This is a genomic window from Brachybacterium sp. AOP43-C2-M15 (genome assembly GCF_052446295.1).
Classification (GTDB): Bacteria; Actinomycetota; Actinomycetes; order Actinomycetales; family Dermabacteraceae; genus Brachybacterium.
The window spans coordinates 1-55514 of the sequence record NZ_JBQSWB010000005.1 but is presented as its reverse complement, the minus strand read 5'-3'; the positions used below and the strand labels follow the sequence as shown (position 1 = coordinate 55514).

At 72.4% G+C, this 55514-nt stretch carries 55 protein-coding genes (1 of these 55 running past the window's edge); 20 read left to right on the top strand and 35 right to left on the bottom strand.

Annotation, left to right across the window (positions count from 1 at the left end; genetic code table 11):
- Window positions 1-273, top strand: the final stretch of a protein-coding gene (locus tag ACT3SP_RS06790; RefSeq protein WP_444586507.1) for a YceI family protein. The gene continues 273 nt to the left of window position 1, outside the view; 273 of the gene's 546 nt are visible here — the last part of the coding sequence; the start codon falls outside the window, past its left edge; the stop codon is at window positions 271-273.
- A 51-nt stretch (window positions 274-324) separates the two neighbouring features.
- On the top strand, window positions 325-1164 hold the full coding sequence (locus ACT3SP_RS06785) for a putative RNA methyltransferase (protein WP_444586506.1): 840 nt from the start codon (window positions 325-327) through the stop codon (window positions 1162-1164).
- A 3-nt stretch (window positions 1165-1167) separates the two neighbouring features.
- Here the strand turns inward: ACT3SP_RS06785 and ACT3SP_RS06780 are convergent, their stop codons facing one another.
- Entirely contained in the window at window positions 1168-1812 is a 645-nt protein-coding gene (locus ACT3SP_RS06780) for a response regulator (protein WP_444586505.1), read from the bottom strand.
- Window positions 1809-3107 carry a sensor histidine kinase gene (locus ACT3SP_RS06775; RefSeq protein WP_444586504.1) on the bottom strand — a complete coding sequence of 433 codons (1299 nt, stop codon included), beginning with the start codon at window positions 3105-3107 and terminating at the stop codon, window positions 1809-1811. Before ACT3SP_RS06775 ends, ACT3SP_RS06780 begins: the two co-directional genes overlap by 4 nt.
- 138 nt (window positions 3108-3245) lie before the next feature.
- Between ACT3SP_RS06775 and ACT3SP_RS06770 the strand changes: the two genes are divergently transcribed.
- Window positions 3246-4136: a lysostaphin resistance A-like protein gene (locus ACT3SP_RS06770; protein ID WP_444586503.1), complete on the top strand. Its 891-nt coding sequence runs from the start codon at window positions 3246-3248 to the stop codon at window positions 4134-4136.
- A 170-nt stretch (window positions 4137-4306) separates the two neighbouring features.
- Window positions 4307-5128 carry an HAD hydrolase family protein gene (locus tag ACT3SP_RS06765; RefSeq protein WP_444586502.1) on the top strand — a complete coding sequence of 274 codons (822 nt, stop codon included), beginning with the start codon at window positions 4307-4309 and terminating at the stop codon, window positions 5126-5128.
- Between the two features lie 21 nt (window positions 5129-5149).
- Here the strand turns inward: ACT3SP_RS06765 and ACT3SP_RS06760 are convergent, their stop codons facing one another.
- The 5 genes from ACT3SP_RS06760 to sucC all read right to left on the bottom strand — a co-directional run bounded on the left by ACT3SP_RS06760 (window position 5150) and on the right by sucC (window position 10311).
- A complete protein-coding gene (locus tag ACT3SP_RS06760; protein WP_444586501.1) occupies window positions 5150-5968 on the bottom strand; it encodes a hypothetical protein in 819 nt (272 codons plus the stop codon).
- A 136-nt stretch (window positions 5969-6104) separates the two neighbouring features.
- A complete protein-coding gene (locus tag ACT3SP_RS06755) occupies window positions 6105-7010 on the bottom strand; it encodes a C40 family peptidase (RefSeq protein ID WP_444586500.1) in 906 nt (301 codons plus the stop codon).
- A 188-nt stretch (window positions 7011-7198) separates the two neighbouring features.
- On the bottom strand, window positions 7199-7918 hold the full coding sequence (locus ACT3SP_RS06750) for a metal-dependent transcriptional regulator (RefSeq protein WP_444586499.1): 720 nt from the start codon (window positions 7916-7918) through the stop codon (window positions 7199-7201).
- 320 nt (window positions 7919-8238) lie between these two features.
- The gene (gene sucD, locus ACT3SP_RS06745; RefSeq protein WP_444586498.1) at window positions 8239-9129 is read right to left on the bottom strand and encodes a succinate--CoA ligase subunit alpha; all 891 of its coding nucleotides are present in this window, start codon (window positions 9127-9129) and stop codon (window positions 8239-8241) included.
- 12 nt (window positions 9130-9141) lie between these two features.
- Entirely contained in the window at window positions 9142-10311 is a 1170-nt protein-coding gene (sucC, locus tag ACT3SP_RS06740) for an ADP-forming succinate--CoA ligase subunit beta (protein ID WP_444586497.1), read from the bottom strand.
- 207 nt (window positions 10312-10518) lie between these two features.
- Here sucC and ACT3SP_RS06735 point away from each other — a divergent pair, with 207 nt between their 5' ends.
- From ACT3SP_RS06735 to ACT3SP_RS06725, 3 genes are read left to right on the top strand one after another with little or no spacing between them, the layout of a single operon-like run.
- Entirely contained in the window at window positions 10519-10839 is a 321-nt protein-coding gene (locus tag ACT3SP_RS06735) for a hypothetical protein (protein WP_444586496.1), read from the top strand.
- A gap of 14 nt (window positions 10840-10853) precedes the next feature.
- Window positions 10854-11378 carry a hypothetical protein gene (locus ACT3SP_RS06730; protein ID WP_444586495.1) on the top strand — a complete coding sequence of 175 codons (525 nt, stop codon included), beginning with the start codon at window positions 10854-10856 and terminating at the stop codon, window positions 11376-11378.
- A gap of 35 nt (window positions 11379-11413) precedes the next feature.
- Window positions 11414-11830 (top strand): VOC family protein, encoded by a 417-nt coding sequence (locus ACT3SP_RS06725; RefSeq protein ID WP_444586494.1) that lies wholly within the window; start codon window positions 11414-11416, stop codon window positions 11828-11830.
- Between the two features lie 118 nt (window positions 11831-11948).
- Here the strand turns inward: ACT3SP_RS06725 and ACT3SP_RS06720 are convergent, their stop codons facing one another.
- Together ACT3SP_RS06720 and ACT3SP_RS06715 are read right to left on the bottom strand one after the other, a co-directional pair.
- Window positions 11949-14807, bottom strand: coding sequence for a UvrD-helicase domain-containing protein (locus tag ACT3SP_RS06720; protein WP_444586493.1), 2859 nt, complete (start codon window positions 14805-14807; stop codon window positions 11949-11951).
- 103 nt (window positions 14808-14910) lie between these two features.
- Window positions 14911-15246, bottom strand: a complete 336-nt coding sequence (locus tag ACT3SP_RS06715) for a hypothetical protein (RefSeq protein ID WP_444586492.1) — start codon at window positions 15244-15246, stop codon at window positions 14911-14913.
- A gap of 60 nt (window positions 15247-15306) precedes the next feature.
- Between ACT3SP_RS06715 and ACT3SP_RS06710 the strand changes: the two genes are divergently transcribed.
- Window positions 15307-16515: a lysylphosphatidylglycerol synthase domain-containing protein gene (locus ACT3SP_RS06710; protein ID WP_444586491.1), complete on the top strand. Its 1209-nt coding sequence runs from the start codon at window positions 15307-15309 to the stop codon at window positions 16513-16515.
- Between the two features lie 53 nt (window positions 16516-16568).
- Here ACT3SP_RS06710 and ACT3SP_RS06705 read toward each other — a convergent pair whose 3' ends face one another.
- The 3 genes from ACT3SP_RS06705 to ACT3SP_RS06695 are packed head-to-tail and all read right to left on the bottom strand — an operon-like array spanning window position 16569 to window position 18363.
- Window positions 16569-17045 (bottom strand): hypothetical protein, encoded by a 477-nt coding sequence (locus ACT3SP_RS06705; RefSeq protein WP_444586490.1) that lies wholly within the window; start codon window positions 17043-17045, stop codon window positions 16569-16571.
- Window positions 17042-18148, bottom strand: a complete 1107-nt coding sequence (locus ACT3SP_RS06700; RefSeq protein WP_444586489.1) for an alpha/beta hydrolase — start codon at window positions 18146-18148, stop codon at window positions 17042-17044. Before ACT3SP_RS06700 ends, ACT3SP_RS06705 begins: the two co-directional genes overlap by 4 nt.
- Window positions 18145-18363 (bottom strand): BldC family transcriptional regulator, encoded by a 219-nt coding sequence (locus ACT3SP_RS06695; protein WP_444586488.1) that lies wholly within the window; start codon window positions 18361-18363, stop codon window positions 18145-18147. Before ACT3SP_RS06695 ends, ACT3SP_RS06700 begins: the two co-directional genes overlap by 4 nt.
- 315 nt (window positions 18364-18678) lie before the next feature.
- Here ACT3SP_RS06695 and ACT3SP_RS06690 point away from each other — a divergent pair, with 315 nt between their 5' ends.
- Window positions 18679-18879, top strand: a complete 201-nt coding sequence (locus tag ACT3SP_RS06690) for a DUF3073 domain-containing protein (RefSeq protein WP_444586487.1) — start codon at window positions 18679-18681, stop codon at window positions 18877-18879.
- 110 nt (window positions 18880-18989) lie between these two features.
- On the opposite strand, the gene purM is transcribed toward ACT3SP_RS06690, so the two are convergent.
- From purM to ACT3SP_RS06655, 7 genes are all read right to left on the bottom strand, one after another.
- Entirely contained in the window at window positions 18990-20138 is a 1149-nt protein-coding gene (gene purM, locus ACT3SP_RS06685) for a phosphoribosylformylglycinamidine cyclo-ligase (protein WP_444586486.1), read from the bottom strand.
- A complete protein-coding gene (gene purF, locus ACT3SP_RS06680; RefSeq protein WP_444586485.1) occupies window positions 20135-21625 on the bottom strand; it encodes an amidophosphoribosyltransferase in 1491 nt (496 codons plus the stop codon). The genes purM and purF overlap by 4 nt, the downstream gene beginning before the upstream one ends.
- A 68-nt stretch (window positions 21626-21693) precedes the next feature.
- The gene (locus tag ACT3SP_RS06675) at window positions 21694-22089 is read right to left on the bottom strand and encodes a hypothetical protein (RefSeq protein WP_444586484.1); all 396 of its coding nucleotides are present in this window, start codon (window positions 22087-22089) and stop codon (window positions 21694-21696) included.
- Window positions 22086-22883, bottom strand: a complete 798-nt coding sequence (locus ACT3SP_RS06670; protein ID WP_444586483.1) for a copper homeostasis protein CutC — start codon at window positions 22881-22883, stop codon at window positions 22086-22088. The genes ACT3SP_RS06675 and ACT3SP_RS06670 overlap by 4 nt, the downstream gene beginning before the upstream one ends.
- Window positions 22880-23359 carry a sterol carrier family protein gene (locus tag ACT3SP_RS06665; protein WP_444586482.1) on the bottom strand — a complete coding sequence of 160 codons (480 nt, stop codon included), beginning with the start codon at window positions 23357-23359 and terminating at the stop codon, window positions 22880-22882. Before ACT3SP_RS06665 ends, ACT3SP_RS06670 begins: the two co-directional genes overlap by 4 nt.
- Before the next feature lie 4 nt (window positions 23360-23363).
- Window positions 23364-24662, bottom strand: coding sequence for an adenylosuccinate synthase (locus ACT3SP_RS06660; RefSeq protein ID WP_444586481.1), 1299 nt, complete (start codon window positions 24660-24662; stop codon window positions 23364-23366).
- Window positions 24663-24891: 229 nt separating this feature from the next.
- Window positions 24892-25317 carry a DUF3151 domain-containing protein gene (locus tag ACT3SP_RS06655; RefSeq protein ID WP_444586480.1) on the bottom strand — a complete coding sequence of 142 codons (426 nt, stop codon included), beginning with the start codon at window positions 25315-25317 and terminating at the stop codon, window positions 24892-24894.
- A gap of 54 nt (window positions 25318-25371) precedes the next feature.
- Here ACT3SP_RS06655 and ACT3SP_RS06650 point away from each other — a divergent pair, with 54 nt between their 5' ends.
- Window positions 25372-27429 carry a phosphotransferase gene (locus ACT3SP_RS06650; RefSeq protein ID WP_444586479.1) on the top strand — a complete coding sequence of 686 codons (2058 nt, stop codon included), beginning with the start codon at window positions 25372-25374 and terminating at the stop codon, window positions 27427-27429.
- A 42-nt stretch (window positions 27430-27471) separates the two neighbouring features.
- Complete coding sequence (gene dtd, locus ACT3SP_RS06645) at window positions 27472-27897, top strand: D-aminoacyl-tRNA deacylase (protein WP_444586478.1); 426 nt, start codon at window positions 27472-27474, stop codon at window positions 27895-27897.
- Between the two features lie 58 nt (window positions 27898-27955).
- On the opposite strand, the gene ACT3SP_RS06640 is transcribed toward dtd, so the two are convergent.
- Window positions 27956-28693, bottom strand: a complete 738-nt coding sequence (locus tag ACT3SP_RS06640; RefSeq protein ID WP_444586477.1) for an HAD hydrolase-like protein — start codon at window positions 28691-28693, stop codon at window positions 27956-27958.
- Window positions 28694-28852: 159 nt separating this feature from the next.
- On the opposite strand from ACT3SP_RS06640, the gene ACT3SP_RS06635 reads away from it, so the two are divergent.
- Both ACT3SP_RS06635 and ACT3SP_RS06630 read left to right on the top strand, forming a co-directional pair.
- Window positions 28853-29599, top strand: coding sequence for a phosphoglyceromutase (locus ACT3SP_RS06635; protein WP_444586476.1), 747 nt, complete (start codon window positions 28853-28855; stop codon window positions 29597-29599).
- A 135-nt stretch (window positions 29600-29734) separates the two neighbouring features.
- On the top strand, window positions 29735-30775 hold the full coding sequence (locus ACT3SP_RS06630) for an acyltransferase domain-containing protein (protein WP_444586475.1): 1041 nt from the start codon (window positions 29735-29737) through the stop codon (window positions 30773-30775).
- Between the two features lie 28 nt (window positions 30776-30803).
- Here the strand turns inward: ACT3SP_RS06630 and ACT3SP_RS06625 are convergent, their stop codons facing one another.
- Window positions 30804-31460 (bottom strand): TetR/AcrR family transcriptional regulator, encoded by a 657-nt coding sequence (locus tag ACT3SP_RS06625; protein WP_444586474.1) that lies wholly within the window; start codon window positions 31458-31460, stop codon window positions 30804-30806.
- 174 nt (window positions 31461-31634) lie between these two features.
- Here ACT3SP_RS06625 and ACT3SP_RS06620 point away from each other — a divergent pair, with 174 nt between their 5' ends.
- Window positions 31635-33488: an MDR family MFS transporter gene (locus ACT3SP_RS06620; RefSeq protein WP_444586473.1), complete on the top strand. Its 1854-nt coding sequence runs from the start codon at window positions 31635-31637 to the stop codon at window positions 33486-33488.
- 107 nt (window positions 33489-33595) lie between these two features.
- A complete protein-coding gene (locus ACT3SP_RS06615) occupies window positions 33596-34690 on the top strand; it encodes a GNAT family N-acetyltransferase (RefSeq protein ID WP_444586472.1) in 1095 nt (364 codons plus the stop codon).
- A 46-nt stretch (window positions 34691-34736) separates the two neighbouring features.
- On the opposite strand, the gene guaA is transcribed toward ACT3SP_RS06615, so the two are convergent.
- From guaA to ACT3SP_RS06600, 3 genes are all read right to left on the bottom strand, one after another.
- The gene (guaA, locus tag ACT3SP_RS06610) at window positions 34737-36344 is read right to left on the bottom strand and encodes a glutamine-hydrolyzing GMP synthase (RefSeq protein ID WP_444586471.1); all 1608 of its coding nucleotides are present in this window, start codon (window positions 36342-36344) and stop codon (window positions 34737-34739) included.
- 133 nt (window positions 36345-36477) lie between these two features.
- On the bottom strand, window positions 36478-36879 hold the full coding sequence (locus ACT3SP_RS06605; protein ID WP_444586470.1) for a DUF3817 domain-containing protein: 402 nt from the start codon (window positions 36877-36879) through the stop codon (window positions 36478-36480).
- A gap of 3 nt (window positions 36880-36882) precedes the next feature.
- Window positions 36883-37809 (bottom strand): SURF1 family protein, encoded by a 927-nt coding sequence (locus ACT3SP_RS06600; protein ID WP_444586469.1) that lies wholly within the window; start codon window positions 37807-37809, stop codon window positions 36883-36885.
- A gap of 176 nt (window positions 37810-37985) precedes the next feature.
- On the opposite strand from ACT3SP_RS06600, the gene pta reads away from it, so the two are divergent.
- The gene (gene pta, locus ACT3SP_RS06595; protein ID WP_444586468.1) at window positions 37986-40073 is read left to right on the top strand and encodes a phosphate acetyltransferase; all 2088 of its coding nucleotides are present in this window, start codon (window positions 37986-37988) and stop codon (window positions 40071-40073) included.
- Between the two features lie 36 nt (window positions 40074-40109).
- Window positions 40110-41333 (top strand): acetate kinase, encoded by a 1224-nt coding sequence (locus ACT3SP_RS06590; RefSeq protein ID WP_444586467.1) that lies wholly within the window; start codon window positions 40110-40112, stop codon window positions 41331-41333.
- A 22-nt stretch (window positions 41334-41355) separates the two neighbouring features.
- On the opposite strand, the gene ACT3SP_RS06585 is transcribed toward ACT3SP_RS06590, so the two are convergent.
- From ACT3SP_RS06585 to ACT3SP_RS06565, 5 genes are all read right to left on the bottom strand, one after another.
- Window positions 41356-42027, bottom strand: coding sequence for a biliverdin-producing heme oxygenase (locus ACT3SP_RS06585; RefSeq protein ID WP_444586466.1), 672 nt, complete (start codon window positions 42025-42027; stop codon window positions 41356-41358).
- Window positions 42028-42380: 353 nt separating this feature from the next.
- Window positions 42381-43559: a hypothetical protein gene (locus ACT3SP_RS06580; RefSeq protein ID WP_444586465.1), complete on the bottom strand. Its 1179-nt coding sequence runs from the start codon at window positions 43557-43559 to the stop codon at window positions 42381-42383.
- 112 nt (window positions 43560-43671) lie between these two features.
- Window positions 43672-44145 carry a hypothetical protein gene (locus ACT3SP_RS06575; protein WP_444586464.1) on the bottom strand — a complete coding sequence of 158 codons (474 nt, stop codon included), beginning with the start codon at window positions 44143-44145 and terminating at the stop codon, window positions 43672-43674.
- A complete protein-coding gene (locus tag ACT3SP_RS06570; protein WP_444586463.1) occupies window positions 44142-45116 on the bottom strand; it encodes a hypothetical protein in 975 nt (324 codons plus the stop codon). Before ACT3SP_RS06570 ends, ACT3SP_RS06575 begins: the two co-directional genes overlap by 4 nt.
- Before the next feature lie 35 nt (window positions 45117-45151).
- Entirely contained in the window at window positions 45152-46261 is a 1110-nt protein-coding gene (locus tag ACT3SP_RS06565; protein ID WP_444586462.1) for a GuaB3 family IMP dehydrogenase-related protein, read from the bottom strand.
- Window positions 46262-46370: 109 nt separating this feature from the next.
- Here ACT3SP_RS06565 and ACT3SP_RS06560 point away from each other — a divergent pair, with 109 nt between their 5' ends.
- Complete coding sequence (locus ACT3SP_RS06560; protein WP_444586461.1) at window positions 46371-46994, top strand: hypothetical protein; 624 nt, start codon at window positions 46371-46373, stop codon at window positions 46992-46994.
- Window positions 46995-47105: 111 nt separating this feature from the next.
- On the opposite strand, the gene ACT3SP_RS06555 is transcribed toward ACT3SP_RS06560, so the two are convergent.
- Window positions 47106-47822 carry an exonuclease domain-containing protein gene (locus ACT3SP_RS06555; RefSeq protein WP_444586460.1) on the bottom strand — a complete coding sequence of 239 codons (717 nt, stop codon included), beginning with the start codon at window positions 47820-47822 and terminating at the stop codon, window positions 47106-47108.
- Window positions 47823-47960: 138 nt separating this feature from the next.
- Here ACT3SP_RS06555 and ACT3SP_RS06550 point away from each other — a divergent pair, with 138 nt between their 5' ends.
- The gene (locus ACT3SP_RS06550) at window positions 47961-48395 is read left to right on the top strand and encodes a VOC family protein (protein WP_444586459.1); all 435 of its coding nucleotides are present in this window, start codon (window positions 47961-47963) and stop codon (window positions 48393-48395) included.
- Window positions 48396-48495: 100 nt separating this feature from the next.
- Here the strand turns inward: ACT3SP_RS06550 and ACT3SP_RS06545 are convergent, their stop codons facing one another.
- Together ACT3SP_RS06545 and guaB are read right to left on the bottom strand one after the other, a co-directional pair.
- Window positions 48496-49143 carry a GNAT family N-acetyltransferase gene (locus tag ACT3SP_RS06545; protein WP_444586458.1) on the bottom strand — a complete coding sequence of 216 codons (648 nt, stop codon included), beginning with the start codon at window positions 49141-49143 and terminating at the stop codon, window positions 48496-48498.
- A 34-nt stretch (window positions 49144-49177) separates the two neighbouring features.
- Entirely contained in the window at window positions 49178-50677 is a 1500-nt protein-coding gene (gene guaB, locus ACT3SP_RS06540) for an IMP dehydrogenase (RefSeq protein ID WP_444586457.1), read from the bottom strand.
- 289 nt (window positions 50678-50966) lie between these two features.
- Between guaB and ACT3SP_RS06535 the strand changes: the two genes are divergently transcribed.
- A complete protein-coding gene (locus ACT3SP_RS06535; RefSeq protein WP_444586456.1) occupies window positions 50967-52604 on the top strand; it encodes an inorganic phosphate transporter in 1638 nt (545 codons plus the stop codon).
- A gap of 19 nt (window positions 52605-52623) precedes the next feature.
- Here the strand turns inward: ACT3SP_RS06535 and ACT3SP_RS06530 are convergent, their stop codons facing one another.
- From ACT3SP_RS06530 to ACT3SP_RS06520, 3 genes are all read right to left on the bottom strand, one after another.
- Window positions 52624-53421, bottom strand: coding sequence for a hypothetical protein (locus tag ACT3SP_RS06530; protein ID WP_444586455.1), 798 nt, complete (start codon window positions 53419-53421; stop codon window positions 52624-52626).
- Between the two features lie 74 nt (window positions 53422-53495).
- Window positions 53496-54617: a pseudouridine synthase gene (locus ACT3SP_RS06525; RefSeq protein ID WP_444586454.1), complete on the bottom strand. Its 1122-nt coding sequence runs from the start codon at window positions 54615-54617 to the stop codon at window positions 53496-53498.
- Window positions 54614-55315, bottom strand: coding sequence for a hypothetical protein (locus ACT3SP_RS06520; RefSeq protein WP_444586453.1), 702 nt, complete (start codon window positions 55313-55315; stop codon window positions 54614-54616). Before ACT3SP_RS06520 ends, ACT3SP_RS06525 begins: the two co-directional genes overlap by 4 nt.
- Window positions 55316-55514 lie beyond the last annotated feature (199 nt).

Sequence of the window (55514 nt, the reverse complement as noted above, 5' to 3'; positions counted from 1 at the left end):
TCGACGAGCGTCGAGGAGGTCGACGACAACGGGTACATCGTCGTCGGCGAGCTGACGATCCGGGACACGACGCGCTCGATGAGCATCCCGCTGCGCTTCGTGGGAGTGGACACGGACCCGTTCGGGAACGTGCGCGCAGGCTTCGAGGGCACCCGCCGTCTGGACCGCCGCGACTGGGGCATCAGCTGGAACACGCCCCTGGACTCCGGCGGCCTGCTGGTGGGCGACCGGATCCAGCTCGAGTTCGAGATGTCGCTCATCAAGCAGGGCTGATCCACGGCGGGCTCCCGCGGAGCGCGGGAGACCGGCACGTACCCTGGTCCGGTGGCTCCTCCCGTCCCCGCCTCCCTGCAGCCCTGGCTCGAGGCACTCGTCTGTCCCCACTGCGGTGAGGCGCTGACCCTCACCGAGCGCACGCTGCGCTGCCCGCAGCGGCACAGCTTCGACCTGGCCCGGGCCGGCTACCTGCCGCTGCTCGCCGGCGCCCCGGCCACCAGCGGCGATGACGACGAGATGGCCCGTGCCCGGGACCGGTTCCTCGGAACCGGCGCCTATTCTCCGCTGCGCGAGGCGATCGCCGATCTCGCCCCGACGGGCGTCCGACGGGTCCTCGACATCGGCTGCGGCACCGGCTACTACCTGGCCGGGGCGCTGGACCGTCTGCCGGCGGCGCACGGCCTCGGGGTGGACACCTCGGTGCGCGCGCTGCGGTTCGCCGCCCGATGCCATGACCGGGCCGCGGCCGCGAGCTGGGACGTGTTCTCCCCGTTCCCGCTGCGGGACGGCAGCGTCGATCTGGTGCTGGACGTGTTCGCGCCCCGCAATCCTGCCGAGTTCGCCCGCGTGCTGGCACCGGGCGGGCACCTGATGGTGGTGCGTCCGGCCCCTGACCACCTGCTGCAGCTGCGCCGTGACGTCCCCGGCATGGTGCGGCCGGATCCGCGCAAGGAGGAGCGCTTGCACGAGGTCCTGGATCCGCTGTTCACCGCGGAGGAGAGCCGGGAGCTGCACTTCGACCTGGATCTCGCCCCGGGCTCCGCCCGGGACCTGATCGCGATGACGCCGAGCGCCCGGCACGTGGAGCCCGCGGTGCTCGCGAGGCTGGGCGGGAGCGGCCCCCGGATCACCGTCTCGGTGGTGGCGAGCCTGCACCGCCGCCGCTGACCCTCATCCGTGCAGCATCCGGTACAGGGTGAGCGCGAGGACGGTGCGGTCGCGGCTCCCGAGCTTGCGCAGCAGCGCGGAGACGTGGTTCTTCACGGTGCCCTCGGCGAGCACCAGGTGCTCGGCGATCTCCGCATTGCTGCATCCCTCGGCGACCTGTTCGGCGACCAGCCGCTCGGCACGGGTGAGCACGGCCAACGGGTCCTGCTCGCCGCTCGGGTCCTCCACGGCGCGCCGCATCGCGATCCGGGCCACCCGCGGGTCGATGACCATCCCGCCCGCGGCCACCGAGCGGATCGCCTCTGCGAGCGCCTCGGTGGAGGTGTCCTTGAGCAGGAATCCCGCGGCTCCGGCGGCGAGGGATCCCTGCACGACCGGCTCGTCGTCGAAGGTGGTCAGCAGCAGCACGGGGATCCCGGGGTGATCGTCGCGGCAGCGGGCCACCAGCTCGATCCCGTCCATGCGCGGCATGCGCACGTCGGCCAGCACCACGTCGGGCAGGTGCTTCGAGATCACGGCCAGCGCCTCGAGCCCGTCGGCCGCATGACCGACCACCTCGATGCCGGGGACGGTCGACAGCAGCATCGCGAGTCCGCGCCGCAGCAGCTGCTGGTCATCGACGAGGGCGATGCGGAGCGGGCTGCTCATGGTCGACCCGCGGCGTGCGACGGAGGGCGGGGCCCGTGCCCGGGTGCCGAGGGGTCGGGCTCCAGGGCCGCGGCGGCGGGCAGCCGGACCTCCAGCGCGAAGCGGTCGCCGCGGCGGCCGGCCCGGATGTGGCCGTCCAGCGCCCGGGCGCGCTCGGCGACGCCGCGCAGACCGAAGCCCCGCGCCGCCTCCCCTGCGGGGGTCGCCGCGCGAGAGGCGGTGTCGAGATCGCTGCACAGCTCCAGCACCACCTCGGCGCCCTCCCGGACCAGGGTGATCCGGACCCGCTCGGCACGGCCGTGGCGCAGAGCGTTCGTGAGCCCTTCCTGCACGGCGCGGTAGAGCAGGAGCGAGGCGTCCGCGGAGAGCTCGGCGGCGTGGTCGTCGGCCTCGACGTCGACCTCCAGCCCCGTGCCGCGGAACGATTCCGCGATCGCCTCGATGGCGGCGGCCCCGGTCGCCTCCGCGTCGCGCACGGGGCTCAGCGCCCGCACCCAGGTGCGCATCTCTGCGAGGGCCTCGCGGGCGGTGGCTTCCGCGGCGGCGATCTCCTCCCAGGCGGCGTCGGCATCCGTGCGGCGCGCCCTCTGCGCGAACTCGAGGCCCATCGAGACTAGGGTGAGTCGATGCCCCAGGCCGTCGTGGAGATCGCGCGCCGAGCGCGCCCGCTCGTCCGCGAGCAGCAGCTCCTTCTCCACCTCCGTGGTGCGACGCAGGCGCACCATCGCCGTCTCGAGACGCGCCAGGGCCCGGTCGCGCTCGGCGATCGTGCGGACGTCGTCGGCGTGCGCCTCCTCGTAGGCGCGCAGTGCGCTGCCCAGGGCGATGCCGAATGCCAGCAGCACCGCCACCGGCAGCGCGTTGGACAGCGCCACCAGGGCACCATGGCCGCTCATCAGGTGGAGCAGGGCGCCGACCGCGGTGATGACCGTCGCGGCCCCCCAGCCGGGAGCGCGCCCGATGTCGATCACCACCAGGGCCACTGCCAGCAGCAGCACCGGGCTCGTGAACCCGACCGTCCCGGAGACGGCGACGGGGATCACCACCAGCCCGACCGCTCCCGAGAGCGCGGCCCGGGCGCGACCGGAGCGTCGGCCGGCCCGTACGATCCACGCGGCGGCCACCACGGGCACCGCCGCCGCGAAGATCACGGCCACCGCGAGCTTCACCCCTGCCCACGGGCCAGGGGTCAGCGCCACGGCGATCGCGGCGAACAGCAGGCACAGCAGGGAGAGCACCTGCAGCGGGGGCAGGAGCCGACGGATCAGCGGTGCGGTCGCAGTGCGGTCGGTCACCGTGCCACCGTATAGGGACCCGGTCGCCGACGACCCGTGACCGCGGTCATGATCCTGATGCCAGGAGTCATCCGCGGACTGTCGCGCTCATGACTGCGGGGCGCGGCGGGGGCGGCCGCTGAGGCCTAGCGTCGAGGCATGGACACCGAGACCGCCCTCCCCCGCTCCGAGGACCCCGCTGGTCACCGGCCCCGCCTTCCGGCCTGGGCACGAACGCTGCTGACGGTGCTGCTGATGCCGCCCGCCGCCCTGGCTGCCGTGCTCCCGGGGCTGATCCCCGGTGCGGTCGATCTCGCCGCCCGGTCCCACCTGCTCGAGGCAGCGGTCCTCGGCGCGGGTGCGGCCACGTCCCTGGGCGCCTACCTCCTGTTCGCCGCGCTGCTGATCCGCCGGGTGGACCGACGATCGGTCCAGGAGCTCGGTCTCCGGCCGGACGGTGCAGCGGCCCTCGCGCTCCTGGCCGGGATCGGGATCTCGATGGTCGTCGCCCTCCTCACCGCTGCCGTCGCGGGCAGCCTCCCCCTGGGTCGCACCCTCGGGGAGCAGTCGACAGCGGGCAGCCTCCCCTCCTTCGCCACGACCGCCGTCGTGGTCCTGGTGCAGGCCTTCGTGCTGCAGGGCATCGGGGAGGAGGTGCTGTTCCGCGGCTATCTGCTGCAGTCGCTGCGCCGTCGTCCGGTGCTCGCCGTGGTGGTCACGGCCTGTGCCTTCGCCCTCCCCCATCTGCTCTCCAGCGGTGGTCAGCAGAACCTCCTCGAACGTGTCGTCTTCCTGGCGATCCCCTTCGGCTTCGCCCTCAGCGCCGGGATCCTCGGGATCGCCCTGCGCTCGGTGTGGGCACCGGTCGGCATCCACGGCGGCTTCCACCTGAGCCTGTGGATCGTGACCCTGCTGGGGTTCGACGCGAACGGACCCGGCGTCTGGCTGCTCCTCGGGGCGCTGCACGTGCTGGCCGCCCTCCTGATCGCGGTGCGACTCCCCCGGAGCCGCTGGACCGAGGTGCGCGAGCGAGGACCCTACGCCCGGTGAGGGCAGGCATCGCATCCGGCGAGGGCGGCCGTCGCCGCCGGTGAGCGCACGCGACGAGCTCGGTCAGGGTCGGCGTCTCGCCGGTGGGGAGCAGCACTCCCGTCGGTGCTCCGGCCGTCGATCTGCACGTAGGCTGGTGCCCTGGGATCCACCGCCGTGAAGGAGTCTCCGTGGCAGAGCGCCGCTGCGTGTTCATCGATTTCGACGGGACTCTCGCCCATCAGGGAGTCGTGCCCCCGGCGCAGGCGGAGGCCGTGCGACGGGCCCGCGCGAACGGACATGCGGTGCTGCTGTGCACCGGCCGCTGCGCCTCCATCGTGGTGGACGAGGTCGCCGCGCTGTTCGACGGGGTGGTCGCCTCCGCCGGCGGATGGATCCGTGTCGGCGACGAGCTGCTGCTGGACCGCCGCTTCCCGGAGGAGCTGGGCCGACGGACGGTGGAGCTGCTGCTGCACCATGACGTGCCCTTCGTTCTCGAGACCCCGGATGCCCTGCTGTGCACCCCTCGCTCCGCCCGGGAGCTGCGGCGCCGGAGCCGGCCCGCTCCGCCCGCCGAAGGGCTCGGGCGCGGCCTCGAGGACCTGCTCGACGCGATCGTGATGCCCGAGGACCCCGCCGCCTGCTCCTTCGCGAAAATCTCGGTGTGGGGCTCCCCGGTGCCGGTCGAGCGACTCGCCTCGGAGATCGGCCCCGAGGTGGGGGCGCTGCCGAACTCCATCGAGGCCGGGGCGGGCTCCGGGGAGCTCCACCTGGCCTCCGTCGACAAGGCGGACGGCGTGCGCCGGGTCGCCGAGCACCTGGGGATCGACCTGGCGGCGACGGTGGGGATCGGCGACGGGATGAACGATCTGGGGATGCTGCGCACCGTCGGCACCGCGATCGCGATCGACGGCGCCCCGCAGCCCGTGCTCGAGGCCGCGCGTGGCGTCACCGTCCCGGGTCCGCCGGCGGGTGGCATCGGCACCGCCTTCGAGCGGCTCGGGATGCTCTGAGAGACCCCGCGACGGCCGCGCTCAGCGGCGGCGCAGCCCGATCAGCACCAGTCCGAAGGACATCACCAGAGCGCCGGCCCCCAGCAGGATCACGCCCTGCGGCACCATCGCCGTCTCGAACCGCCCCTCGAAGACCTGCACGATCGGGCCGAGGAAGGCGGTCTGGTCCACGGCGTCGGGCACCACCGTACGGATCTGAGCACCGAGCCACCACACCGCGGAACCGGCCAGGATGCCGCCGAGCCCGGCGAGCGCGGTCATCGTGCGCCGATGCGCCGCGATCAGCAGCGCCGCGGCGAGGAGCACGAGCGCGGCAGGGCCCGCCCACTGCGCCCACGGCGTCACCGAGGAGAGGACGGGAAGCAGCGGCACGTCGGGGATCGTCGCGAGGGTGACCGTGGTCTCCTCGGGGCGAGGGATCGTCACCGGCAGGTGCTCCTCGACCGGGGTCAGGATCCGCTCGATCGCCGGGGAGAGGTCGACCTCGAGGTCCGAGGCTCCCGGGGCGAACAGGGCGCCGTGGAGCTCGGCCATCGTCGCCGCCCACATCGTCGCGTAGACGTCGGTGCCGGTGAGGTTCTCGGCCTGCTCCTCGGCCAGCGGGGTCAACCGGTCCTGGATCCATCCGGGGACCCGCTCCTCCCCCAGGACCTTGTCGACCGCGCTGTCGCTGAGGGTGCGCTGGAACGCGGGGTCCTCGGCCAGCGGCACGGTGACCGCGAGGAACCCCTCGCGCTCGACCACGTGATCGTGGAACCAGGTCGCCGGCAGCCAGAGGGCGCCGAGCACGGTGGCGGCGATCAGCAGGAGGAGGGCGAGGAGATCACGGGCGGTGGACACGCACCCACGCTACCGGCCGCACCCGCCGCGGTCTCCGTCGGCTCGCTCACTCCCGAGCGGGCGGGAGGGCGGATCGTTCCTGGAACGGGACCGGCCCCGCACCACGAGGTGGTGCGGGGCCGGTGGGCACGGGGACTCAGCCGATGCGGACGAAGGTCCAGTTGCCGGAGTAGATGTTGCGCTCGGAGGTGCCGACGCGGCTGTTGCCCGCATCGACGAACTGGTTGCCGCCGGCGTAGATGCCGATGTGGCCGGGCTTCCAGACCAGGTCGCCGGGCTGCGCCTCGGAGCGCGGGATGACGGTGCCGGCAGCGGCCTGCGCGTCCGCACCGCGGGGCAGCGAGACTCCGTGCTGCGAGTAGACCCACTGGACGAAGCCGGAGCAGTCCCAGCCCGACGGGGAGGTGCCGCCGAAGACGTAGGGGGTGCCGATGCCGGAGCGGGCGGTGGCGAGGACGGAGCCGCCCTGGGTCGCCGAGGGCGCCGGAGAGGACTCCTCCTGGCTCTCCTCCTGCGAGGAGTCCTCGTTGCTGGAGCGCTCCTCGGAGCGGGAGGAGCCGCTGTCCTCGCGGGTCTCGGTCTGCTCGTCGGCGGACTCCTCGGTGGTCTCCTGCGAAGAGGCCTCCTGCTCGTCGTTCTCCTGCTCGGCAGCCTCCTGCTCGGCGGCCTCCCGCTCGGCCGCCTCCTGCTCCTCGGCCTCGCGCTGGGCGGCCTCGGCGGCGGCGATCTCCTCTTCCGTGGGACCGACCTCGACGGAGATGGTGCCGGGAGCGGGGGCGAGCTCGGGGGCGTCGTCCTCCTCGGCGAGCTCGGCGGCGGGGATGCCGACGGCGGGAGCAGCAGCGGGGGCCAGCAGGGCGGGGGCCGCCTCGGCCTGCGGAGCCTGCGGGGCGTCGGCCTGGGGCTCCGCGGTGGCGGCGGCAGCTCCGCCGAACAGCATCGCAGCGGCCATGGCGGCGCCGGCACCGGCACGGCCGGCACGGGACACGGGGGTCACCGTGCGCATGGCGCGGCGGTGGGTGTGGTTCGCAGTCTTCGACACGTATGGCTCCCAGCCCCCGGGCACAGCCCTCGCGCAGTGGACGTCTCGCCTCCCGCACCGGTGCGCGACGGGGCTCTCCGGGGGGAATGCCCGGACTCTTGTCGCCTGGGCACGCCCTCGACAGTAGGCGGGAGCACCCCGAGTCGTCAGGGTGACTGGAACCTTCTGGGAAGAGCTTGACGTGCCCTTTACCCGGCTGCGTACGGGGTCACGTGGAGCTGATCCGCGACGACGTCGGACACTGCGACCTCACCCTGCTCGGGGCCGCGCAGCACGATGCTGGACCCGACCCGCTCGGCATCCAGGTCAGCACCGGGAACCATGCCGTGACGTGCGAGATCGCCGAGGAGATCGACGTCGCTCTGAACCCGCTCGCCGATCCGCTCGAGGCGCACCCGGAGGCTCTCGCCGTCGGCGATCACCTCACTGAGCTCACGGACCGGGTTGGAGTCGTCTTTACCCTCGGACGTGGCCTGGGTCTCATCGATCCCGAGGGCCGCGAGACCGGGGATCGGGTTGCCGTAGGGGTCCACGTAGGGGGGAGCGATCTGCTGGGCGAGGCGCTTCTCGACCTCGAGGCTCATGACATGCTCCCAGCGGCAGGCCTCCTCGTGGACATGGGCGTAATCCAGCCCGATCACGTCCAGCAGATGCCGCTCGGCCAGGCGGTGCTTGCGCATCACGTCCGTGGCGACCGCGGTGCCCTCGGCGGTGAGTCGGATCCGACGCTGGTCGTCCAGGTGCAGGAGACCGTCGCGCTCCATGCGGGCGACGGTCTGGGAGACCGTGGGGCCCGAGTGGCCGAGCCGTTCGGCGATCCGCGCCCGCATCGGCGCGATCCCCGACTCATGGAGCTCGAACACCGTCTTCAGGTACATCTCGGTGGTGTCGATGAGATCTCCGGACACGGGGTCTCCTCCATCAGTCGTCGCGGCGCGGTCCCTCCTAGCTTAGTCGGCGCGCCGACCTCCCGCGCACGATTCAGCCGCGAGCACGACGCCCCGCGGACCACCGGGCGTGTCACGGTGCGGGGCACGGAGCGGGCACACGCCCCCCTCCTCGCGGCACGCAGGAGCGCCCGCCTCCTCCCTGGGGAGGAGACGGGCGCTCACAGCACGTCGATCAGCCCTGCCTACCCGCTGATCTCCTGCCGTTCGTACCTCACAGCACGTCGATCAGCCCTGCCTACCCGCTGATCTCCTGCCGTTCGTACCTCACAGCACGTCGATCAGCCCTGCGCGGCGATGATCTCGCGCATCAGATCAGCCGTCTCGGTGGGCGTCTTGCCCACCTTGACGCCGGCGGCCTCGAGGGCCTCCTTCTTGGCCTGGGCGGTGCCCGCGGAGCCGGAGACGATGGCGCCGGCGTGGCCCATGGTCTTGCCCTCGGGCGCGGTGAAGCCCGCGACGTAGCCGACGACCGGCTTGGTCACGTTGGCCTTGATGTACTCCGCGGCGCGCTCCTCGGCGTCGCCGCCGATCTCGCCGATCATCACGACGCCCACGGTGTCGGGATCGTTCTCGAACGCCTCGAGGGCGTCGATGTGGGTGGTGCCGATGACCGGGTCGCCGCCGATGCCGATGGCGGTGGTGAAGCCGATGTCGGAGAGCTCGAACATCATCTGGTAGGTCAGCGTGCCGGACTTGGAGACCAGGCCCAGCTTGCCCGCACCGGTGATGTTCGACGGGGTGATGCCCGCGTTGGACTTCCCGGGGCTGATCAGGCCCGGGCAGTTCGGCCCGATGATGCGGGTGGTTCCCTTGGTCTGCGAGTAGTTGAAGAACTCGGCGGAATCCTTGACAGGGATGCCCTCGGTGATGATCACCAGGAGCGGGATCTCGGCATCGATCGCCTCGATCGCGGCGCTCTTGGCGAACTTCGGCGGCACGAAGACGACCGACACGTTCGCACCGGTGGCCTCCATGGCCTCGGCGACGGTCCCGTACACCGGAACCTCCTGGCCGCCCTCGAAGGCGACCGACTGGCCGGCCTTGCGGGGGTTCACGCCGCCGACGATGTTCGTGCCCGAGTCGAGCATGCGCTGGGAGTGCTTCATGCCCTCCGAGCCCGTCATGCCCTGGACGATGACCTTGCTGTTCTCATCGAGAAAGATAGACATGTCGGGTGCTGCTCACTTTCCTGCGGCGGCGAGCTCGGCGACCTTCGCGGCGCCGCCGTCCATGGTGTCGGCCTGAGTGACGAGGGGATGGGCGAAGTCCGCGAGGATCTTCCGACCCTCCTCGACGTTGTTGCCGTCGAGACGGACCACGAGGGGCTTCGAGGCGGTGTCGCCCAGCTTCTTCAGGGCGCCGACGATGCCGTTGGCGACCGCATCGCACGCGGTGATGCCCCCGAAGACGTTCACGAACACGGCGGAGACCTGCTCGTCGCCGAGGATGACGTCGAGGCCGTTGGCCATCACCTCGGCGGAGGCGCCGCCGCCGATGTCGAGGAAGTTCGCGGGCTTGACGCCGTGCTGCTCCCCCGCGTACGCGACCACGTCGAGGGTGGACATGACCAGACCCGCGCCGTTGCCGATGATGCCGACCTCGCCGTCGAGCTTGACGTAGTTCAGATCCAACGCCTTGGCCTTGGTCTCCAGCGGGTCCTCGGAGGTGACGTCGACCAGCTCGGCGTGGTCCTCGTGGCGGAACCCGGCGTTGTCATCCAGGGTGATCTTGCCGTCGAGGGCGACGACGTCACCGGCTCCGGTCTTGACCAGCGGGTTGACCTCGACCAGAGTCGCGTCCTCCTCGCGGTAGACGTCCCAGAGCTTCTGCAGCACGGGGGCGACCTTCGCGCCGGTCTCGGCGTCGAACTTCGCGGTCTCGACGATCTCCTTCGCCTTGGCCTCGTCGATCCCGACATTGGGGTCGACCGAGACGCGGGCGAGGGCCTCGGGGCGCTCGACGGCGAGCTGCTCGATCTCCATGCCGCCCTCGACCGAGCACATGGCCAGGTAGTTGCGGTTCGCACGGTCCAGCAGGAGCGAGAAGTAGTACTCCTCGGCGATGTCGGCACCGGCCGCGATCATGACGCGGTGGACGGTGTGTCCCTTGATGTCCATGCCGAGGATCTCGGAGGCCTTCTGCTCCGCCTCCTCGGGGGACTTGGCGATCTTGACGCCGCCGGCCTTGCCGCGGCCACCGGTCTTCACCTGGGCCTTGACGACGACGACCGGGGTGCCGAGCTGCTCGGCACCTGCCTTGGCGGCTGCCGGATCCTCCGCGACGACTCCTCCGAGCACGGGCACGCCGTGCTTCTCGAAGAGATCGCGGGCCTGGTACTCATACAGGTCCACGGGGTGCATTTCCTCTCGATGTCGGCAGTGGGCGGCAGGCCGCACTGGCCTCGATGCCACCCCTGGGAACATCGCAAGGGTATCGCCTCAGCGCCGGTGAGCCGTCCATCGGGGCGACTGTGCGGGGAGTCTCACTGACGCGGCGAGATCGTGAGCGCTCCCCGTCACACCGGGCGCGCACCCAGGCGGGCGGTCTACGATGATCCGATGAGTCGTCGTCCCCGCAGCCTGGCCCAGCGAGTGCGCGACCACATCGGCTTCAGCGTGGTCGCGATCGGTGTGGTGTTCATCGTGCTGCGCCTGCTGGGCGTGCGGTCGACCTTCGCCGGATTCGCCTTCTCCGTCGCCATCACGCTGGCCCTGAACATCGGGCTGTCCTACTACAACGACCACCGCGCGAAGAATCCCCGGCCGCGGCGCGAGGTCCGCGGCGGCGGTGACATCCGCTACCGCGAGGACGACCGCTCCAGGGACGACCGCGGCAGGGACGACCGCCCGGTGCGGCAGCACCGGGGCGAGGACCGCTGAGGCGAGGAGACGCCATGGCCGATTGGAAGACCTACGCGAAGGCGGCGCGCAACACCGCCCGCAAGCAGGCCCCCGAGGCGCGCGCCGCCGCCCGTCGCACCTCCGACCGTGCGAGCGGCTACGTCCGCGCGGCCGGGAAGGCGATCGACGAGGGCCGACGGGAGGACGGCGGACGGGAGGACGAGCGACGGGACGAGGACTCGCCCCGGACGGACACCGCCGCGCGGCCGGCGCGGGACGGGGACAGGCTGCGCAAGGACGCCGCCGCCTATTACACGGTGGCGAAGCGGCGCGCGGACTCGGCGAACATCGGCCCGCGGATCATGCGGGCCCTGCGCGACGCCCTGCTGATCGGGCTCTCCCTGTTCGTGATCTGGGGCGTGCTCGCCGCCGCCGGTGTCCCGATCCCGTTCACCACGGTCCTGATCATCGTCGCGGCCATCGTGGCCCTCAGCTTCGGCGGCGGGCTGTACGCGCAGTGGAAGCGGACCCGCGAGGCGCAGGAACAGGCCCGGGACCGAGTCGAGGACCAGGTCTGAGGTCGAGACCGAGAACGGAGACGAGACACATCGCGATGACCCCCGCGCCTCCCCGCTCCGGCCTGCACCACCTCGAGCTCTGGACAGCCGACCTCGGTGTCTCCGGGCCCGCCTGGGACTGGCTGCTGACCACCCTCGGCTGGCGCGCGGAGCGCGTTCCGGGCTGGGATCTGGGCCGCATCTGGCGCCACGCCGACGACTCCTACCTGGTCCTCGAGCAGTCCTCGGACGTGCTCGGCACCCGCTCGCCGAGGTGCTCGCCGGGCATGAACCACCTCGCGCTGCGGGTGGCGGACCGCAGTGCGCTCGAGACCGTCCGGGAGGCCGCACCGGCTCACGGCTGGCACGAGCTCTTCGGCGATCTCTACCCGCACGCGGGCGGTGAGGACCATGTCGCCTGGTACGGCGAGGATCCCGAGGGCATCGAGGTCGAGCTCGTCGTCAGCCCCTGATCGCCCCCGCCGTCAGCGACTGATCGCCTTCGCCGTCCACGTCTGATCGCGCTCGCCGTCAGCGCTCGATCGCGTTCTCCGCCCGCCCGGCCCGTGCTCACCGACGCCCGAGCTCCCCTCAGAGCTTCGTGACCGCCGCATACCTCAGCACCAGGCGCTTCGTGCCGTGGGGGGCCTTGAACTGCACCTCGATCTGGGTCCGCTCCCCCTGCCCGGCCACCTCGGTGACGGTTCCCATGCCGAAGGAGTCATGCGTGATCCTGTCGCCCGCCGCGAGCTGCGGGAGCTTGTCCGCGGGCGTGGCCTTGCGGCCCGTGCCCATGCTGGGCCGCTTGACGTCCCGTCGCCCGCCGCCGATGCCGCCGCTGAAGGACGGACCGCGGCCGCCGCCCGAGCCGGCCGCGCGATAGCCGCCGTCGAAGCCGCTCGCCCCGACGCCGTACCCCGCTCCGCTGAGGGTGGAGCCGGCGCGGGCCACGTCCAGCACGCTCTCCGGCACTTCGTCGAGGAAGCGGCTGGCGGGCATGAACTGCGACTGGCCCCAGGTCGAGCGCATCTGCGCTCGCGTGAGGTACAGCTTCTCGCGGGCGCGGGTGATGCCCACGTAGGCCAGGCGCCGCTCCTCCTCGAGCTCCTCGGGATCTCCCAGGGTGCGGTTGTGAGGGAAGGTGCCATCCTCCATCCCGGTGAGGAACACCACCGGGAACTCGAGTCCCTTGGCGGTGTGCAGGGTCATCAGGGTGACGAACTGGTCCTCCGCGCCGGGGATCTGATCGGCGTCCGCGACCAGCGAGACCTTCTCCAGGAAGCGGTCCACGAGGCTCGCCTCGGGGTCGTCCGGCGCGCTCAGCGCAGCATCCGGGGCGAGGTCCTCCCCGGGCGCGGTCTGACCGACCGGTCCCTGCTCGCCGCCGCTCCCGGGCTCCGCCGACGACGCCGCCCCGTCGGCCCCGCCCGCTCCCTCGGACTCGTCCCCCTCCTCGGCCTCGCTCGCCACCGCGTCGGCCTCCTCGGCCTGCGCCTCGAAGTCGGCGGCGACGGAGATCAGCTCGGCGAGGTTCTCCAGGCGCGACTCGTCCTGCGGGTCATCGCTGCCCTGCAGCTCGGCGTCGTAGCCGGAGCGCTGGAGGATCGCCTCGAGCAGCTCTGCGGGGCGGGCGCCCTGCTCGGCGAGCTCCTGCAGGTCCTCGAGCATCGACACGAAGGTCCGCACGGCATTCAGCGATCGGGTGGCGATCCCCGGGGCCTCCTCGGCCCGGCGCAGCGCCTCGCCGAAGCTGATCCGCTCTCGTTCGGCGAGCATCGCGATCGTGGCCTCCGCACGGTCCCCGATGCCGCGCTTGGGGACGTTCAGGATGCGGCGCAGGTTGATCTCGTCGGCCGGGTTGGCGAGCACCTGCAGATAGGCGATCGCGTCCTTGATCTCGCGCCGCTCATAGAAGCGGGTGCCGCCGACCACCCGATAGGGCAGGCCGACGCGGATCAGCTGATCCTCCAGCGCCCGCGACTGGGCGTTGGCGCGGTAGAAGATCGCGATGTCGCCGGCGCTGCGGCCGTCGTCCACCAGGGCGTCGATCTGGCGACCGATGTAGCGGGCCTCCGCCCTCTCGTCGTCCGCGACGTAGAGAGTGATCTGCTCGCCCTCGCCCTGATCGGTCCACAGATTCTTCTTGCGCCGGCCCGCGTTCTCCTCGATGACCGAGTTCGCGGCGGTGAGGATGTTCTGGGTGGAGCGGTAGTTCTGCTCGAGCACGATGGTCCGCGCCGAGGGGAAGTCCTGCTCGAACTCCACGATGTTGCGGATCGTCGCCCCGCGGAACGCGTAGATCGACTGATCGGAGTCGCCCACCACGGTGAGGTCGGCGCGAGGGTCCTCCCCCACCAGCTCCCGCACCAGCTGGTACTGGGCGGTGTTGGTGTCCTGGTACTCGTCCACCAGCAGGTGGCGGAAGCGGCGGCGATACCCCTCGCGGATCGCCGGGTTCTCGCGCAGCAGGGTGACGGTCAGGCCGATGAGGTCGTCGAAGTCCACTGCATTGGCCTGGCGCAGCCGTTCGGTGTAGTTCGTGTAGATCCGCGACAGGGTCCTCTCGAAGGGGTTCTTCGCGCTCTCGGCCTGGTCCGCGAAGTCGATCGGGTCCACCAGATCGTTCTTGAGCGTGGAGATCCTCGAGGCCAGCGCACGCGGCGCGTGCTTCTTGGTGTCCAGCTCGAGGTCCTTGGCGATCGTGGTGATCAGCCGCAGCGAGTCGGCGCTGTCGTAGATGGTGAAGGAGCTCTTCAGGCCGGCCGCGGCCGCGTCTCGCCGCAGGATCCGCACGCAGGCGCTGTGAAAGGTCGAGACCCACATGCTCCGCGCCACCGGACCCACCAGCTCGCCGACGCGCTCGCGCATCTCGGCGGCGGCCTTGTTGGTGAAGGTGATCGCGAGGATCTCACCGGGCAGCGCCTCGCCGGAGCGGAGCAGGTGCGCGATCCGACGGGTCAGCACGCGGGTCTTGCCGGAACCGGCGCCGGCGACGATCAGCAGCGGGCTGCCGCGGTGCTCGACGGCCTCGCGCTGGGCCGGGTTCAGCCCCTCGATGAGCTCGGTGAGACCCGGGGCCTCCGACGCGGCGCGGGCGGGCCGGCCCCATCCGGTGTCCTCGCCGTCCCGGCGCTCGGCCGGATGCGGGGAGGCGTCGTGGCCCGCCGGCGGCTGCGGCACCGCCCCGTCGTCGAACGGGGGCTCCTCGTCGAAGGGAGGCTCCTCGTCGAAGGGCGGCTCCTCGTCGATCGGGGGCTCCTCGTCGAAAGGCGGCTCGAGGTCGGCGGGCGACTCGTCGTCCCGCGGGGACGGCGGCGCGCTCCGCGCCCCCTCCTCGGAGCGTCCACGGCCTCCTGTGCGCTCCTCCCCTGGCCGGACAGGGGTCACCGCGACGCCGTCGAGGCGGCGGAACGCGTCGGGCAGGGAGAGGTCGTCGAAGAGTGAGCTCATGAGGGCTCCAGGATAGGCACGGGGCCCGACAGCACGGATGCTGTCGGGCCCTGTGTGGACGGATCGGGCGTGGGCAGGACCACTTGCGGCGTGCGCTGCCCGCTCAGACGAGGACGGCCACGAAGATGTTCACGATGATCGCGGTCGGGATGCCGAACCACACCGGCGAGGGGGTGTCGGCGCCCTTGCGGTCCGCGATGTAGGCGAGCAGCACGGCGACGAGCGCGACCACCAGCTTGATGCCGAGCTTCATGTGGTTCGGGTCGCCGGCGATCGAGACCAGCGCCGCCAGGACGATGCCGAGCACGAGGGCTCCCGCGGCGGCGTGCGCCATGCCCTTGTTCGGCTGTCGGGTACGAGCAGCTGCCACCCAGGTGCCGAGCGCCACGGCCCAGCAGATCATGTGCAGCACGACGAGAAGGGAGATCAGAAAGGACATGACACGATGTTATCTCCCTGCCCTGGGAGGCGCCTGCTCACACCGTGCGAGAATCACCGCATGTCAGAGGCACCCGACGGCTCCCCCGCCTCCCCGGATCACGCATCCGGCCCGCGCCGCGGCGCCCCCGGCCCCGCCGATCACCGCCCCGGAGAGCACGGCGCCGGGGGCCTCGACCGCGCCGGGCACCGGGCGACGCCGAGCGACGCCTCCCTCCCGGAGGGCGTCGGCTGGCTGCCCGAGGACCTGGCCGAGCTCGGCGCCGAGGCCCCGCCGCGCCTCTCCCCCGGCCGGATCACGGCGGGGATCCTCTCCGCGGGCCTGGTGGTCGCCCTTCTCGCCTGGGCGCTCCCCTGGGCGACCGGGGCGAGCTGGACGCAGATCGGCGGCACCCTCGGGGCGCTGCCGCCGTGGTCGCTGCCCGCGATGGTGCTGCTCGGGCTCGGGGCCCTGCTGCTCGAGTCGGTGACGGTGCGCGCGGCCCTGCCCGGATCGCGCTGGCGATCGGCGCTGCTCGGCCACACCGCCTCCGGGGCGACGGCGCTGGCAGTGCCCGGAGGCAGCGTCCTGGGTCTCGGGCTGATGGCCTGGATCCTGCGCCGTGCAGGTCTCGCGCTCCCGCTGATCCTCACCGGCATCGTCGCCGCCTCGCTCGTGGAGATGGTGATCACCTCGGTGCTGGTGCCGCTGCTCGGCCTCTCCTCCTATGCGCTCAGCGCGTCCCTCGCCCCGACCGGCGTCACGCTTCCCGGCGCCCTGTGGGCCGCGCTGCTCGCGCTCGTCGGCGCCGTGATCGCCCTGGCGCTGACCGCCGTTCTGCTGCGTCGACCGGTGCTCTCAGGTCTGCTCACCCAGTTCGGCGGGGCCGTCCCCGATCACGTCGCCCGGGGGATCCTCGTCCAGCGCGATGCGCTCGTGGACATGCTCCGGCGTCGTCCGGTGCCGCTCGTTCTGCCGACGCTCGGCGCCCGCGTGCTGCAGTGGGCCGCTCTGGTGCTGGCCGTGCAGGCCGTCGGCGCCGAGGTGCCGCTGCTGCTGACCATCGCGATCTTCGCCCTGGGCAGGGTGCTCTCCCTGGTTCCGCTGACCCCGGGCGGGGCCGGGATCACCGAGACCGTGGGGGCGGCGGCGCTGGTGGCGCTCGGCGTCTCCTCGCCCGATGCCGCCGCGGCGATGCTGCTGCTGATGGTGGCGATGCTGCTGGTCCCGCTGCTGGTCGGGGCGCTCTCGGCCGTGGTGTCGCTCAGCGCCCGGCCGACGGCGCGATAGGACGCCAGCCGACGGCGCGACAGGGCGCTCGCGGCTCCTCGGCGCCGACGCCGTCAGTCCGTCTCGTCGTAGGCGGGAGTGTCGATGCCGAGCGTGTGCGAGGGATGGGCGAGCAGCCCCTCCTCGTCTCCGGGGAGCAGGGGGAACCCGCCGATGCTGGCGCCGTGACGGCCGCCGACGAAGGCGGCGACGTCCTCGACATGGAGACGGGCCTCGTCGCCACGCCCCAGGAACCCGGCACCGGCGTAGCCGCCCATGCGACGCCCGCTGCGGCGCTCGGCGATCAGCGCCGCCTCGTCGAGCCGCTTGGCCGCGGCCCTCAGCCCGCTCGCGAGGCGGCCCAGCTCGGGATACTCCGACTGCGTCCAGCGGTCATGGAGCCGCTCTCCCAGCTCCCTGGTCCCAGGATGCACCGACCGGGAGGCGTCCACGAGGACGTGGGAGAGGCGCAGCCGCAGGAGCGTCAGGCGATCCGCGGCACGACGCAGGGCCGCGGCCTGTCCTCGCAGCCGGTGCGGGTCAGGGGTCATGGGGTCTCCTCTCCCGCGACGTCCAGGGATGCCGGGGCTCCCGGGCCGAGCGTCTCGGGGACGTCGGGCTGCTTCATCGTAGGCGGTGGCATGAACGACTGCTCCAGCCAGTCGTCCAGCAGGTCCACGGCCCGTGCACGCACGTCCGCGTCGGAGAGGAAGACGTCATGGCGGGCACCGTCGAGGGCTTCGATCCGCACCTCCGGCCCGAGACGCGCGGCGGCCGCGGCCAGGGTGCGCACGTTCAGCACGGAGTCCGCGCGGCGCATCTCCTCGGTGAACCGCGGGCTGATCCGGGAGCGCGCCGAGTGCAGGACGAGCACAGGGATGTCCAGCGGACCCGCGGCGGCGAGACGCCGCTGACCGTCGATGATCGCACCGAGGGTGACGGCCGGGAAGGGATGCCCGCCCGGCGGCTTCAGGGCGAGGTCGTAGTCGTAGGACCCCCCGAAGTCGCGGTGAGTGGCACGGGCGTAGTGATCGCTGCCCATCGGGAAGATGGGCCGCTGGCCCAGCCGCTCCGCGAGCATCCGCACGGGCGCGTCCGCGAGCGCTCGGGTGACCGGGCCCAGGTGCATCTCCAGCCAGGGCGAGTTCAGCGCCAGCCCTCGCACCGTCCGCGGATGCCTCTGGGCCCACAGCGCGGCGGTGAGACCGCCGGTGGAGTGCGCGAGCATGACCGGTGGGCGATCCCGTCCGATGATCCGCAGGGCGGCACCGATCTCGGCGTCGTAGCGGCTGAGGTGGTCGATCTCGGTGGGGGTCTGGCCCGGAAGGATGCTGCGGCCGTGCTTGCGCAGGTCGAGCCCCCAGACGTCGTGCCCGCGACGTCCCAGGTGCTCCATCAGGTCGCGGTCGAACACGTAGTCCGACCATCCGTGCATGAGCAGGACCGGTGGTCGGTGGGGCACTCCCCCGCCGTCGGTCGCCGCCGCTGCGGGGTCCGACGGCGTGGGATCCGACGGCGGGGGATCCGACGGCGGGGGATCCGACGGTGCGGGGTCGCGATGGATGAGGGTCGCGACCAACGGCCCTTCGTCGTCGGCGCCGAGCTCGATCCGATGCGTCGAGTAGCCCGCGCCCAGGATGCGGTCGGTGCTCACACGTCCTTGGAGCTGTCGCGCAGCAGCTCGACGACCTCGTCGCGGCGGTACCGGCGGTGGCCGCCCAGGGTGCGCATGTACGTGAGCTTGCCCGCCTGCGCCCATCGCGTGACGGTCTTGGGATCGACGTGGAACATCTTCGCCACCTCGGCCGGGGTCAGCAGCTCCGTGGCGTCCTCGTCGCCCGCGGGGTGTTGCTCCGTGGATGCGTTCATGGGGCGTGCGACCTTTCAGTGCGGCGTCGGGGGAGCGCGCGATCAGGCATGGGGAGACCGTGCGGGCACCGGGCTCCAGACTAGTCGGTAGGTTGCCGTGTCAGGTAAACATCTGCCCCGCGTCGGACCAAGATCATGACCGATCCGCCCTGATCCGTGCCCTGCGGCCTGCAGTCCCGAAGCGATGTCCGGCACGTCTCACCCCTCGGAGTTCGCCGCAGCACAGGGGGACCATGTACCCTGAGCTTCCGAAACTAATGCCATCTTCCGGGTCCACAAGAACGCCCGGCAGCCGACGCACAGGGGGTCAGATCCATGGGTCGCGGCCGACAGAAAGCCAAGCACACCAAGGTGGCACGGGACCTCAAGTACTACAGCCCGCCGACGGACCTCACCGCACTGCAGCGCGAGCTGCAGTCCCAGCGGGGCGAGAACGCCTCCGCGAACGGCGACGACCGGACCGAGGACAGCGACGACTGGGCCGACGAGGACGCTCCGTCCGCGCACCGCCGCTGAGGACGCACCGGCGCGCGCGCCGAGGACCACCGTGACACTGCTCGAGGGCCGACCTGCGGGTCGGCCCTCGAGCTGTGTCGGGACACTTCTGGTGTCGGGGCGGGCGGGCGTCAGGACCAGCCGGGGTGCTGTCCCGCGAGCAGGACCGATCCGCCCTCGACGCCCTTGGCGCCGGCGACCACGTGCTCCAGCGGTGCGCCCGGCTCGGGCAGCGAGTCCTCCCCCACGACCTCCCCGATCACCCGGGCGCCGAGGCCGCGCTCGGCCAGCAGTGCGAGGACGGCGTCCGCCTTCTCGGCCTCGACCAGCGCGACCATGCCGATGCCCATGTTCAGGGTGCCCTCGAGGTCCAGCTGCGGCACTGAACCCCAGCGCGCGACGCGGGAGAAGACCGCGCCCGGCTCCCAGCGCGAGCGGTCCAGGCGCGCGGCGAGACCGTGCGGCATCACCCGGGCGAGGTTCGCCGCGAGGCCGCCGCCGGTGACGTGGCTGAGGGCGTGGACGGCGCCGGCGGTGCCCGGGTCCTGCAGCACGGCCAGCAGGTCCGCGGTGTAGATCCGCGTCGGCTCGAGGATCTCCTCGCCGAGGGTGCGGCCGAAGTCCTCGATCCGCGCATCGAGGGAGAGGTCCGCGGCGTCGAGGACGGCACGCACCAGGGAATACCCGTTGGAGTGCAGACCGGAGGCGTCCATCCCGATCACCACGTCGCCGTGGCGCACGCGCTCGGGGCCCAGCAGCTCGTCGGCCTCGACCACGCCGACCGCGGCGCCCGCCACGTCGTAGTCCTCGGGGGCCATGAGGCCCGGGTGCTCGGCCGTCTCGCCGCCCACCAGGGCGCAGCCGGCGAGCCGGCATCCCTCGGCGATGCCGCGCACGATGTCCGCGATCCGCTCGGGCACCACCGTCCCGCAGGCGATGTAGTCGGTCATGGCCAGCGGAGCCGCGCCGACCACGATGATGTCGTCGACGACCATGCCCACCAGGTCACGACCGATCGTGTCGTGGATGTCCATCTCGCGGGCGATCGCGATCTTGGTCCCCACGCCATCGGTGGAGGAGGCCAGCAGCGGACGGCGGTAGGCCTTCAACGCGCTGACGTCGACCAGCCCTGCGAAGGCGCCGATCCCGCCGAGGACCTGCGGGCCGTGGGTGGCGGCGACCGCCTCCTTCATCAGCTCGACGGCGCGGTCTCCGGCGGCGGTGTCCACGCCGGATCCGGCGTAGGTGATCGCGGAGGAGCGGGGGTCCGTGGTGTTCATGCGTCCTTCCCGACGACGGCGGGCTCGGCGTCACGAGCCTGGAGGATGCCCTGGGCCCGGGCGACCGGCTCCGGCAGGGGGACCGGGTACTTCCCGGAGAAGCAGGCGGTGCACAGGGTCTCCTCGGGCTGCTCGGTCGCGGCGATCATCCCCTGCTCGGAGATGTAGCCGAGGGAGTCCGCGCCGAGCGAGCGCGCGATCTCCTCGATGCCCAGACCGTTGGCGATCAGCTCCGCCCGGGAGGCGAAGTCGATGCCGTAGAAGCAGGGCCAGCGCACCGGCGGGGAGGAGATCCGCACGTGCACCTCGGCGGCGCCGGCCTCCCTCAGCATCCGCACCACGGCCCGCTGGGTGTTCCCGCGCACGATCGAGTCGTCGATCACCACCAGGCGCTTGCCGGCGATGACCTCCTTGAGCGGGTTGAGCTTGAGGCGGATGCCGAGCTGGCGGATGGTCTGGCTGGGCTGGATGAAGGTGCGGCCCACATAGGCGTTCTTCACCATCCCCTGGCCGTAGGGGATCCCGGACTCCTGGGCGTAGCCGATCGCCGCCGGGGTGCCGGACTCCGGAGTGGGGATCACCAGATCGGCCTCGACCGGGTGCTCGCGGGCGAGCTGGCGGCCCATCTCGGCCCGCGATTCGTTGACGCTGCGCCCGGCGATGCGGGTGTCGGGGCGGGCGAGGTAGACGTACTCGAACACGCAGCCCTTGGGCTCCGGCGGCATCACCTGCTCACAGCGCAGACCCTGCTCGTCGATGACGATCATCTCGCCGGGGGCGACCTCCCTCACGAAGCTCGCGCCGCAGATGTCCAGCGCCGCGGTCTCCGAGGCGACCACCCAGCCGCGCTCGAGACGGCCCAGCACCAGGGGGCGGATCCCCTGGGGGTCGCGCGCCGCGTACAGGGTGGTCTCGTCCATCAGCGTGAAGCAGTAGGCGCCGCGCAGGTGAGGCATCAGCTCCCGCAGCGAGTCCTCGAGCGGTCCCTCGGAGTTCAGCAGCGCCGTGACCAGGGCGGTGTCCGTGGTGTTGCCACGGGCGAGCTCCCCGGACCGAGGGGTGCCCTGGCGCTCGTCGACGAGATCCAGCAGCTCCTCGGTGTTGATGAGGTTGCCGTTGTGGGCCAGCGCCACGGTCCCCTCCGGGCGGGGCCCGAGGGTGGGCTGCGCGTTGGACCAGACGGAGCCGCCGGTGGTCGAGTAGCGGGTGTGTCCGATCGCGATGTGCCCCTGCAGCGTGCCCAGGGACGACTCGTCGAAGACCTGGGAGACCAGGCCCATGTCCTTGTAGACCAGGATCTGGGAGCCGTCGCTGGTCGCGATGCCCGCGGACTCCTGGCCGCGATGCTGCAGGGCGTAGAGACCGTAGTAGGTCAGTTTGGAGACGTCCTCTCCGGGGGCGAAGACGCCGAAGACCCCGCAGGCGTCCTGCGGGCCCTTCTCCCCGGGGAGCAGGTCATGGGAGAGTTTTCCGTCACCGCGTGCCACCTGTCCATAGTGCCACAGGCCCTCGCCCTGCCGGGGAACGGTCCGCTGTGGGATCAGCCGCTCCGGGGTCAGCGACGTCGATCACGGCGACCGCGGTGGCGCAGCGCGTCCACGAAGCAGGCGATCGCGGCCAGCGGGAGCCCGACGAACAGGCCGGCGGTCATGGCGAAGCTGAGCACTCCGCTGAGGTCCGCGATGTCGAGGAAGGGCGCGATGAGCAGAGCGACCACGGTCGGCACGGCGAGCGCCAGCGCGACCCAGAAGGCGAGGGCGGGGGTACGACTGCGGCGCACGTAGATGCTGGTCTCGCCGGTCTCGCGGCTCTCGACGGTGCCGGCGCTGTCGCCGGTCTCGAGGGTCTCGGCGCTGCCAGGGGTCTCGGCGCTGTCGGGGGTCTCGGCGCTGTCGGGGTTCTCGGCGCTGTCAGGGGTCTCGACGTTCTCGGGGGCGTTCACAGTGCTCACAGTTCTCCAGCGGCATCGACCGCCGCGGCGACGATCGCCGGGTCGGTGCGGGTCTCGGGGGCGTCGGCCTCGACGGGAGCTCCGGCGCGGCGGGAAGCGGACAGGTGCAGGTCACCGACCCCGGTGCGGCGCACGAGATCGACGACGTCGGCAGGACGGACCCCGCCCCCGGCGCACACGTCCATGAGGTCCTCGGAGGCCTCGACCATGGCGGCGAGGTCCTCGGCGCCGTCCAGCGCGCGGGCGGCGCCTCCGGAGCTGAGGACGCGGTGGATCCCGAGGCCGAGCAGCGTCCGCATGGCCTCGACGCGGTCGGCGCGGGTCGCCATCGCGTCCAGGGCGCGGTGGACGGTGAGGGTCACGCCGCGCAGCGCGTCGCTCCCCGCGCCCAGGGCGCCGTCGCGGATCGTCTCGATCGCCGGGAGGTCCAGCTCCCCGGAGGGGGTCAGAGCCCCGAGCACCACGCCGGCGGCTCCCGCGCCGACGGACTCCGCGGCCTGCCGGGCCATCAGCGCGATCTCCTCCGTCGAGTACGCGAACTCCTGGGGATGATCCAGGAAGTCCCCGCGCTCTGCTCGGGAGCGGATCAGCACGTGCACGTCGAAACGGGGCTTCGCGTCGCGGGCGGCGACCAGGGCGGCGGCGCGTCGTGCGCACTGCTCGACCAGGTCGGGCGACGGCGTGAGCCCTCCGCGGGAGAGGTCCGTGCACAGCTCGACCCGATCGGCTCCGGCCTGCGCGGCGACCTCGAGCCCGGCGAGGTCCTCGACGGCGATCTCGACGGCGACGCTCATCGGCCACCCTCCTGTCGGTCCTGTCGGTCCTGTCGGTCCTGTCGGTCCTGTCCGTCCTGTCCGTCCTGGTGGCCCGCCGGATCGGCGTCGCGCCGCGCTGTGCGCACGAGGCGGCGCGGTCCGGGCAGGGGCAGGTGCTCATGCAGGTCGCTGCGCTCACCGCTGGCGCGCACGCGCCCGTCGGCCACCGCGGTCTCCCACTCCAGGTCCCCGGCGACCAGTGACAGCCAGGTCGCGGCGTCGGTCTCGACCACGGCCGGCGGGGTGCCGCGGGTGTGCCGGGTGCCGGCGATCGCCTGGACCGCGGCGTAGGGAGGGACGCGCAGCTCCACGGCCCCGCCGGGGAACTCCTCCGCGAACATCTCCAGGGTGTGACGGACCGCCGGAGCGAGGACAGAGCGGCCGGCGCCGTCCGGAGCGGTCGCCCAGGCGGCCAGGGCGCCGCGCCCCGCCTCGGGATCGGTGCGACGGGTCACCACGTCAGTCGGTCGCCCCGGGGAGCAGATCGTGGACGGCGATGGTGTCGGACCGGTCCGGACCGACGCCGATCGCGCTGATCCGGCAGCCGGCGAGCTCCTCGAGACGCAGCACGTAACTGCGCGCGTTCTCGGGCAGCTCCTCGAAGGTCCGCGCCTCGGAGAGGTCCTCGGTCCAGCCGGGGAGGGTCTCGTAGACCGGGGTCGCGTGGTGGAAGTCGGTCTGCGTCATCGGCATCTCGCGGTGGATCGTGCCGTCCACGTCGTAGCCGGTGCAGATGGGGACCTCGTCGATGCCGGTGAGCACGTCGAGCTTGGTCAGCACGATGTCGGTGAAGCCGTTGATGCGCACGGCGTGGCGGATCATCAGCGCGTCGTACCAGCCGCAGCGGCGCGGGCGACCGGTGTTCACGCCGACCTCGCCGCCCACCTTCTGCAGGTACTCGCCCCACTTGTCCTCGAGCTCGGTGGGGAACGGGCCGGCGCCCACGCGAGTGGTGTAGGCCTTGACGATCCCGATCACGCTGTCGACCCGCGTGGGGCCGATGCCGGTGCCCGTGCAGGCGCCGCCCGCGGTGGGGTTGGAGCTGGTCACGAAGGGATAGGTGCCGTGGTCGACGTCCAGGAACGTGGCCTGCCCGCCCTCCATGAGCACCACCTCGTCGCGGTCCAGGGCGTCGTTCAGCAGCACCGTGGTGTCGACGACCATCGGGCGCAGCCGCTCCGCGTACGACAGCAGGGTCTCGACGGTCTCGTCGACCTCGACGTCGCGGCGGTTGTAGATCTTGACCAGCACCTCGTTCTTCTGGCGCAGGGCGCCTTCGACCTTCTGGCGCAGGATCGAGGCGTCGAAGAGGTCCTGGACGCGGATGCCGAGGCGGCCGATCTTGTCCATGTAGGCCGGGCCGATGCCGCGACCGGTGGTGCCGATCGCCCGCTTGCCCAGGAAGCGCTCGGTGACCTTGTCCAAGGTCTGGTGGTAGGGGGCCACGACGTGGGCGTTGGCACTGATCCGCAGGCGGGAGGTGTCCACGCCGCGGGCCTCGAGCACCCCGATCTCCTCGAAGAGGGCCTCGAGGTTGACCACCACGCCGTTGCCGATCACCGGGGTCACCTGCGGGGAGAGGATCCCTGCGGGGAGCAGCTTGAGCTCGAACTTCTCCCCGTCGACGACCACGGTGTGGCCGGCGTTGTTGCCTCCGTTGGGCTTGACGACGTAGTCGACGCGCTCACCGAGGAGGTCGGTGGCCTTGCCCTTCCCCTCGTCGCCCCACTGGGCTCCGACGATCACGACGGCGGGCATGGCAACTCCTGGGCAGGCTGGACAGGTCGCGTGGATCGTACCAACCGGTGCTGGGTCGCCGACGTGCCCGGCCGCAGGCGGTGAAAAGCCTCATGCCCCGGGGACCGCACCCGCTGCCTCGGCCCGACACGCCGCCCTGACCCACCGGCGCGGGAGAGGAGCCCCCCACCCGCGCAGGAGCGGGAGCGGGCAGAGAGGCGAGCTCGGTGCGCGGGGCGCCGGCGTGAGATCAGCCCAGCAGCGTCGGGTCGGCCTCGCGCAGGAAGTCGGTGACGCGGTCCGCCTCGGTCTGGTCGCCGAGTCGCTTGGAGGTCTCCCCCAGCATGGCGAGAGCGCGCAGGAAGCCGCGGTTCGGGGCGTGGGCGGCAGGGATGGGACCCTGGCCCCGCCAGCCGGCGCGGCGCAGGGCATCGAGCCCGCGGTGGTAGCCGGTGCGGGCGTACGCGTAGGCGGCGACCACGTCGCCGTCCTCGAGCGCATCCTGGGCGAGCGTGGCCCAGGCCAGGGGCGAGTCGAGGTGGCGGGCCGCGATGTCGGCGGGCTCTCCCTCGACCAGCTCCTCGGCCACCTGCACGTCCACGAAGTCGTCGGGCAGTCGGGTCTCCGGGATGCCGAGCAGGTTCCCGCTGGTGAGGTTATCGGTACGATCAGCCATGAAAGCATCGTAGGCGGTGCCGCCCGATGACCTCATGATCAGATTGAATCGCCCATGTCACACACGCAGGACGGCTCCGAGCTCCTCACCGGGCCCGGCGCAGGAGGACTCCTCCGCTCGGCCGTCGGCAACTCCGGCGGCGTGCTGCACAGCTGGCAGCTCGATCACGTCGATCATCGTCCGGGCCGCAGCACCAAGGCGCTCTACCGCACGATGGTCGCGTGGCCCGAGCTCGACGGCCCGCAGGCCCCGGCGCGGGAGGAGCTCTTCGGGGCGAGCGCCCACATCGGGGAGCGCGAGAAGAACCTCTACGTCGCCGAGCAGACCCTGGTGATGACCGACGGGGACATCAATGTGCGTGTCTGGCGCTACCCCCACGATCCGTGGCTGCCGATGCTGCCCCAGGTCTGCTACCCGGACATCGTCGGCCGCACGCTGCACGACCTCGGCGTGACCCTGGGGGCCGACCCCTCGGAGCCGATCGCGATCGACGTCGTCTCCTACCGTCCCGGGCGCCGCGCCGTGCTGCGCGCCTCGCAGGGTGAGAGTGCCGTGTACCTCAAGGTGATGCAGCCCCATCGCAGCGGCGAGATCGTGGATCGCCACCAGCGTCTGCTCGCCGCCGGGGTGCCGGTGCCCGAGGTGATCGCCCACCACGACGGGCTGGTCGTGCTCGCGGAGCTGCCCGGTCGGCCGCTGTCCCGCGCCGTCATCGACGAGGGCGTGGAGTCCTGCCGCGCCGAGGACCTGGTGGCCCTGCTCGACCGCCTGCCGGCCTCGATGTACTCGCTGCCGCTGCGCGCGCCGTGGACCGACTCCGTCGAGTTCTACGCCGGGATCGTCAGCTCCTCGGTCCCCTCGCTCGGTCCGCGCCTGGACGCCCTGGTGCGGGCGATCCGGGACGGGCTGGCCGATCTCGAACGGCGCATGGACATGCGTCCGCACGACGTGGTGCACGGGGACTTCTACGAGGCCCAGGTCTTCGTGCAGGACGGCAAGGTGGTCGGGGTCCTGGACATCGACACCGTCGGCCCCGGCCGCCGCGCCGACGACCTGGCCTGTCTCCTCGCCCATCTCAGCGTCCTGGCCGACTACGGCAACGCGGGGCGGATCGAGCGCTCGATGCAGGAGCGGGTCGAGACGGCGATCCACAGCTGGCACGACACCTTCGTCGAGCGGGTGGATCCCACCGAGCTCGCGCTGCGCTCCGCCGGGGTGGTCCTCTCCCTGGCCACCGGCCCGCATCGGCAGCAGGAAGCGGCCTGGGAGGCGGCCACCGAGGCGATCGTGCGGGTCGCCGAGGAATGGGTCGCCGAGGCGCGACGGTCGGCGGCCCGCCGCCACGAGGCGACCGCGGCCCGGGAGGCGACGGGAGTCCGCTCCCCCGGCGCCGCCGCCGGCGGGACGACGCCGACCGGACAGCGGCCCGCCGACGCGCTCCCCCCGACCCAGGGGCCGACGGGAGTGCGCCAGGTGCCCGCGCAGCGCTCGGTGCCGCCGGTGCAGCGGACCGGGCCCGGTCCGTCGGTCGCTCCGGCGCACGACGCTCCTGCTCCCGCCCAACGGTCGGGGCCGCCGCGCAGCTCGGACGCCCAGCGCTCCGGTCCGTGGCAGCAGTCGGCGCCGGCGCAGCACTCCGCACCGACCCAGCAGCGAGCGCCGGTCCAGCAGCAAGCAGGGGTCCAGCAGCAAGCGGGTGTCCAGCGCTCGGCGTCGGCACCGCACGAGGCACCGGCCCCACAGCACGCACCGGTCCCGCACGCCGCCTCGGCGCCGCAGCAGGCGTCGGCTCCGCAGCAGGCGTCGGCTCCGCAGCAGGCGTCGGCTCCGCAGTCGGCCCCCGCGCCGTACTCGGCACCGCCCGAGCACACCGCTCCCCCGACGCAGCAGTCGGCGACGCAGCGGCCAGGACAGCCGGGACAGACACAGCAGTCAGGGCCGCAGCCACCGGCAGCCCAGCACCAGGGGACGCAGCACGGGGCGTCCGACGAGCCGACGCCGACGACGCAGCCGCTGCCGCCGCAGGGAGCGCCCGGCGCAGCGCGCCCTGGGGACGACGGCGACGACTCCCCCACTCAGGAGCGCAGGATCGATCAGGTCCTGCCGCGCTGAGGCGCGAGGCTGCACCCCTGCCTGCTGTGCCACCATCGGGGCATGCGTGCAGTGCTCCAGAGAGTCGACGGTGCCCAGGTCGAGGTCGAGGGCGAGGTGGTCGGCGCCGTCGAGGGCGAAGGGCTGCTCGCCCTGGTCGGCGTGACCCACGAGGACGGCCCCGACCAGGTGGCCGTCCTCGCGCGCAAGATCTGCGAGCTGCGCATCCTCGAGGGCGAGCGCTCGGTGCTCGATGCCGGAGCGCAGGTCCTCGTCGTCTCCCAGTTCACGCTCTACGGCGAGACCCGCAGGGGACGGCGTCCCTCGTGGAGCGCCGCCGCCCCCGGCCCGGTCGCGGAGCCGCTCGTCGAGCAGGTCGTGGAGGCGATCCGCGCCCGCGGCGTCACCGTGGGGACCGGGCGCTTCGGCGCGCACATGCGGGTGGGCCTGACCAACGACGGCCCCTTCACGGTGCTCGTCGAGGCCTGATCGGCGCAGGAACCAGGCACAGGAACCGGGCGCAGGAGCCGGGCGCTGGGACAGCGCCTCAGCGCAGCAGCATGGCGGCGAGCTCGTCGACGGTGGCGGCGAACGGCAGATCGGCCGTGCGCTCCGGCGCGCCGCCGTATCCCCATCCCACCAGGACGGCGGGCAGCCCGTGCGCCGCAGCGCCCTCGGCGTCGTGCAGCCGGTCACCGACCATCACAGCCCGGGCGGGCGCCGCGCGGCCGGCCCTCGCGCCGCTCTCAGCTCCAGCGTCCTCGTCCAGCCCGTCGGCCGCCGGGACCCCCAGTCGCTGCAGGACGCTGCCGATCACCGCCGTCTTGTCGGTGCGACCGACGGTCCTGTCGGTGCCGCCGATCAGCGCGAAGCGGTCGGCGAGGCCCTGATGCTCCAGGAGCCGACGGGCGGTGGTCTCGAGCTTGTTGGTCGCGACCGCCACCGTGCGCCCCGCCGCGGTGAGCGCCTCGACCAGGTCGGTGACGCCCGGATAGGGGGTGGCGGTGTGGACGCCGGCTGCCCGGTAGCGCTCGACGTAGACCCGGCGGAGCTGCTCGGAGCGGTGCTCGCTCAGGCCGAGCGTGTCGCGGAAGGAGTCCTCCAGCGGCGGGCCGAGGAAGGTGCGCAGCACGGACTGCGGGGGCAGGGGCTCGCCGCACTCGGCGAAGGCCTCGGCGAGGGCGTCGAGGATCCCGGGGCCGGAATCCACGATGGTGCCGTCGAGGTCGAGGAGGACAACGGGGATCTCGGCGAGATCCCCAGGGGCGGAGGCAGGAGCGCTCATGACCGAGACGGTACCGGCGCCGGGCCCTCGCCCGGGCTCCGTCTCGGGGCGGGATCCTCGGGCGGCTCCGACGCCGGGCGGCACCTCCGGCCCTCCCGTGCGCCGCGGCGCGGATGAGCCGGACATGCATGCCGCGACGCGCCCGCGTACGCTGGGGCCATGACCTACACACTCGTGCTGCTCCGCCACGGCGAGAGCGACTGGAACGCGAAGAACCTGTTCACCGGCTGGGTCGACGTGGCCCTCACCGAGAAGGGCCGCCAGGAGGCCACGGAGGGCGGTGACCTCCTCAAGGAGGCCGGCATCCTGCCCGACGTCGTGCACACCTCGCTGCAGCGCCGCGCCATCATGACCGCGAACCTCGCGCTGGACGCCGCGGACCGCCACTGGATCCCCGTCAAGCGCGACTGGCGCCTCAACGAGCGCCACTACGGCGCACTGCAGGGCATGGACAAGGCCGAGATCCGTGAGAAGTACGGCGAGGAGCAGTTCATGGCCTGGCGCCGCTCCTACGACACCCCGCCGCCCGAGATCGAGTTCGGCTCCGAGTTCTCCCAGGACCAGGACCCGCAGTACGCGGACCTCGGTGAGCAGCTGCCGAAGTCCGAGTGCCTCAAGGACGTCGTCGAGCGCTTCCTCCCCTACTGGGAGGAGGGCGTCAAGCCCGACCTCGTCGAGGCCAAGGTCGTGCTGATCGCCGCGCACGGCAACTCGCTGCGCGCGCTCGTGAAGTACCTCGACGGCATCTCCGACGAGGAGATCTCCGGGCTCAACATCCCCACCGGCCAGCCGCTCGTCTACGAGCTCGACGAGAGCTTCCGGCCCGTGGAAGCAGGCGGGCGCTACCTCGACCCGGTCGCCGCGAAGGCCGCCGCCGAGGCCGTCGCCAACCAGGGCAAGAAGTGATCTGACCTCCGACCCTCGACGGCGCCCCCGCCCAGCGGCGGGGGCGCCGTCGTGCGCGGAGTCCACGGGCCCCGACCCGGGGACCGCCGCGGCGCGGCCCACATCCGTCAGCCGCGGGGCGCTACCGTGAGCCGTATGACAGAGCGCCGTGCCGACCCGTTCGAGATCCTCGGCGACCCGCCGGTCGCCGTCCGCGCCCAGGAGGAGCTCGCCGCGGCCGACGTCGCTGCCATGCTGACCGCCCCCTCCCGCGCCGCCCTGTTCGACCTGCTCGGCATCACCGGGGTCGACGCGGCCGAGCTGGCCCCGCTCGCGGACGCCGCGACGGAGGACGCCGAGCTGCTCGCCGAGGTCACGACGATCGCGAACTCGCTGCGGTCGGCGGCGGGCCTCGAGACCCCGGCCGCCGACCTGGATGCGCACAAGGAGCGGCACGACGCCCTCCAGCAGCGCCTGGCCCCCGGCGAGGGGCTCCTGCCGATCCTCGGCTTCCTCGTGTCCACCGCGACGGCACGGGCCTGGCACGCCGCGCGAGGGCTCGAGGAGACGTCCTCCTGGCACGTGCTGGCCGACCTCGGACAGCAGATGCGCGTGCACCGTGCGGGCACGGACCTCCTGGGCCTGCACCAGCTGAACTGGGTGGCCTCCAACTGGGCCGGCCGCCTGGTGCATCTGGGACGCCTGCAGTTCGACATCGGCCGACGACGCCTCGCACGGCTTGAGCAGGGCGCCGAGCGCACCGCGCAGGACGAACCCCGGCGCTGGGTGATCGGCACCCACATCCCCGCCACCGGACCGCTGGATCCCGCCTCCGTCGAGGAGTCCTTCGCCGCGGCGACCACGTACTTCACCCGGCACTACGCGGATCTCGGCGCGGACCGCTCCGCGCGGGAGCCGCGCTTCGGCCACGAGTTCGTGTGCGACTCCTGGCTGCTCAGCGACGAGTTCCCCGAGATCGTCGGCGCGGAGTCCAACCTCGCCCGGTTCGCCGGTCTCTGGGAACGCATCGGCACCGATCCCGACGGCGCCGACGGCGCGCTCTTCTTCGTCTTCGGCAGGCGCCCGCCGGTGGACCCGGCCGCGCTGCCCCGGCGCACACGGCTCGAGGAAGCGGTCGCCGAGCGCCTGGCCGACGGCCGCGGCTGGACCAGCGGGAGCGGCCGCCTGCTGCGCTGACGGGTCAGGGCTGACGGGGCAGGTCAGGTCAGAAGAGAGTCTCGCCCGCGTCGTAGCGGTCCAGCACGTCGTCGAACGCCGTTCCGAGGTCGATCCCGCGCGCCATCGAGACGGAGTACGCGGTGCGCGTGATCGCGAAGCCGATCTGCACGGCGAGCATCGCGCGCTCGTGCGCATCCTCCCCCTCGTAGGCCTCGGTGAGCGCCTCGACCATCTCCGTCTGCACCGAGAGCAGGTTCCCCGCGGAGAGGGAGTGCAGCTTCGGCTCCTTGGCCATGACCTTCTTCTTGAGATCCCTCAGCTCCGGGTCGAAGGGCGCGGCGGAGATCGCCTCCCTCAGCACCAGGCGCAGCGCCTGCTGGGGGCCCACCTCCTCGATCCGGTGGCGCAGCCCGTCGGCGACGTCCGCGTCACCGGCGCTGAGCACCCCGAGGATCGCGGACTCCTTGGTGGACCAGTGGTTGAAGAAGGTGCGGGTGGAGACCCCGGCACGCTGGGCGATCGCCTCCGCGGTGACGCCGCCGAGCCCGTGCTCGTGGACGAGCTCGAGGGCGGCGCGGTGCATGGCGATGCGGGACTGGCGCTTCTTCTTCTCGCGCAGCCCCTCTGTCCGGTCGGTCTCGGCGCGGTCCGCCCCAGCACGGTCGGTCCCGGTCAGCTCGGTCTCGGTCAGCTCGTCGTTCACGGACCCATCGTAGGTCCGACAGATCACAAAATCTGCACTCAGTGCAATAGTGCATTCACTGCACCGCTTGGATAGAGTGATCCGGTCGAGCCCACTGGCGTGCTGCGGCCCTCGGACGCCTCCCGGCGCCCGCCGACACCGTTCCGTCCCCGCAACTCTCATCCGAGGAGCTCAGTGAGCACCACACAGTCCACCCCACCCGCCACCGCGCCTGCCGGCGCCACCGGACCCGCCGCCTTCACCGGCCTGGACCGTCAGGGCAAGCTCGTCTTCGTCGGCCTCATGCTCGGCATGTTCGTGGCCTCCCTCTCCCAGACCGTCGTCGGCCCCGCGATGCCGCGCATCGTCGCCGAGCTCGGCGGAGTGGAGCACTACAACTGGATCGCGACCGCCGCGATGCTGGTCTCGGCCGTGGCGGTGCCGGTGGTCGGCAAGCTCTCCGACCTCTACGGGCGTCGCTGGTTCTACCTCGGCGGCCTCGCCGTGTTCATGCTCGGCGCCGTCCTCGCGGGCCTGGCGCAGGGCTTCTGGTTCCTGGTCTTCGCCCGCGCCGTGCAGGGCCTCGGGATGGGCACCCTGATGCCGCTGTCGCAGACCATCATCGGCGACATCATCCCGCCCCGTCAGCGCGGCAAGTACCAGGGCATCATGGGCGCCGTCTTCGGCGTGACCTCCGTGGCCGGCCCGCTCATCGGCGGTGCCGTCACCGACCACCTGGGCTGGCGCTGGGCGTTCTTCCTCACCCTCCCCATCGGCGTGGCCGCCTTCGCCTTCATCCTGAGGTTCCTGCACCTGGAGAAGTCCGATCAGCACGGCAAGGTCGACTACGCGGGCATCCTCACCCTCACCCCCGGGCTGGTCATCGGCCTGCTCGCGACCACCTGGGGCGGCGGCGACTACGCCTGGACCTCCCCCGTGATCCTGGGGATGTACGCGATCGCAGCCCTGTTCCTCATCGCCTTCGTGGTCATCGAGACCAAGGTCGCCGAGCCGCTGCTGCCGCTGAAGCTCCTGCTGCGCCCGATCGTCGCCCTCTCGGTCGCCGCCTCCTTCGCGATCGCGGTCGCGATGTTCGGCGCGATCATCTACATCCCGGTCTACGCGCAGGGGGTGATGGGCGTCTCGGCCACCAACTCCGGGATGATCCTCGTCCCCCAGTCCGTGGCCATGATCCTCACCTCGATCGTGGTGGGGCTGCTGATCTCCCGCACCGGGCGCTACAAGCCGTTCCTGCTGCTGGGCGGCGTGGTGATGGTGATCGGCTACGGCCTGCTGGCGAGCCTGTCCTACGGCGACTCCCAGTGGCACCTCACCCTGGCGATGATCGTGATCGGCCTGGGCCTGGGCCTGTCGATGCAGGTGTACACCCTGGTGGTGCAGAACGCGGTCGCACGGCGCGAGCTGGGCACCGCGACCGCCGCGATCCAGTTCTTCCGCAACATCGGCTCGACCGTCGGCACCGCGGTGCTGGGCACCGTGATGACGGCCTCCATGAGCACCGCGATCCCGGCGAAGATCTCGGAGCTGCCCGCGGAGCAGCTCGCCACGCTGCAGGCCTCCGGGAGTGAGCTGGATGCGACCACGCTCGAGAACGCCGTGCTGGATCCCTCCGCCCTCGACCAGCTGCCCGCCTTCCTCGTGGAGCCGATCCGCAGCGGCATGAGCGATGCGATGCACTCGGTGTTCCTCGCCGCCGTGCCTTTCGCCGTCGCGGCACTGCTGCTCTCGCTGTTCATCAAGCACGTGCCGCTGCGTGAGACCGTCGAGACCGCCGAGGAGCAGACCACCCGGGCAGGGGTCGAGGCAGCCGCCGGGCTGGGCGGCACGGGCACCGAGCCGGAGGATCTCCACCCGCGCACCGGACCGATCCCCGTGGTCGGATCCGGTCAGGAGGGGACCCTGCTGGAGGACGACGCGCAGGACGACCTCGCGCAGGACGAGACGTCGGACCGCGCCGAGGACCTGATCGACGGGGCCCCGCAGCGGGCGGACGCCGATCGCGAGCCGGTCCCCGCCCCCGAGCGCTGACCCGGCCCGGACCCTCCGGACGACCCCCGACACCGCCTCCCGGCGTCGGGGGTCGCCCCATGCCCGCTCCGTCGGGGCTCCGCAGCCTCGCGTGAAAAGATGACCCCATGCTGCTGACCGATCACTTCCCGCCCCCGATGCCCGCACCCCTCCACGGTCTGCTGACCACGCGGGTGCCCATCGAGGCGGACGTCGCGCCGGTCACAGCACTCGCCACGGCGGCCCTGCGCCGCCACACCCCGGGCGCGACGGCCGACGAAGCCGCGCTGCGCTCCCGCCTGGTGGGCCTGAAGTCCTGGGCGCGACGGCAGGTGGTGGTGGTGCCTCTCGCCGAGGACGGCGGCCCGAGCGCCGACCGGCCCCCGATCGCGTGGATCGCCGTCGAGGACCGTGCCACCGGTCGCAGCGACGTCCAGTTCGAGATCGCGGCCGACGCCCCGGCGCGCGACGCGCTGGCCGCCTCCCTGCTGGACTGGGCGGTCGAGGTCGGAGGCTCCTTCGCGCGAGCCCGCGGGGTCGAGAGCACCCAGCTGGACACCGACACGAACGAGCTGGACACGGACAAGTCCCGGTTGCTCGGCGAGTCCGGGTACGAGATGGTCCGGACCTGGCTGCACATGCGCCGCCCCGTCGCCGCGGAGGAGGCGACGAGCCTTCCCGCCCCACGGGAAGGGACGCGGGTGCGTCCCGTCCACCGCCATGACTCCGGGCTGCCGGTCTCGCAGGACGTGCGCACCGTGCACCGGATGCTCGAGGAGTCCTTCGCGGACCACTTCAACTCCTATCGGGAGTCCTTCGCCGAGTTCGTCCAGCGCCTCATCGAGAGCCCGGAGGAGGCCGGCTGGGACCAGTGGTGGATCGCCGAGATCGAGCGGGACGGGCGGTGGCTGCCCGCCGGCGGCCTCGTCGCCGTGCCGACCGCCGCCACGGCGACCCGCGGCGAGGGCACCTATCTCGAGTACCTCGGGGTCCACCGCACCGCCCGCGGGCACGGCATCGCGAAGTCCCTGCTGCACACCGCGGTGAGCGACGCGGCCGAGCGGGGTCGCACCCACGTCGACCTCGAGGTCGACGCCGACTCCCCCACCGGCGCCGACGGCCTGTACTCGGCGATGGGATGGGAGACCTTCGAGCGCACGCAGTCCTGGCACTCCTCTGCGCCCTCGCACCCCTCGCGCCTGCTCGAGCCGCCGCCGGCCTGATCTCCGCACCACCCGCGGGCTGCGCGCAGGGCTCAGGCCGCCGCGGTCACTCCCATTCGATGGTCCCCGGGGGCTTCGAGGTGATGTCGAGGGTGACGCGGTTGATCTCGCTGACCTCGTTGGTGATGCGGGTGGAGATGCGCGAGAGCACGTCGTAGGGCACCTTGGCCCAGTCGGCGGTCATGGCGTCGTCGCTGGTGACCGGGCGCAGCACGATCGGATGGCCGTAGGTGCGCCCGTCACCCTGCACGCCCACGGAGCGCACGTCCGCCAGCAGCACCACCGGGCACTGCCAGATCGTGCGGTCCAGGCCCGCGGCGGTGAGCTCGGCGCGGGCGATCGCGTCGGCCTCACGGAGGATCTCCAACCGCTCGTGGGTGACCTCGCCGATGATGCGGATGCCGAGTCCGGGCCCCGGGAAGGGCTGGCGCCAGACGATGTCGTCCGGCAGACCCAGCTGGGAGCCGACGGCGCGGACCTCGTCCTTGAACAGGGTGCGCAGCGGCTCGACCAGCTCGAAGGAGAGGTCCTCGGGCAGCCCGCCCACGTTGTGGTGGCTCTTGATGTTCGCCGCGCCGTCCCCGCCCCCGGACTCGACCACGTCCGGATAGAGAGTGCCCTGGACGAGATACGCAGGAGAGGCGGCGCTGACGTGCGCGTCGGCGCCTTCGCCCTCCACGACGCCCTGCTCGCGCAGGATGTCGGCCTGGGCGCGCTCGAAGGTGCGGATGAACTCGCGGCCGATGATCTTGCGCTTGGCCTCGGGGTCGGTCACGCCCTCGAGGGCGGCGAGGAACTGCTGCTCGGCGTCGACCATGACCAGCTTCGCGCCGCCGGTCGAGTCGCCGAAGGCCTTCTCGATCTGTGCGGACTCGTCCTGGCGCATGAGGCCGTGGTTCACGTACACGCAGGTGAGGCGGTCGCCGATCGCGCGCTGCACGAGCGCGGCGGCCACCGCGGAGTCGACGCCTCCGGAGAGCGCGCAGATCGCGGAGCCCTCGCCGACCTGGGCACGGATCCGCTCGACCTGCTCCTCGATGACGTTGCCGGTGGTCCAGGTGGGCTCGATGCCGGCGCCGCGGTGGAGGAAGTTCTCGAGCACCTCCTGGCCGCGATCGGAGTGGCCCACCTCGGGGTGCCACTGCACCCCGTAGAGCTGCCTGTCGGTGTTCTCGAAGGCGGCGACAGGGCTCGCCGAGGAGGTCGCGACGACCGAGAAGCCGGTGGGAGCCGCGGTCACGGAATCGCCGTGGCTCATCCACACGTTCTGGTCGAGGTCCTGCGCGGCGAGCAGGCTCGAGGAACCGTCCACGCTGGCCAGGCGGGTGGCGCCGTACTCGCGCACGCCCGTCGGCGCGACGGTGCCGTCCAGGGCGGCGGCCATCGACTGGAAGCCGTAGCAGAGGCCGAGGACGGGCACGCCGGCCTCGAGCAGCGCCGGGTCCAGGCGCGGCGCGCCCTCGGCGTAGACGGAGCTGGGCCCGCCAGAGAGGATGATCGCGCGGGGCTGCTTGGCGAGGATCTGCTCCGTCGGCATCGAGTGCGGGACGATCTCGGAGTAGACCCGTGCCTCGCGCACGCGGCGGGCGATGAGCTGTGCGTACTGGGCGCCGAAGTCGACGACGAGGACGGGGCGCTGGTCGGTGTCGTTCACCCGGCCGAGTCTACGTGGCGGGCCGACGCCCGGGCGCTGCGGTCCGGCAGCGCGGGGCACGATCCTCGTCACGCCCGGACGCTGCGGCCCGGCCACGCCGTCCTGCGGCGCCGGAGCGCCGCGCGACGAGAGGTCAGCCGCGCGCGCCGTCCTGCAGGGTGGGCCGACGTTCGAGGTCAGACTCGACGGCCTGGTGGGTCCAGCGCTCGCCGAAGAAGGACAGCACCGGGATCACACCGAAGAGCATCAGCAGCAGCATCCGGGGCAGGGCCCAGCGCATCTTCATCCACAGGTCGAAACCGAGGACCACGTAGACCATGTAGATCAGGCCGTGGATCGGGGACCACACGGAGGAGACCTGCTCCCAGAACGGCGAGGTCGAGGTGAACCAGGCATCCCCGCCGTAGACGCCGTAGCGCATGCTCATGATCGCCACCAGGACCAGCAGGGCGATGCCCTCCACGATGGAGGCCACGCGGAAACGGGCGAAGGAGGTCCTGCAGGAGACTTCGTCGAGGGGGCGGGGAGCGGGCACGGGTCACACGTCCTTGTCGGGGGTAGGGCCGGCCGTCGGAGAGGCGGCCGGAGTGGAGGGGAGGCCGACGGCGGTCGGGGCCAGGGAGCGCTCAGCCCCGGCGTCGGAGGCGGCATGGGAGGTTCGGGCCGGATCGTCACCGGCGCCGCCGGGTTCCTCGGCGAGCATGGCCTTAATCGTCTCGCGGCGCTCGGCGATCTCGTCGAGGTGGGCGGCGCGCACGGACCGCCACCACAGGTACAGGAAGAAGACGCCGAACATGACCCACTGCAGCGAGTAGCCGATGTTCTGCCAGTCCAGACCGCGGGAGAACTCGGACTCCGCCGCAGGCAGCGGCCGCAGGCCACCGCTCGGCTCGCCGAGCGAGACGTAGCCGGCGTACATCGGGGAGCCCCATTCGTTGACCAGCAGCGGGGTCGAGATCTCGCCCACGGCGCCGCCGTTGACACCGCCCGAGGCGGCCTCGCTGGCCTCCAGCCGGCCGGAGATCTCGACCGTTCCCGTCGGGGGCGCGGGGGCGAGGTCGGGATCAAGCTGTCCGTCGGCCCCGGCGAGCTCCTCGGCGGGCATCCAGCCCCGCGCGACCGGGAGCCGCGCCTCGGTGCCGTCCTCGAGCTCGACGAGCAGCGCGGAGACGACGAGCACCGCGTCGGTGCCGTCGATGTTCCGCCCCGGCACGACGACCTGCTCCCCCGGCACGTAGCTGCCGTCGGCCGTGACGATGTCGCCGACGATCGCATTGGTCACGGGGTCGCCGACGCCGATCACCTGGCGGAGGTCGCCGAGCTGCTCGGAGCCGGCGGCCTTGTCCGTGATCGCGCGATGCGCGCGCTCCCACTGCCAGCTCGCGAGCAGACCGCACACGAGCGTCGCCACCACCATCAGGGCGAGCAGTCCCAGGAAGCGGGGACGGAGGGCGACGTGGAGCATGCCTCCATGGTACGAGCCGTGACCGGGGCGGCCCCTGGGCGGCGACCTCTCTCACACACCGGTCCGCGGCGCGTCTCACACCCCGGTCCGCGGCGCGGGCGCTCCCCGCGCCCTCGACCGGTATCGGGGACCGACGGTCCCGCCCCCCTCAGGAGCGGCGCGCCTATGCTGGGGGTGTGTCCCAGAGTGTGTATATCGCCAGCCCGGAGGGGATGACCGGCAAGTCGATGGTGGCGTTCGGTCTCCTCGAAGCCCTCGCCTCCCAGTCGGACCGTGTCGGGGTGTACCGCCCCGTGGTCAAGGCCGACCGGGCGCGCGACTACGCCGTCGACCTCCTCACCAGCCACCCCGCGGTCGAGCAGTCCTACGAGGACGCGATCGGGGTGGACCACCAGCTGGTGATCTCGGATCCCGACGCCGCGCACGAGCGGATCCTCGCCCGCCACCGTGAGCTCACCGAGCGGTACGCGGTGCTCGTGGTGCTCGGCTCGGACTACGACGATCTCGCCAATCCCACCGAGCTGTCGTTCAACGCCGAGGTCGCAGCCAACATGGGCGCTCCCGTGGTGATCGTGCTGTCCGGTCTGGATCGCAGCCCCGACCAGATCTCCGCGCTGGCCGCGGTCTCCGTCGGGGAGTTCGGCGGACACCACGCGCTGCCGATCGCGGTGGTCGTCAACCGTGCCGACCCCGAGTCGCTGGACGCGGTGCGCACGGCCGTCACGGCGAAGGTGCCCGACACCCTGGTCACCGCGATCCCCGAGAACCCCGTGATCATGGCGCCCACCGTGCAGGAGCTGAAGGACGCGGTCTCCGGCTCCCTGCTGCAGGGCAATCCCGAGTGGATGGACCGGGTGGCGATCGGCACCGTCGTCGCCGCGATGAGCCTGCCCAACGTCCTCTCGCGCCTGACCGAGAACTGCACCGTGATCGCTCCCGGCGACCGCTACGACCTGCTGCCGGGCCTGGTCATGGCGCAGCAGTCCGGCACCTTCCCCGCCCTGTCCTCGATCGTCCTGACCGGGGGCTATGACGTCCCGGAGGCGGTGGGCCGGCTGATCTCGGGCGTGCAGCAGGATCTGCCGATCATCACCACGGAGCTGTCCACCTTCGACACCGCCGTGCAGGTCGCGAAGTCCCGGGGCCGTCTCAACGTCGGCAGTCCGCAGAAGATGGACGCCGCGCGACGAGCCGTCGCCGAGCATCTGCCGGTTCCCGATCTGCTGGCGTCCCTCGAGGTGAGCCGCAGCGAGGTCGTCACCCCGATGATGTTCGAGTTCGAGCTGCTCGCCCGCGCCCGCGGGGAGAAGAAGACCATCGTCCTGCCCGAGGGGGACGACCCCCGGATCATCGCGGCCGCCGAGTCCATTCTCGCCCGGGGCGTCGCGGATCTCGTCCTGCTCGGCGAGGAGAACGGCATCCGGGCCCGCGCCTCCCAGCTCGGCCACGACATCTCCGAGGCGGTGGTGGTCTCCCCGCGCGACGAGGAGCACGTCGAGCGCTACGCCGCGGAGTACGCGCGACTGCGTGCGAAGAAGGGCGTCAGCCTCGAGCAGGCCCGGGAGAAGGTCCAGGACGTCTCCTACTTCGGCACCATGATGGTGCAGATGGGAGAGGCCGACGGGATGGTCTCCGGGGCCGTGCACTCCACCGCCCACACCATCCGCCCCTCCTTCGAGATCATCAAGACCAGGCCCGGCGCCAAGATCGTCTCCTCGGTGTTCCTGATGGCGCTCGAGGACCGTGTGCTGGTCTACGGCGACTGCGCCGTGAACCCGGATCCGACCGCCGAGCAGCTGGCGGACATCGCGGTGCAGTCCGCGGCGACCGCCGAGCAGTTCGGCGTGGACCCGCGGATCGCGATGCTCTCCTACTCGACCGGCACCTCCGGGACCGGTGCGGACGTCGACAAGGTCCGCGAGGCCACGGAGCTGGTCCGCGCGAGCTCCCCTCACCTCGACGTCGAGGGACCGATCCAGTACGACGCGGCCGTGGACGCGTCCGTGGCCAAGACCAAGCTGCCGGACTCCTCGGTGGCCGGTCGCGCGACCGTGTTCGTCTTCCCCGATCTGAACACGGGCAACAACACCTACAAAGCGGTGCAGCGCTCCGCCGGCGCGATCGCGATCGGCCCCGTCCTGCAGGGCCTGAACAAGCCGGTCAACGACCTCTCCCGCGGCGCCCTGGTGGACGACATCATCAACACCGTCGTCATCACCGCGATCCAGGCACAGGCCGAGCCGTCCGCGGCCGGCGGCGTCTGACGCCCTCCCCGACCCAGCGATCAGGAGCACACCCCCATGGCAGACCCCCAGGCCCCCCGCGTCCTCGTCATCAACTCCGGCTCCTCGTCGCTGAAGTTCCAGCTGCTGGCCCCGGCCGACGGCTCGGTCGACGCGACCGGCATCGTCGAGCGCGTCGGGCAGGACATGGGCAGCGCGAAGATCACGGCCGGGGAGCAGGAGTCGACCTTCCAGGGTCCGGTGCCGGACCACAGGGAGGCGATGCGGATCGTCGAGCAGCTCGTCGAGGAGGTCGGTCTCTCGCTGTCCGACGAGCGCATCCGCGCCGTCGGCCACCGGGTGGTGCAGGGCGGCGCCCGCTACTCGGAGCCGGTGCTCATCGACGAGCAGGTGCGCTGGGACATCAATGACCTCGGCAAGCTCGCCCCGCTGCACAACTACGCCGCGGTCGAGGGGATCGACGGCGCCACGGCACTGCTGCCGGACGTGCCCCACGTGGCGGTGTTCGACACCGCCTTCTTCACCGCTCTGCCCGAGGCGGCGTCGACCTATGCGCTGAACCGGGAGTTCGCGGAGCGGCACCGGGTCAAGCGCTACGGCGCCCACGGCACCAGTCACCAGTTCGTCTCCGAGGCGGTCTCCGCGCATCTGGCCGCCGACGGGCGCGATGTCTCGGACCTGCGCCAGATCGTGCTGCACCTGGGCAACGGCGCCTCCGCCTCGGCGGTGCGCGGCGGCTCCCCGGTGGAGACCTCCATGGGGCTCACCCCGCTCGAAGGGCTCGTGATGGGCACCCGCACGGGGGACATCGACCCGTCGATCTACCTCCACCTCCACCGCCAGGCGGGGCTCAGCGCGGAGGAGATCGACACCCTTTTGAACAGGCGCTCGGGCATGATCGGCCTGTGCGGGATGAGCGATTTCCGCGACATCACCGCTGCTGTGGAGGCCGGGGACGAGACCGCGACCCTCGCGACGGACGTGTACGTGCACCGTCTGCGCAAGTACCTGGGCTCCTACAGCTTCGTGCTCGGAGGGCTGGACGTCATCGCCTTCACCGCCGGCATCGGGGAGAACGTGCCGATGGTGCGTGAGCGGCTGCTCACGGGGCTCGAGGGCTTCGGCATCGAGCTCGACCTCGAGGCCAACGCCGCCCGAGGAGCGGGCGCGCGCGTGATCTCGACCCCGGAGTCGAGGGTCCTGGTGATGATCGTGCCCACTGACGAGGAGCTCTCGATCGCCCGCCAGGCCGCCGAGGTCGCGCGCGACGCGCAGGGGTGACCCGGGGCGAGGCCTCCGCGCTTCAGCGGTCCAGCGCTGCGAACAGCTCGCCGGCGAGCTCGTAACCGAGCTTCGTCTCCGCGAGGAACTCCTCGCGCACCGCGGGGTCGGTGATCCCGTCCAGCTGCTCGCGGTAGCCGTCCTTGACCCTCTTCGGCGCGTCGATCCCGCTGAAGTCCCACATGGTCAGCTGCTCGCGCGGCACCTGGTAGTGGCGGGCGACGAGGGCACCGATCGCCTGTCCGCCCGAGAGGTCGCCGAGGTAGCGCAGGTAGTGATGGGCCAGGAGCTGCGGCACGGTCGCCTCGCGGATGCGTCGTGCGTAGCGTTCGGTGATCGGCAGGGGCGCGTCGATCTCGGGGCCCTCGCCGAAGCGGGCGGCGAGATCATGGCGGATCGCGGCGGCGCGCGCGAGGCGGGGGTCGTGGAAGGACGCGGCGAGGGCGTCCGACGCCGCGGCCGCCTCGATCGCCTGCTCGAGCGCCTCGTACACCGGCAGGTACTGGGCGAGCAGACGCCAGTAGTCCTCCTCCGTCAGCTCCCCGCCCATGAGCCGCGTGATGAATCCGCGGCTCTCGGCCTCGGAGTGCTCCGTCCTCGTGGCTTCCCGCAGCAGGGCCGAGAAGCGCGCGGGCGCGTCGGGCACGGCCGAGTCGTCGGTCGAGTCGTGGGTCGGCGTGATGGCGATCGCCATAGAGACCTCCTCGTGCCGCCGTCGGAACGGGCGGCGTCGGCGTGGATCGATCAGAGAGGCCACTGCGAGCGACTTTCCTGACGCGCTGTCAGCTCAAATATGAGGTTCGCGGGAGGGTCGCGCAAGGCCTCGTGCGACGGAGTCCTGCCTCCAGGAGCGTTCAGCGATCCTGACACCGTCCGTCCGACACCGAGAGACCCTGCTGCGACCTGGCCTTCCAGAGCTGAAGGTGATGACCTGTGAGGAGCCGCACAGTCCGGAGGCGGCTCTCGGCCCTCGGCTCAGCGATCGGCGATCGGCGATCGGCGATCGTCCCGGATCTCGCCGGGCCTCCCGGTCCGGCCTGCAGTCGGTCATGGCCTGCGTGCGCCCTCCGTACCCTCCGTGCCGTTGCGATCCTCGGCGCCGCGCCTGTCCTCCTCGCCGTCCCGGTCCTCCTCTCCGCCTCCGCCCTCGTCACCGAGGATCGACGTGCCGCTTTCGTAGACCGAGGTGGCGGTGGAGCCCGCGTAGACCGAGGTCGGGGTGTAGACGGAGGACGAGCTCGCGTACGAGGCGCTCAGCGGATCGGAGTCCCCGGAACGCGTCGTCTCGGGCCCGTCGGGATCGTCACCGTCGGGGGTGGCGTCGCTGGGCGCAGTCCATTGCCTCTCCCGCCCGGGCCCGGGCTCGTCCGCCGCTGGGGATCCGTCCTGCGCGGGCGGCTCCGCCGGGTGGTCGACGGCGGTGAGATCCGTGGGGGTGAACACCGTGCTCAGGGAGAGCGGCTCCGACTCCGAGCTCGACGCCGGCTCCCGCTCCGGCTCTGGCTCCAGCTCCGGCTCCGACGTGGGCTCTGGCTTGGGCTCTGGTTCCGGCGCTGGCTCTGGCTTGGGCTCCAGCTCCGGCGAAGGCTCCGCGCTCCTGGCGCTCGAGGCCTCCTCCGCCACAGGCTTCCGCACTGTCGAGTCGGCGCTCGGCTCGTCCACCGGGGCCTCGTCCGCGTCGGCCGAGCCCGGGTCGCTGCTGCCCGTGCTCGCCGCAGAGGCCGCCGCCGCAGCAGCGAGGAACCCCGTCGCCGACATCTCATCGGTGAGCGGCTCCTGCGCCGCACGGCCCGTCGTCGGCGCCCCGCCCGTCGGCGCCGCGGCACCCGCCGGATCCTCACGGGAAGCGGAGCTGCGGTACCGCATCACCAGCGGGGCCGGCCGCTCGCGCTCCCTCCGCCTCTCCTCGTCCCCCGCCTGCGCCGAGTCCGGCGCACCGTCCCGCGCGGCGGTCTCCTCGGCAGGCCGCTCCTCGCGCCGCGGGGAGGGCTCCACCCGCACCCGCGGCGAGGCGCGCCGAGGCGGCTCGGCGGAGGTCTTCTCCCACGGAGCGGGAGCGTCCCGCTCCCACGGGGGCGACGAGGTCCGCGGCGAGGGACGTGCGCGCGGGGACGAGCTTCCTCCGCCCTTGCGCGACGAGCCGGTGGAGCCATCGTCCTTCCCGAGCTTGATCACGACCTGGACCACAAGGATCACCACGATGATGATCAGGAACAGGAATTCCATGAGCGCCCTCCCCCGGTCGCCGCCTCTGGAGGCACATTGTGCCAGCAGAGGAGCCCGAGCGCCGCGCCTCCCGCGGTTCGCGGGCCATCGAGCCACGGCTCGGGGCCTGCGCTCAGGGGCGGCGTCCCTCCCGCAGGATCCGGAGCGCCTCGGCCATCCCGGTCCCGTGCGCGCGCTTCCACGCGGCGTCGTCATGGGCCCAGCCCTCGTCCCATTCGAGGCCGAGCGCCCGCGCCGCCTGCTCCCGCTCGGCCGGGCCGAGATCGGTGATCTCGCCGATCGGTATCCGCAGCGGGGCGTCGGGCGAACCGTGGCCGGATCCCGTTCCGGTGGCTCGCGCCGTGCCGATCCGCAGCAGCACCCAGGACCCCCACAGCACCAGGAACAGCGCGATGACCAGGCTCGGCATGCCGCTGGCGGGATCGGTCCAGGACGGGATGAGGAACCGCAGCAGATCCCACCGCAGTCTCCAGTGGAAGAAGGGCGAGAGCAGCCAGAGCGCGAGCAGGAACGAGACCACGAAGATCGGGATGGCCGCCGCGACGGCATCGGTCCAGGCATACGGCCTGCGCGGACGATGTCTCATCGCGCACCTCCCTCGTCGTGCGCGTCCGCCTCGCCGATCCGGGCCTCGTCCTCGAGACCGATCCGTCCCTCGTCCTCGAGACCGATCCGCTGCCCACCGTCCCCGAGGGCCGAGGGAGCCGACGAGTAGAGCTGGGTGGAGCTGTAGACGGAGCCGACGGGAGCGACACCGACAGGATCCGTGCCGGCAGGATCGACAGGGGCGGGATCGGCAGCCTCAGGATCGGCGGGGCCAGGCTCGACGCCGACGGGATCCGCCACGGTCCTCGTGACCTCGGGGGCCGACCCCCGCGGCTCCCCCTCCTCGCCCCCGCCGCGCACCGGCTCCTGCGGGGCGAGAGCGCGCCGTGACGCCTCGTCCCGCCGGGCCTCCGCCCCGGTCCCCGGGGCGGACTGCTCGTCCCTCTCCTCCAGCGCCCAGAGCAGGTCCAGCAGCACGCGCGCTCCCCCGGGGCTCTCGTAGTCCTCGTGCCAGCGCATCCTGTGCGCCTCGGCGTGATGGGAGAGCTGCCGGGGCGTGCGCACGATCTCCCCGGTCAGGGACGAGTCATCCCCGACGAGTCGGCCGTCGCGCAGACGGCGGATCTCCTCGGCGGGCGTGTCCGCGGAGCCGTCCTGCCCGATGCCCGGCGCGGTGGGCCCCCACCGCTGCGTGCGCGCGGCGCGCCACCAGGGCAGGACGACCAGCAGCAGCACGACGGCGAGCACCAGCGCCACGAAGAACCAGCGCCACACCAGGTACCCGATGTCCAGGGGCAGGCCCAGGGCCTGGGTGGTCTCATCGCCGAGCGTGGCCAGGCGGATCCTCACGAGCCACGCCGCCGAGAGGACGGCGGCGCCGGCTCCCGGCAGCGGGAGGAGGAGCAGCAGCAGGCTGATCGCGGCGAGGACGCCGCCGACGACGGCCTTGGCGCGCGGAGTCAGACCGCGGCGGCCGGTGCTGTCCGTGGACTCGATCCCCGGTGACGCCATCGCCTCGCCTGCTCCTGTGCTGTCGCGCCGACGGGTCAGACGGTCGTGACGACTTCGATGCGCTGGAAGTCCTTGAGCTCGGTGTACCCGGTCGTGGCCATCGCGTGGCGCAGGGCGCCGACGAGGTTGGTGGTGCCGTCGGCGGCGATGGAGGGGCCGAACAGGATCTGCTCGAGCGAGCCGACGGTGCCCACCTGCACGCGGTGGCCGCGGATCAGCGTCGGGTGGTGCGCCTCGCTCCCCCAGTGGCGACCGCGTCCCGGGGCCTCCTCGGCACGGGCGAGCGCGGCGCCGACCATCAGACCGTCCGCGCCGCAGGCGATCGCCTTGACGAGATCGCCGGAGCGTCCCAGGCCGCCATCGGCGATCACGTGGACGTAGCGTCCGCCGGACTCGTCCATGTAGTCGCGGCGGGCAGCGGCGACGTCCGCCACAGCACTCGCGAGCGGCACGGTGATCCCCAGGGTCTCCTGCGTGGTCTGGGAGGCGCCGCCTCCGAAGCCGACGAGGACCCCCGCCGCGCCGGTGCGCATCAGATGCAGGGCGGCGGTGTAGGTGGCGCAGCCGCCGACGATCACCGGGACGTCGAGCTCGTAGATGAAACGCTTGAGGTTCAGCGGCTCACGACCGGTGGAGACGTGCTCGGCGGAGACGGTGGTGCCCCGGATGAAGAAGAGGTCCACGCCCGCGTCGACGACGGTCTTCCAGTGCTCCTGGGTGCGCTGCGGGGACAGCGACCCGGCGGCGGTCACGCCCGCGTCGCGCAGCTGCTGGATGCGGTCGCGGATCAGCTCGGGCTTGACGGGCTCGGCGTAGATCTCGCGCATCAGGTCCACGACCTCCGCGTCGGAGGCGGTGGCGATGCGGTCGAACTGCGAGGTGGGGTCCTCGTAGCGGGTCCACAGGCCCTCGAGGTCCAGCACGCCGAGGCCGCCATGGCGACCCATCGCGATCGCCGTCTCCGGGGACATCAGCGAGTCCATGGGGGCCGCGAAGATCGGGATGTCGAAGTGGTAGGCGTCCACCTGCCACGAGGTGGAGACGTCCTCCGGGTCCCGGGTGCGCCGGGAGGGCACCACCGCCACGTCGTCGAAGCTGTAGCTGCGGCGGCCCCGCTTGTTGCGTCCGATCTCGATCTCGCTCATCACATCGGGGAGTCTACCGTCGGCACCGCACCGCACCGCACCGCACCGCACCGAACCGGCCCACGCTCTCTCGCGGCCCGGCGGGCGCGACCCGGGCTACCGTGGGCCGATGACCGCTGAGCGCACCCCCGGCTCCGACCCCGGGCGCGCGCACGACCGACCGCCGGAGCACCTCCCGCGCCTCGACGCCGACGGGAAGCCCGTGGACGAGGCGAGGGACGCCTCCGGGAGCGCGGAGGGCCCTGGTGCCGGTCGGATGCCGGGGCCGTCCCCGTTGCCGCCGGTCCTGCTCGCCGTGACGGGCGCGGCTCTCACCGTCTGGCAGCTGGCGGAGCTCCTCCGTGCCGTGCCCGCGCAGGGGCAGGCGCTGCCGATGACGGGCCTGGTGCTCGCCGCCGCGGTCGCCCTCGGCGGCTTCTCCATGGCCCGGGTGCTGCAGCTGCTGCGTCTCGCCGCCGCGCACCGACGCCGCCGCCTGCACGGCGAGGAGACGGCGGAGGCGCCACGGCCGCTCGCCGACGCGCACTCGCTGCATGCGATCTGGGTGGTCGGCGTCGGGGGCTCGATCTCCCTGATGGGACTGCTCGGGGTGTGGTCGCTGCTCGACGGGCGCCCCTCCGGTCTCGAGCCCGGCTGGCCCCTGCTGCTGATCGGCGCAGCGGTCGCGCTGGTGGCCCACCTGGCCGCGCAGCGCACGACCGCCTGCTGGGAGGGACCGGCGCGCGGATTCTGAGCGCGCGTCGGACCCGAGCGCCGACGGCATCGGGAGCCGAGGGGCTCGCGCCCGCCGGCCGACCGCCCCTGCCGGCCCTTGCCGGCGACCGGGCCGCAGCCGACGGAGGGCTCAGAGCGGCCAGACGGTGTTCACGTCCGGGGTCTTCCCCTTCTTGGTCAGCCACTCGTTCATGCCCTCGGCCCAGCGCCTGTGCCAGCCCGTCTGCTCGCGGTGGAGGTCCTCGAGGGAGGAGGCGGCGACCTTGGGATACTTGGCGGCGATCGCCCGCAGCACGTCGAGGGTCGCGGAGACGTCCACGTCCGCGGTGTGGAGCCGGCCGTCCTGCTCGAGCCCGTAGTGCGCGAGCACGTCGGTCAGGGTGCGCTTGCCCTTCCGGTAGCGGTCCACCCCGCGGTCCACCACGAGAGCGTCGATCACGGGGGCGATGTCGTGGCCGAGGCGCTGGCTGAGGGTGGGCAGCCCCAGACGGGTCAGCTCGTTCTCGAGGATCGCGAGGTCGAAGCTGATGTTGAAGGCGACCAGCGGGACGTCCTTCGCGAGCGAGTCGGCGATCATCGCGGCGACCTCGTCGAGGGCCTCGGCGGCCTTCATGCCGTGCTCCCGGGCGTGCTCGGTGCTGATCCCGTGGACCCGCTGCGCGGGTTCGGGGATGTCGACCTCGGGATCGATGAGCCAGGTCGCGACGGTCTCGTTCTCCCGGCCCGGGCCCACCGAGTGCACGAGGGCCACGGTGACGATCCGGTCCGAGGCCACGTTCGTGCCGGTGGTCTCGGTGTCGAAACCGAGCAGGGGGGCGTCGGTCCAGGAGGGGGTGCTCGCGCTCATGGCCTCAGCTTAGGGGCAGGGCCCGACGCTCCGTGCGGCGAGGTCGTGCGGTGTGGACAGCGGCGGGGCGGCGAGGAATGATCGCCGCAGCACCGTTCCCGCGCCGCGGGGACCACGGCCGGCCCGCGAGGAGATCCGATGCCCGCACCATCCCTGTACCTGCACCTGCCCGGCACGGCCGCCGAGGCCCTCGAGTTCTACCGCGACGTGTTCGGCGGCTCTGTCGAGCAGTTCACCTACGCGCAGTTCGAGCGCACCGACGGTCCCGGCGCCGCCATCGCGCACGGCGTGCTCAGCGGAAAGGTGGACCTGTACGTCTCCGACGCCGGGGAGCACGACGAGCCGTTCGCCGCCCGCGGACTCATGGTCGCCCTGCTGGGCGCGGCCGAGCCGACGACGCTGCGTACCTGGTTCGCGTCCCTCGCCGAGGGCGGCGAGGTGGTCGAGGACCTGCGGACCCGCCCCTGGGGCGCCTCCGACGGGCAGGTGCGCGACCGTTTCGGGGTGCTGTGGCTGATCGGCTACGAGCACGGCACCGACGCGGCGGCCCAGGCCGCGTCCACCGCCGACTGACCGCCGGCGCGCGGCCCCTCAGCGCTGCGCGACGCCCGGCGCCGTGGTGCCCAGCGGCGACCTGGATCCGGCGACCCGGATGCGGCGAGCTCCGGGCTGCTCACCGGTCCTGCGCCGCCGCGGCGTCGTCGCCCCGTCGATGCCGTGCCGGGTCCCGGACCAGGCGGATCATCGAGGTGGTGCCGTCCGCGAAGGGCGCCCGGTGGACGGTCTCGTACCCGAGGTGCTGGTAGAAGTCGACGTTGTGGGGGTCGGTGGTCTCGAGCCAGGTCGGCTCGCCGAGCAGCTCGTGCCCCGCGCGCACCAGGGCGCGCCCGATCCCGCGCTCGCGATGCTCGGCGAGCACCCCGAGCGTCGCGAGGTACGCGCCCTCGGCGGCAGGGGCTCCCTCGCGAGCCTCCGCGAACTGATGCCCGAAGGCCGCGTACCGCGAGCCGCCCAGCAGGATCGGCGGCAGATCACGGGCGGCGGGGAGCGTCGACGCCCGCTCCATGCCCTCCGGGATCCACAGCGCCGCTCCCACGATCTCTCCGTCGACCCTCGCGTGGTGGGCCGCACCGTGGCGGATCAGCTGCTCCACCTGGCCGGAGAAGAACAGCGCGATCCGGCTGAGCCGCTCGGCACAGTCCTCGGGGAAGAGCCATCGCAGCATCGGGTCGTCGCTCAGGGAGCGAGCGATCACCGTGCGGACCTGCGGGACGTCGGTCATCGCCGCGGGGGCGATGCGCACCGCGCCGTGAGCTGTCATCTCCTCGGCCTCTCCGGTCCCCTGCGGGCCCTGCTCAGTGCGAGCTGTAGTTCGGGGCCTCCATGATCGCCGCCATGTCGTGGGGGTGGGACTCCTTGAGCCCGGCCGAGGTGATGCGCACGAACTGGCCGCGCTCCTTCAGCTCGGGCACCGTGTTCGCCCCCACGTAGAACATCGACTGGTGCAGCCCGCCCACGAGCTGATGGACCACGGAGCCCAGCTGCCCCTTGTAGGAGACGCGGCCCTCGATGCCCTCGGGGACGATCTTGTCGTCGCTGGGGACGTCGGCCTGGAAGTAGCGGTCCTTGGAGAAGGACTTCTTGCCGCGGGAGGACATCGCGCCGAGCGAGCCCATGCCGCGGTAGGCCTTGTACTGCTTGCCGCCCACCAGCACGACCTCGCCCGGGGACTCCTCGGTGCCCGCCAGCAGGGAACCCACCATGACGGTGTCCGCGCCCGCGACCAGGGCCTTGGCGATGTCGCCCGAGTACTGCAGCCCGCCGTCGCCGATCAGCGGCACCCCGGCGGGACCGCAGGCCTGGGCGGCCTCGTGGATCGCGGTGATCTGCGGGACGCCCACGCCGGCGACCACCCGTGTGGTGCAGATCGAGCCCGGGCCCACACCGACCTTGACCGCGTCGGCCCCGGCGTCGACGAGGGCCTGCGCCCCCGCGCGGGTGGCGACGTTGCCGCCGATCACCTGGACGTCGGCGAAGTACGGATCGGACTTGATGGTCCGGATCGCCTCGAGCGCCAGTCGGGCATGACCGTTGGCGGTGTCGACCACGAGCACGTCGACGCCCGCCTCGCGCAGAGCCCCGGCGCGCTCGAGGGAGTCGCCGAAGAATCCGACGCCCGCACCGACGAGGAGCCGACCCTGCCCGTCCTTGGACGCATCCGGGAACTGCTCGGACTTCACGAAGTCCTTCACCGTGATCAGCCCGGTCAGGCGGCCCTCGCCGTCGATCAGCGGCAGCCGCTCGCGCTTGTTCTTCCGCAGCAGGGCGGTGGCCTGCTCGGGGGTGACGTCCTCGGGAGCGGTGAACAGCTCGGTGGTCATGACGTCGGCGACCTTGGTGCTGGACCACTCCGCGACGGGGATGAACCGCAGGTCGCGGTTGGTGCAGATGCCGAGCAGGCGCTGATCGTCATCGACCACGGGCAGGCCCGAGACACGGAACTGACCGCACAGGTCGTCGAAGCCCTCGAGCGTGGCGTCCGGACCGATGGTGACCGGATTGGTGATGCGTCCGGTCTGGGTGCGCTTGACCAGGTCCACCTGATGGGCCTGATCCTCGATGGAGAGGTTGCGGTGCAGGATGCCGATCCCGCCGTGACGGGCCATCGCGATCGCCATCCGGGATTCGGTGACGGTGTCCATCGCCGCGCTCGCCAGCGGGATCCGCAGGGAGATCTCCCGGGTGAGGCGACTGGCCGTGTCCGCCTCGGAGGGGATCACGTCCGTCTCCCCGGGCAGGAGAAGCACGTCGTCGTAGGTGAGTCCGATGAAACCGAAGGGATCCGCGCTCGTCATGCACCGATGGTAGCGGCGTGCGGGCCGCTCGTGCTGTCTCGCCCGCCACAGCCCGGACGATCTCTCACGCCCGTGACCAGCACCGACTCGATCCGTGGGCTGGCTCACGCGTGACGATCGCACAACGAGCGGTGGATCACGTCCGTGGATCGGCGCAGGTCGCGGCACCGGATGTTCGCCACATGTTCACAGTCGCGCCCCTTGACCGCCTAGAGTGGCGGCGGCCCTTGTCGGGGAACCGTTCGCCGTGCGCACCGGGCCCCTCCTCCTCACCTCCGGGAAGCTGACGATGCCAGGATCGACCTCTCAGAAGCCCTCCGGGACTCCCGCCTCCGCCGGGTTCCTCGGACCAGATCGGAACTGGCACCTCGGTGCCGGGCTGATGACCCTCGCGACCGTGGTCGCCTTCACCATCTGGTCCTTCTCCCACACGGGCACGGACGTCAACGCGCTGCTGCTCATCCTCGCGATCGCGTTCGGCCTGTTCATGGCCTTCAACATCGGCGGCAACGACGTCGCGAACTCCTTCGGCACCAGCGTCGGAGCGGGAACGCTGACCATGAAGCAGGCGCTCGTGGTCGCCGCGGTCTTCGAGGTCTCCGGTGCGGTGCTCGCCGGAGGGTCCGTCACCGAGACCGTGCGCAGCGGCATCGTGGACATCGACGGCATGCACGTCGACCCCCTCTCCTTCGCGCTCATCATGATGTCCGCCCTGCTCGGTGCCGCCGTGTGGCTGATGCTCGCCACCCGGATGGGCTGGCCCGTCTCGACCACGCACGCGATCATCGGCGGCATCGTCGGTGCGGCGGTGACCACGGGCGTGGTGACGGGCTCGGGCGGCTTCGGCATGGTCCAGTGGGGGGAGATCGGGAAGATCGCGGTCTCCTGGGTCCTCTCCCCCCTGCTCGGAGGCATCGCCTCGTTCCTGCTCTTCGGGGCGATCAAGCGGCACATCCTCGGCCCGGCCGCCCGTGCGATCGCGCTGGGCTCGCGCGGGTTCGACGACGCCGAGGACGACGAGGACGAGGACGAGGAGGACGAGGAGGACCAGCGCCACGTCGCGGGCTACGAGCGCGTGTCGGAGCTGCAGCAGTCCGCCTTCGCGGAGTCCGCGGCCCTCGACCTCACCCCCGGGAGCCCGGGAGCGGAGCTGGCCGAGCAGGCGGCGGAGCTGTCGAAGAAGGAGCGCAAGGCCGCCCGCAAGGTCGAGCGCAAGGCGGCCTACTACGCGCTCGAGAAGCGCGTCCCGCCGCTCGCCGCAGGAGCGTCGGTGCTGCTGGCGGCGATGCTGGTGTTCAAGGGACTGGACAACGTCGGGCTGAACATCTCCGTGGGCGGCGGCGTGCTGATGCTGACCATGCTGGCGCTGGGGGTGTGGATGGCCACGACTGTGTTCGCCCGCGCGCTCAAGAAGCAGTCGATCTCCCGCGCGACCTTCATCATGTTCAGCTGGATGCAGGTCTTCACCGCCTGCGCCTTCGCCTTCAGCCATGGCGCGAACGACATCGCCAACGCGATCGGTCCGTTCGCGGCCGTGCTCGACGTGCTGAAGACCGGGGAGATCTCCGCCGAGGCCGCGGTCCCGACGGCGGCCCTGGTGGCCTTCGGCATCGCCCTGATCTCGGGTCTGTGGTTCGTGGGTCGCCGCGTGATCCACACGGTGGGCACCGGGCTGACCTCGATGCACCCGTCCTCCGGCTTCGCCGCCGAGCTCGCCGCCGCGACGATCGTCCTGCTCGCCTCGGTGCTCGGCCTTCCCGTTTCCTCCACGCACATCCTCATCGGTGCGGTCCTGGGGGTGGGGATCGTGAACCACGCGGCGAACTGGAAGCTCATGAAGCCGATCTTCCTGGCCTGGATCATCACCCTGCCGGCGGCCGCCGCGATCGGCGCGGTCGTGGTCCTGGTGCTGCGCGCCATCTTCTGAGGCGTGCCGTCGTGCCCGCTCAGGGCGCGGGGTCACCGTCCCGCCGCCGCTCCCGGCCGCCGAGCACCCGCCGCACCCGGTCGAACTCGGCCTGGAACGCCGCCTCGTCGTGCTCGTACTCCTCGCGCCAGGGCATCCCGAGGCGATCGGCGAGCTCACGATGGCTCCGCGCGAGTCGGAGCCGTCGGTTCTCGCGCACCAGCTCGGCGCGCGGCGGGGCGGGCGTGAGCCCGACCGACGCCTGCAGGACGCGCAGGCCGTCGAAGGACTCCCCGTCCCATCCCACCCCCGGAACCACCCACTGCCGCACGGACCCGTCGCCGCCGCGCGCTCGGTCCGCCGCCCCGACCGCGTCGCGCAGCCCGATCAGAGCCATCCCGCCCCGCTCGGCCTCGCCGACGGCGTAGTCGACCTGGGACAGCACCGCGCTGTCGACGCTCCGCAGCCCCCGGCGCAGCGAGATCCGTCCGTTCCGCTCGTCCAGCAGCACCACCCGATGGGTGAGCAGCAGCGGCACCAGGGCCCACAGCGAGAACAGCACCCACAGGGCGAGAGCCCCGAGCAGCAGCTGCGTCCAGGCAGGAGCGAGGAGGTCCTCGAGCAGCCCGTCCTGGCCCGACCGCAGCCGCGAGGAGCGCCACTGCTGGAGCCCGGCGCCGGCGAAGGGGCTCAGCAGCACCGACACCAGCGGGAGGCCGATGAGCGCTCCGGGCAGGAAGCGCGCCCGGACCGTGGGGCCCACGATCACGGAGCCGCCACGGGTGCGGCGCGGCGCGGGAGGCGAGGCGTCGGGGGCGGGGGTGCGGGCGGCGTTCACCGCCTCAGGGTACGAGAACCCGCTGTCCCCGGTTCCGCGGCACCGGGCCTCCCGGGAGCGCTGTCCGGTCCTCGTCATACGGTCCCGCCGACGCCCGGGCCGGCGCCCGTGCCGATCCCCGTGCCTCTGCCGATCCCCGGGCCCCTGCCGAGTTCCTGGCCGCTGCGGAACTCCCGCCGCGCTCCGGTGAACGGATCGACGAAGGCGAGTCCGCGGGCGAGCAGCTGCAGCGGCAGCCCTTCGGGCCAGAGCTCCGGCGCGGGGCGAGCCCGCGGCGCGGGCCAGTACAGGTCCTCCCCCAGGATCGGGGCGCCGCGGTCGGCGAGCTGGGCGCGCAGCTGATGCGTACGGCCGGTCCGCGGTCGCAGCCGCACCCGCAGCGCGTCGCCCCCGAGCTCGACGTCGCTCTCGGGCGGCCCGGCGGGTCCGGCGCCGTCGCCCACGGCCCGTTCGGTGCTGAGCACCTCGAGGGCGGTCTCGGCGTTCGGCTCCCCCGGCAGCACCCGCGCGGTCATCTCACCGCGCCTCTTGATCAGGTGGTCCCGCATCAGCAGCCGCTGACCCGGCGTCGTCGGCAGCGAGGCTCCCGGCCCGGGCAGCACGCGCGCCTCGTACTCCTTGTCGACCTGGCCGCGGGCGAACAGCTGCTGATAGGCAGATCGCTCCTCGGGTCGGATCCCGAAGGCCAGCACGCCGGCAGTGCGCCGGTCCAGGCGGTGCAGAGGAACCAGCGCAGCGATCCCGGTGGCCCGGCGCAGCCGCACCAGAGCGCTGGAGAGCACGTGGATCCCGCGCGGCATGGTGGCCATGTCGTGGGGCTTGTCGATCACCAGCAGATGCTCGTCCTGGTGCAGGATCCGCAGCTCCGCCGGGGGCACGTCCTCCGCGCGCAGCTCCCGGTGGAACCAGAGCTCGTCACCGGGTGCCACGAGGGCGTCGGCCGCCCAGGGGCGACCCTCGGCATCGACGACCTCCCCCGCGGCGAAGCGGCGCACGAGCGGGGTCGCGGCGGGGTCGAGGAGGGCGGGGAAGCGCTCCGCCAGCGCGTCGAGGGCGGCGCGCCCGTCGGGCTCCCCGCTCGTGCCGTCCCCGGGCGGCACCCGCCAGCGCATGGCGTCCAGACCGTCCCGCTGCGGCAGCGGCGGCGGGGGCCGCCGTGCGCGCCGCCGTGCGGCGCGTCCGGGGCGCGGGCTCACAGCCCCCATACGATGAAGGTCAGCAGGTTGTGGCCGAGGTAGAAGGCGAGCAGGGCGACCAGCAGCAGGTTGGGGTGACGGTCCACGAAGCTCATCGCCTGCGGCACCTGGCGTCGGAGCTCGACGGGGGTGATCGCGTCGATGTGCTCGATCCCGACGCCGGCCTCGCGGGCGCGCTGCAGGGCCATCTCCTGGGCGCGCGAGCCGAAGAACCGGCTGGAGACCGCCAGGATCCGCCGCCCCGATCGGTCCATCACGTACACCCCGTCGTACGCGGTCTCGGAGGCGTCGAGCATCTCCGCCGGGGTGTACCCGCGGTCGATGTCGCGGACGGCGATGACCGTGCCGACCTCGTCCCAGCGCGCCGCCCGGGTGCGACGGAACAGGCTCCGCAGCTCGAAACCGGTCTCGTGGATCTGCAGCCAGGACGTGATCACCCGCAGGCACACCACGGTCACCAGCGCGGCCATCGCCGCCCAGACGATGAGCGGCAGGGTGAACACGAGGTCGTGCATCATCTCGGGGTGCCTCCACAGCCTCTGGCCGATGAAGCTGATGATGACGAGGAACTCGAGGACCACCAGGAAGATGAGGGCGACCACGAGCGTCCCGACCACGACGGTGGCGGGCGGTCCGTAGGTGCGCGTCGGAAGATCCCCGTCGCTCGCCGTGGACGCGGTGTCCGGCGTACTGATCACCACTGCTCCTCCGGCTGTCGATCCTGTGTGACACAGCCCATCCTATGCCGCCGGCAGACGGTCGAGGATCGACGCGCCGGTCCCTGGACGCGGCCCGGGGACCGTCTGCGACCAGCGGAGATGACAGCCGCTCCGGGACAGGGCACGGGGCGGAGCGCGGGGACGAGGACGGCCCCGGGACTCTCGCCGGAGCTGACAC

Coding starts and splice junctions, on each gene's coding strand:
- ACT3SP_RS06720 (WP_444586493.1), bottom strand. CDS start 14,807: ATGAGCTCACTCTTCGACGACCTCTCCCTGCCCGACGCGTTCCGCCGC.
- ACT3SP_RS06590 (WP_444586467.1), top strand. CDS start 40,110: ATGGCAGACCCCCAGGCCCCCCGCGTCCTCGTCATCAACTCCGGCTCC.
- ACT3SP_RS06695 (WP_444586488.1), bottom strand. CDS start 18,363: ATGAACGCATCCACGGAGCAACACCCCGCGGGCGACGAGGACGCCACG.
- ACT3SP_RS06715 (WP_444586492.1), bottom strand. CDS start 15,246: ATGTCCTTTCTGATCTCCCTTCTCGTCGTGCTGCACATGATCTGCTGG.
- ACT3SP_RS06730 (WP_444586495.1), top strand. CDS start 10,854: ATGGCCGATTGGAAGACCTACGCGAAGGCGGCGCGCAACACCGCCCGC.
- guaB (WP_444586457.1), bottom strand. CDS start 50,677: ATGACGAGCGCGGATCCCTTCGGTTTCATCGGACTCACCTACGACGAC.
- purM (WP_444586486.1), bottom strand. CDS start 20,138: ATGAACACCACGGACCCCCGCTCCTCCGCGATCACCTACGCCGGATCC.
- sucD (WP_444586498.1), bottom strand. CDS start 9,129: ATGTCTATCTTTCTCGATGAGAACAGCAAGGTCATCGTCCAGGGCATG.
- ACT3SP_RS06550 (WP_444586459.1), top strand. CDS start 47,961: ATGCCCGCACCATCCCTGTACCTGCACCTGCCCGGCACGGCCGCCGAG.
- ACT3SP_RS06570 (WP_444586463.1), bottom strand. CDS start 45,116: ATGGCGTCACCGGGGATCGAGTCCACGGACAGCACCGGCCGCCGCGGT.
- ACT3SP_RS06615 (WP_444586472.1), top strand. CDS start 33,596: ATGCTGCTGACCGATCACTTCCCGCCCCCGATGCCCGCACCCCTCCAC.
- ACT3SP_RS06705 (WP_444586490.1), bottom strand. CDS start 17,045: ATGACCCCTGACCCGCACCGGCTGCGAGGACAGGCCGCGGCCCTGCGT.
- ACT3SP_RS06575 (WP_444586464.1), bottom strand. CDS start 44,145: ATGAGACATCGTCCGCGCAGGCCGTATGCCTGGACCGATGCCGTCGCG.
- ACT3SP_RS06770 (WP_444586503.1), top strand. CDS start 3,246: ATGGACACCGAGACCGCCCTCCCCCGCTCCGAGGACCCCGCTGGTCAC.
- ACT3SP_RS06690 (WP_444586487.1), top strand. CDS start 18,679: ATGGGTCGCGGCCGACAGAAAGCCAAGCACACCAAGGTGGCACGGGAC.
- ACT3SP_RS06585 (WP_444586466.1), bottom strand. CDS start 42,027: ATGGCGATCGCCATCACGCCGACCCACGACTCGACCGACGACTCGGCC.
- ACT3SP_RS06655 (WP_444586480.1), bottom strand. CDS start 25,317: ATGGCTGATCGTACCGATAACCTCACCAGCGGGAACCTGCTCGGCATC.
- ACT3SP_RS06725 (WP_444586494.1), top strand. CDS start 11,414: ATGACCCCCGCGCCTCCCCGCTCCGGCCTGCACCACCTCGAGCTCTGG.
- dtd (WP_444586478.1), top strand. CDS start 27,472: ATGCGTGCAGTGCTCCAGAGAGTCGACGGTGCCCAGGTCGAGGTCGAG.
- ACT3SP_RS06580 (WP_444586465.1), bottom strand. CDS start 43,559: ATGGAATTCCTGTTCCTGATCATCATCGTGGTGATCCTTGTGGTCCAG.
- ACT3SP_RS06545 (WP_444586458.1), bottom strand. CDS start 49,143: ATGACAGCTCACGGCGCGGTGCGCATCGCCCCCGCGGCGATGACCGAC.
- ACT3SP_RS06565 (WP_444586462.1), bottom strand. CDS start 46,261: ATGAGCGAGATCGAGATCGGACGCAACAAGCGGGGCCGCCGCAGCTAC.
- ACT3SP_RS06670 (WP_444586483.1), bottom strand. CDS start 22,883: ATGAGCGTCGCCGTCGAGATCGCCGTCGAGGACCTCGCCGGGCTCGAG.
- ACT3SP_RS06555 (WP_444586460.1), bottom strand. CDS start 47,822: ATGAGCGCGAGCACCCCCTCCTGGACCGACGCCCCCCTGCTCGGTTTC.
- ACT3SP_RS06630 (WP_444586475.1), top strand. CDS start 29,735: ATGACAGAGCGCCGTGCCGACCCGTTCGAGATCCTCGGCGACCCGCCG.
- ACT3SP_RS06560 (WP_444586461.1), top strand. CDS start 46,371: ATGACCGCTGAGCGCACCCCCGGCTCCGACCCCGGGCGCGCGCACGAC.
- ACT3SP_RS06710 (WP_444586491.1), top strand. CDS start 15,307: ATGTCAGAGGCACCCGACGGCTCCCCCGCCTCCCCGGATCACGCATCC.
- ACT3SP_RS06640 (WP_444586477.1), bottom strand. CDS start 28,693: ATGAGCGCTCCTGCCTCCGCCCCTGGGGATCTCGCCGAGATCCCCGTT.
- ACT3SP_RS06635 (WP_444586476.1), top strand. CDS start 28,853: ATGACCTACACACTCGTGCTGCTCCGCCACGGCGAGAGCGACTGGAAC.
- ACT3SP_RS06735 (WP_444586496.1), top strand. CDS start 10,519: ATGAGTCGTCGTCCCCGCAGCCTGGCCCAGCGAGTGCGCGACCACATC.
- ACT3SP_RS06650 (WP_444586479.1), top strand. CDS start 25,372: ATGTCACACACGCAGGACGGCTCCGAGCTCCTCACCGGGCCCGGCGCA.
- ACT3SP_RS06660 (WP_444586481.1), bottom strand. CDS start 24,662: ATGCCCGCCGTCGTGATCGTCGGAGCCCAGTGGGGCGACGAGGGGAAG.
- ACT3SP_RS06535 (WP_444586456.1), top strand. CDS start 50,967: ATGCCAGGATCGACCTCTCAGAAGCCCTCCGGGACTCCCGCCTCCGCC.
- ACT3SP_RS06780 (WP_444586505.1), bottom strand. CDS start 1,812: ATGAGCAGCCCGCTCCGCATCGCCCTCGTCGATGACCAGCAGCTGCTG.
- ACT3SP_RS06600 (WP_444586469.1), bottom strand. CDS start 37,809: ATGCTCCACGTCGCCCTCCGTCCCCGCTTCCTGGGACTGCTCGCCCTG.